This is a genomic window from Serratia sp. LACPHL-BACT-2024-00286 (genome assembly GCF_043109535.1).
In the GTDB taxonomy this organism is placed as follows: Bacteria; Pseudomonadota; Gammaproteobacteria; order Enterobacterales; family Enterobacteriaceae; genus Serratia; species Serratia sarumanii.
In genome coordinates this window covers 344,589-402,259 of sequence record NZ_JBICNA010000004.1, presented here as the reverse complement: position 1 = coordinate 402,259, position 57,671 = coordinate 344,589, and the positions used below count along the sequence as shown (strand labels likewise).

The following is a 57,671-nucleotide window of genomic DNA, read 5'->3' as shown; positions in this document are numbered from 1 at the left end:
CTGCGGCAGCGCAGCCAGGAGGCGTAAACCGCCTGTGCCGGGCGCAGCGGCGGCGGCAGTTCGCCGTCGTTAATCAGCCGTTGCCAGCGTGAATCGTTGTCCATCGAACCTCATCCAGACTGCGAAAACGAGAGTGACGATGATACCACCTGACGTGGCGGCGGCTGTGAGACGGCGGGCAGAAGTGGTGAAATCGAGGCAAAAAAAACGGGGCGCGGCGCAGGCCGAACCCCGTGTTTATCAATGTGCGCGCATCAGTTGCGGAATGGGTTGCCGCTGTTGCGAGCCGGTTGGCTGGTGGCCACGGCCGGCGCGGATGCGCGAGTGGCCGCCGGTACCGGCGCCGCGGTTTGCTGCATCGGCGCATTGTCCTGATAGCCGTCTGCATAGGCGTCCTGCGCGCGATTCTGCGGCGCCACGGCGTCAGGTGCGGTCGACACCGGTTTGCCCAACGCGCCGTTCAGCAGCAGCAAATCGTTCTGGTTCAGCGTGCCGAGCGCCGACTTGATGTTCAACTGGTTGATCAGATAGGTATAACGCGCGTCGGACAGCTGACGTTTGGCGTTATACAGCGTGGTGGTGGCGTCCAGCACGTCGACGATGGTGCGGGTACCGACCTGATAACCGGCTTCCATCGCGTCCAGGGAGCTTTGCGCGGAGATCACCGCCTGTTTGTAGGCGTTGATGCTGCTGATCGAGGCGTTAACGTTGTTGAACGACGAACGCACGGTCTGCACCACGCTGCGGTGTGAGCTTTCCAACTGCTCGCTGGCGCCGACGAAGCCGTACTGCGCTTGTTTGACCTGCGAGTTGGTCGCGCCGCCGCTGTACAGCGGCAGGTTGAAGCTGATGCCGACCTTATTTTGGCCCGCATCGGAGTCGCTGTAGCGTGCGGCATTCGCGCCGCCGGTGTTGGAGCCGTTGTATTTGGTATTGCTGATGCCGGTTGATGCGCTGACGTCAATCGTCGGCATATAGCCGGTTTGGGCTGCGCGGATTTGCTCGCGCGCCAGGTCCTGGCTCAGACGGGCGGACAGCAGGCTCAGGTTGCGCGCTTCCGCTTCTTTCAGCAGGTTGTTCACCGCTTCCGGGCGCTGGGTACTGAAGCGATCGGTATTCAACGAGGCCAGCTCCGGGTAGAAGGCCCCGGTCACCTGGCGCAGCGTTTCCAGCGCGTTATCCAGATCGTTGCGGGCGGAGACTTCCGCCGCCAGCACGGTGTCATAGTTCGAGCGGGCGTTCTGCACGTCGGTGATCGCCACCAGGCCCACGTTGAAGCGCTGGGTGGTTTGATCCAGCGTGCGGTATACCGCATCTTTCTGCGCCTGGGTGTAGGACAGCGTGTCGATCGCCTTCAGCACGTTGAAGTAGGCGGTGGCGGTGTTGAGAATCAGCTGCTGCTCAGCGGTCTGGAAGGTGACGTCGGAGATGCCGGCGGTCTTTTCCTGCAGCGTCAGCTGGCGCCATTTCGACATGTCGAAAATAGTTTGCGTCAGCGCCAACGAACCGCTGGTCACGTTGCTGTTAACGCCATTGCTGTCACGATAACCGTTGGTGTAATCGTAACCTGCGGTTAAACCGAGCTGCGGCAGCAACGGGCTGCGCGCTTCATTGATCTTTTCGAATGCGGCGTCGCGGTCAGCAGCACTTTTGCGCAGATCCGGGTTACTTTCCCTGGCCTGTTTGTAGACCTGCAGCAGGTTCTCTGCCTGGCTCATTGCACTGAAGCCGCCCAGGCTCAGTCCGATAAGAAGGGGGAGCAGTTTCTTCATTTGCATTCCTTGTTGTGCAGCAATATTGCTATGTTAGCGCTGACGATAGACGAAATAGTTGCCGATTCTAGCAGAGTCTGGGGTACGCATCAGGTGGCTGAATGTGCCATCTCACGTAACTTTTACCTTTCAGACCGCCCATTTACCTTGGCGTACTGCCCGGGTCGACTGCAGCTGATATTATGGCTGACAATCCGGATTGTTTCCCGCTATTACCTGCGAGCGCACAAACGTGCCGCATCCGGCGGCGGAAAACAGCCTAACATAAAGCCGCGGCGGAGAGTCCCGCTGTTTCTGTCATCAAAACCGATTATTTTATCGGCATACTCAAGCAGGAGAATTCGCGCATGAACCGTTCGCAGCCGTCGCCCGTTACTTTCGAGAAAAAAGATGTAGAAATTATTGCACGCGAGACGCTGTACCGTGGTTTTTTTTCACTCAATTTATACCGGTTTCGCCATCGGTTGTTCAATGGCGAAATGAGCCCTGAAATCACGCGTGAAATTTTCGAACGCGGCCATGCGGCGGTGCTGCTGCCCTACGATCCGGTGCGCGACGAGGTTGTGCTGATTGAACAACTGCGCATCGCCGCGGTCGATACCAGCCATTCGCCCTGGCTGCTGGAAATGGTGGCGGGTATGATCGAGACCGGCGAAAGCGTCGAGGACGTGTGCCGCCGCGAAGCGCAGGAGGAGGCCGGCGTGGTGGTCGGGCGCTGCAAGCCGGTGCTGAGCTACCTGGCCAGCCCCGGCGGCACCAGCGAACGTTTGTCGATCATGGTCGGCGAGGTGGACGCCGGCACCGCCGAGGGCATCCACGGCCTGGCGGAAGAACATGAAGATATCCGCGTCCACGTGGTCAGCCGCGAGCAGGCTTACCGCTGGGTTGAGGAGGGCGCGATCGATAACGCCGCATCAGTGATTGCATTGCAATGGCTGGCGTTGCACCATGAATCGTTGAGAAAAGAGTGGGCCAACTAATGAAACAGCGCTATACCCCTGATTTCCCCGAAATGATGAGATTGTGCGAAACCAACTTCGCGCAATTGCGCCGCTTGCTGCCGCGCAACGACGAAGCGGGCGAAACGGTGACTTATCAGGTGAACGGCGCCGGCTATCGTTTGACCATCGTTGAGTCCACGCGTTACACGTCGCTGGTGGAGATCGAGCAGATCTTTCCGGCGGTCAGCTACTGGAGCCTGCCCGCGATGACGGTGCGGCTGTACCATGACGCCATGGTTGCGGAAGTGTGTTCCAGTCAGCAGATCTATCGCTTTAAAGCGCGTTATGATTATCCTAATAAAAAGTTGCATCAACGCGACGAAAAGCATCAAATTAACCAGTTTCTTGCTGATTGGCTGCGCTACTGTTTGGCGCATGGAGCGATGGCGGTTCCGGTTTGTTAGACAGACTGAAATAACAAAGGACACCATTTGGAAAGCCTGTTTAAACTGCCCGTGGCGAGTGGGGCCGCGGTCAGGATTCTACAAATAACAGATACCCACCTTTTTGCCGGCGAACACGAGACGTTGCTCGGCATCAATACCTATCGCAGCTATCACGCGGTGCTGGACGCCATCCAGGCGCAGCGCCGCGACGTCGATTTGATCGTCGCCACGGGAGATTTGGCGCAGGATCATTCGCAAGAGGCCTACCGCCACTTCGCCGCCGGCATCGCGCAATTGCCGGCTCCCTGCGTGTGGCTGCCGGGCAACCATGATTTTCAACCGGCGATGGTCGATGCGTTGGCCGCCGCCGGCATCGCGCCTTCCAAACAGGTGCTGCTGGGCGACAGCTGGCAGGTGCTGATGCTGGACAGCCAGGTGTTCGGCGTGCCGCACGGCGAATTGAGCGAATACCAGCTGGAGTGGATGGAGCGCTGCCTGCAGGCTCACCCCGAGCGCTATACGCTGTTGCTGCTGCACCATCATCCGCTGCCGTCCGGCTGCACCTGGCTCGATCAGCACAGCCTGCGCAACCCGCATATGCTGGGCGCGATCCTGCTGCGTTATCCGAAAGTGAATACCGTGGTGTGCGGGCACATTCACCAGGATCTGGATCTGGAATGGCAGGGCCGACGCCTGTTGGCGACGCCGTCCACCTGCGTGCAATTCAAGCCGCACTGCACGAACTTCACCATTGACGACGTCTCCCCCGGCTGGCGCTACCTCGATCTGCTGCCGGACGGCCGCGTCGAGACGCAGGTGTTCCGCCTGGAAAACGACGATTTCCGCCCCGATATGGACTCGGATGGATACTGATGCCTTCGACACTGCTCTACCTGCACGGTTTCAACAGTTCGCCGCAGTCGGCCAAGGCGGTGGCCTTCAAGGCCTGGCTGGCCGAGCACCATCCCGATATCGAGATGCTGGTGCCGCAGCTGCCGGCCTTTCCGGCGGAGGCCGCCGAAATGCTGGAGAATATGGTGCTGGAGCGCGCCGGCCAAACGCTCGGGCTGGTCGGTTCATCGCTGGGCGGCTATTACGCCACCTGGCTGTCGCAGTGTTTTTCGCTGCCGGCGGTGGTGGTCAACCCGGCGGTCAAGCCGTTTGAGCTGCTGGTCGACTATCTCGGCGCCAACGAGAACCCCTACACCGGCCAGCAATATGTGTTAGAGTCTCGGCACGTTTACGATCTGAAAGTGATGCAGATCGATCCCTTGGAGTCGCCGGATTTAATCTGGCTGCTGCAGCAAACGGGCGATGAAATTCTCGATTACGGCCAGGCCGTGGCGTATTACACCGCGTGTCGGCAAACGGTGGAGTCGGGTGGAAACCACGCCTTCGTCGGTTTCGAGCACTACTTCCCCCAGATTGTGGATTTTTTAGGGCTAAACGCGGTCTGACGGACCGTTCCGGCACCTCCCTTTAACCACGAAAAAATAATCAACGATGACTCAATCCAGCTATAACGCTGATGCCATTGAAGTACTCAGCGGTCTAGAACCAGTGCGCCGTCGTCCCGGCATGTATACCGACACGACGCGCCCAAACCACCTCGGCCAAGAGGTGATCGATAACAGCGTCGACGAAGCGTTGGCCGGTCACGCCAAGCGCATCGACGTGATTTTGCACGCCGATCAGTCGCTGGAAGTGATCGACGACGGCCGCGGCATGCCGGTGGACATCCACCCGGAAGAGGGCGTGCCGGCGGTTGAGTTGATCCTGTGCCGGCTGCACGCCGGCGGTAAATTCTCGAATAAAAACTACCAGTTCTCCGGCGGCCTGCACGGCGTGGGGATCTCGGTGGTCAACGCCCTGTCGAAGCGGGTGGAAGTCAACGTGCGCCGCGACGGCAACGTCTACGGCATCGCCTTCGAAAACGGCGACAAGGTGCAAGATCTGACGGTGACCGGCACCTGCGGCAAACGCAACACCGGCACCAGCGTGCACTTCTGGCCGGACGAGCAGTTCTTCGACAGCCCGCGCTTCTCGGTATCGCGCCTGACTCACCTGCTGAAAGCCAAAGCGGTGCTGTGCCCCGGCGTCGAGATCTATTTCATCGACAAGGTGAACAACACCGAACAGCGCTGGTGCTATCAGGACGGCCTCACCGACTACCTGATGGAAGCGGTCAACGGCCTGATTACCCTGCCGGAAGCGCCGTTCGTCGGCAATTTCGCCGGGGACACCGAAGCGGTGGACTGGGCGCTGCTGTGGCTGCCGGAAGGCGGCGAGCTGCTGACCGAAAGCTACGTCAACCTGATCCCGACCATGCAGGGCGGCACCCACGTCAACGGCCTGCGTCAGGGGCTGCTGGACGCGATGCGAGAGTTCTGCGAATTCCGCAACATTCTGCCGCGCGGCGTGAAGCTGTCGGCGGAGGATATCTGGGATCGCTGCGCCTACGTGCTGTCGGTGAAGATGCAGGATCCGCAGTTCGCCGGGCAGACCAAAGAGCGTCTCTCCTCGCGCCAGTGCGCGGCCTTCGTTTCCGGCGTGGTGAAAGACGCCTTCAGCCTGTGGCTGAACCAGAACGTTCAGGCGGCGGAACAGCTGGCCGAGCTGGCGATCTCCAGCGCCCAGCGCCGCCTGCGCGCCGCCAAGAAAGTGGTGCGCAAAAAGCTGACCAGCGGGCCGGCGCTGCCGGGCAAGCTGGCGGACTGCACCTCGCAGGATCTGGCCATGACCGAACTGTTCCTGGTGGAAGGGGACTCGGCGGGCGGATCGGCCAAGCAGGCGCGCGATCGCGAATATCAGGCGATCATGCCGCTCAAGGGCAAGATCCTGAACACCTGGGAAGTGTCTTCGGACGAAGTGCTGGCCTCGCAGGACGTGCACGACATTTCCGTGGCGATCGGCATCGATCCGGACAGCGAAGATCTCAGCCAGCTGCGCTACGGCAAAATCTGCATCCTGGCGGATGCGGACTCCGACGGCCTGCACATCGCCACGCTGCTGTGCGCGCTGTTCGTGCGCCACTTCCGCTCGCTGGTGAAAGGCGGCCACGTCTATGTCGCCATGCCACCGCTGTACCGTATCGATCTCGGTAAAGAGGTGTTCTACGCGCTGGATGAAGAAGAGAAAGCCGGCGTGCTGGAACAGCTGAAGCGCAAGAAGGGCAAGCCGAACGTACAGCGCTTTAAAGGGCTGGGCGAGATGAACCCGCTGCAGCTGCGCGAAACCACCCTCGATCCGAACACCCGCCGTCTGGTGCAACTGACGGTGGCAGAGGATGACGTCGATCAGACGCTGGCGGTGATGGACATGCTGTTGGCCAAGAAGCGTTCGGAAGATCGCCGCAACTGGCTGCAAGACAAGGGCGACATGGCCGAATTGGCGGTCTGAGCCTGACCCTGGCCCGGTGAAACGCCGGGCCTGCTTTCCCGCAGGGCGTTGCATGCGGCGCCCGTCAACCTGGGGCGAACCGCGTGAAGATCACCCTCGAAGAGCTGCTGGCGTTCACTGCGGTGGTCGACAGCGGTTCGGTCACCGCCGCCGCCGATCGGCTCGGCCAAACCACCTCCGGCGTCAGCCGCGCACTCAGCCGCCTGGAAACGAAACTCGACGCTACGCTCTTGCGCCGCACCACGCGTCGCCTGAGCCTGACCGAAGAAGGGCAGAGCTTCCTGGCGCCTGCGCGCGAAATACTGCGTTCGGTGGATCAGGCCGAAGAACTGATGGCGCTGCGGCGCCAGCTGCCCGCCGGTCGGCTGCGGGTCAACGCCGCCGCCCCTTTCATGGCGCACGTGCTGGTGCCGATGGTGGCGGAGTTCCGCCGCCGTTATCCGCAGATTGAGCTGGAGTTGGACACCGACGATCGCAATATCGACCTGTTGGAGAAACGCGCCGATATCGCGATCCGCATCGGCGCGCTGCGTGACTCCACGCTTCATGCGCGCCTGCTGGGGCACAGCCGGTTGCGCATCCTCGCCAGCCCGGATTACCTGCAACGGCATGGCGAACCGCGCGGCGTGGAAGATCTGCACCGCCATTGCCTGTTGGGATTCACCTACCCAGAATCGCTGAACCAGTGGCCGCTGCGTTACCGGCAGGCGCGGCATTTCGCCATCGAACCGACGATCTCGGCCTCCAGCGGGGAGACGCTGCGTGAGTTGGCGCTGCGCGGAGCGGGCATTGTCCAACTGGCGGACTTCATGACGCGACGCGATCGGGAAGCGGGCCGGCTGGTGTCGCTGTTGGTGCGGGAGACGCTGGACGAGCGTCAGCCGATCAACGCGGTGTATTACCACGACGCCCAGCTGGCGGCGCGCCTCACCTGTTTTCTCGACTACGTCAGCGCCCGCCTTGAGGGAGAGACGCCAGAGGCCGCAGAGGGCCTCTGAAGGGATTACAGCGCGTTTTCCAGCACGTAGATCTCGGTGCCCAGCACGTAGTCCTTGATGGTTTCGCGGTGCTTGAGCATATGGTCGATCTGCAGGTGTTTTTCCAGATGCGCCTGGCTTTGCCATTTTTCCAGCATAAACACCGAGTCCGGCGACAGTTTCTGCCAGGGGGCCTGCGTGTGGCTGTCTACCATCGGCGTGTATTCGCCGCAGCCTTCTTCCGCCAGCACCAGTGGCACCAGTTTTTCAATGGCTTGTAACACGGTGGCGCGGTGGCCGGGTTTGACTTTGATTTCTGCGATTACGGTGATCATCATTACCTCGTTGGTTAAGCCCTTCGCTGCCAGTTAAGCAAAAATTCCCGCCAGATGCTCGCGATAACGTGCGATGTCCGTTTCGATATCCGGTTGTTTTATCACGTCATTGCAGATAAAGGTCGGCAAGGCTTCCATCCCCAGGAACTGGTTGGCCTTGTGGAAGTGCAGGTAAACGCCGTCGACGCCGACGCCGTGGAAGAACTGGTTCGGATCGGTGAAGGCTTCGAGCGGGGCGTTCCAGGTCAGGCTCAGCAGGTATTTTTTGCCCTGAATCAGGCCGCCGGAGCCGTACTTCTTGGCGGCGTCGGAGCGGGTGCGGCCATCGCTGGCGTACAGGCTGCCGTGGCCGGCGGTGAACACTTCGTCGATGTATTTTTTCAGGATCCACGGCTCGCCCATCCACCAACCCGGCATCTGATAGATGACCGCATCGGCCCACAGGTATTTCTGCACTTCGGCTTCGATGTCATAGCCGTCGTCGACCACCGTGACCTGCACCTCGTGCTGCAGATCGCGCAGGAAGCTTTCCGCCACGTCGCTCAGGGTTTGGTTGAGTTCGCCGTTGGAATGGCCGAATTGCTTTTTAGCGTTGATAATCAGGATATTGCTCATCTTTTGCGTCTCCCGTCAGAGTTAAGATAGATGCCGTTTTCCGCTGCGGTGCGCAAAAACAGCTTGCTGAACGAGAGTGTAATCGCTGGCCAGGCAAGTAAAAACGTGACGACAGACACAACAGTATTGATTCTTAATCAACAATCGCGATGGAATTTTGCCTAAACGTCCCGGCGGCAGCGCCTTCGGCCGGCGATCCTTGCGCCAACTGTGACAGCCACCCCGCAGATGGGTTACTATCGCGGGCAGAATCGACAAGCGATGCCTTATTGTCGTCCAGGGATTGCCAAGCCACGGTCTGAGGATAATTGAGTAATGAGTGATCTGACTCATGATGGTGTAGAGCGTTTACCGCTGCACACATTCACTGAAAACGCCTATCTGAACTATTCCATGTACGTCATCATGGATCGGGCGTTGCCGTACATTGGCGACGGTTTGAAGCCGGTACAACGCCGCATCATCTACGCCATGTCTGAGCTGGGGCTGAACAACAGCGCCAAATTCAAGAAATCCGCCCGCACCGTGGGCGACGTGCTGGGTAAATACCACCCGCACGGCGACAGCGCGTGTTATGAAGCCATGGTGTTGATGGCGCAGCCGTTCTCGTATCGCTATCCGCTGGTGGACGGCCAGGGTAACTGGGGGGCGCCGGACGATCCCAAGTCGTTTGCGGCGATGCGTTATACCGAATCGCGCCTGTCCAAATACGCCGAAGTGCTGCTGGCCGAGCTGGGGCAAGGCACCGTCGACTGGATCCCGAACTTTGACGGCACGCTGCAAGAGCCGAAGATGTTGCCGGCGCGCCTGCCGAACATCCTGCTGAACGGCACCACCGGTATCGCCGTCGGCATGGCGACCGACATTCCGCCGCACAACGTGCGCGAAGTCGCCGCCGCGGCGGTGGCGCTGCTCGACAAGCCGGGCGCCTCGCTCGACGATCTGCTCGAATTCGTGCAGGGGCCGGACTTCCCGACCGAAGCCGAGATCATCACCCCGCGCGACGAAATCCGCAAAATTTACCAGAGCGGCCGCGGCTCGGTGCGCATGCGCGCCGTGTGGAAGAAAGAAGACGGCAGCGCGGTGATCACCGCCTTGCCGCATCAGGTGTCCGGCGCCAAGGTGCTGGAGCAGATCGCCAGCCAGATGCGCGCCAAGAAGCTGCCGATGGTCGAAGATCTGCGCGATGAGTCCGACCACGAAAACCCGACGCGTCTGGTGATCGTGCCACGCTCCAACCGTATCGATCTGGAACAGGTGATGAACCACCTGTTCGCCACCACCGATCTGGAACGCAGCTACCGCATCAACATGAACATGATCGGTCTGGATAACCGCCCGCAGGTCAAAGGGCTGGTGGAGATCCTCACCGAATGGCTGGCCTACCGTCGCGACACGGTGCGCCGCCGCCTGAACTACCGCCTCGAGAAAGTGCTGAAACGCCTGCATATCCTCGAAGGTTTGCTGGTGGCGTTCCTCAATATCGACGAGGTGATCCACATCATCCGCAGCGAAGATGAGCCGAAGCCGGTGCTGATGCAGCGTTTCGGCATCTCCGACACCCAGGCGGAAGCGATCCTCGAGCTGAAACTGCGTCACCTGGCCAAGCTGGAAGAGGTCAAGATCCGCGGCGAGCAGGATGAGCTGGCGAAAGAGCGCGATCAGCTGCAGGCGCTGCTGGCGTCCGAACGCAAGCTGAACACGCTGATCAAGAAAGAGATCCAGGCCGATGCGCAGACCTACGGCGACGATCGTCGTTCGCCGCTGACCGAGCGCGCGGAAGCCAAGGCGATGAGCGAGCACGACTTCGTGCCGTCCGAGCCGGTGACCATCGTGCTGTCGGAAATGGGCTGGGTGCGCAGCGCCAAGGGCCACGACATCGATCCGGCCGGCCTGAGCTACAAGGCCGGCGACAGCTTCCGCGGCGCGGCGCGCGGCAAGAGCAACCAGCCGGTGGTATTCATCGACTCCACCGGGCGCAGCTATGCGCTCGATCCGATGACGCTGCCTTCGGCGCGCGGGCAGGGCGAGCCGCTGACCGGCAAGCTGACGCCGCCGCCGGGCGCCACCATTGAGCAAGTGCTGATGGCGGCCGACGATCAGAAGCTGCTGATGGCGTCCGATGCCGGTTACGGCTTCGTTTGCACCTTCAACGATTTGGTGGCGCGCAACCGCGCCGGCAAGGTGATGATCACGCTGCCGGACAACGCCAGGGCGCTGCCGCCGATGGAAATCCACGGCGCAGACGACATGCTGCTGTCGATCACCGCCGCCGGGCGCATGCTGATGTTCCCGGTCGCCGATCTGCCGCAGCTGTCGAAGGGCAAAGGCAACAAGATCGTCTCCATTCCGGCAGCCCAGGCGGCGGCCGGTGACGACAAGCTGGCCTGGCTGTTCGTGTTGCCGCCGCAGGCGTCCGTCACGCTGCACGTCGGCAAACGCAAGCTGACGCTGCGGCCGGAGGATTTGCAGAAATTCCGCGCCGAGCGCGGGCGCAAGGGCACCCAGCTGCCGCGCGGCCTGCAGCGCATCGATCGCGTCGAAGTGGATGCGCCGATGCGGGCGTCGGGCGGCGACAGCGAAGAGTAAGCGTTGACGCCAGCGTTAACGGGCGGTCGCAGCATGCTGTGGCCGCCTTATTTATTTTTACTGGCGTTTATTTTCCAAATAGTTAACATTTCTGCGCATAAAATTATTGTGCGTATTGCCGGCTGGCGGGAAAATAGCGAGAAAGGCAGGCGACATCGGCGTGCTTATCGCCTGGCCGGCAAATAATGAGTAAAGGAATCTGCGCAGCGAAGTAAACTGCGTTGGCAGTGTGCTAATGAGGTTGTTATGTTATTGATTTTGCGTGCCGTTCTCGCCACTCTTTTCTGTGTTCTGGTGTGTATTTTCGGTTCTGTTTATTGCTTGTTCAGCCCGCGCAATCCCCGCCACGTGGCGACCTTCGGCCACCTTTTCGGCCGCCTGTCGACGCTGTTCGGCATCAAGGTTGAAACCCGCGTGCCGGCCGATGCGGCCAACAACGGCAACTGCATCTATATCGCCAACCACCAAAATAACTACGACATGGTGACGGCCGCCAATATCGTGCAGCCGCGCACCGTGACCGTCGGTAAAAAAAGTCTGGTGTGGATCCCGTTTTTCGGCCCGCTGTATTGGCTGACCGGTAATCTGCTGATAGATCGTGATAATCGCGCCAAGGCGCACGGCACCATCGCCCAGGTGGCGGAGCAGTTCAAAAAGAAAGACATTTCGATCTGGATGTTCCCGGAAGGGACCCGCAGCCGCGGTCGCGGGCTGATGCCGTTTAAAACCGGCGCGTTCCACGCGGCCATCGCCGCCGGCGTGCCGATTGTGCCGATCTGCGTATCGACCACCAGCGGTAATATAAATCTTAATCGCTGGAATAACGGTCACGTGATCGTCGAGATGTTGGCGCCGGTGGATACCAGCAAATACGGCAAAGAAAACGTGCGCGAGCTGGCGGCGCATTGCCGCGAGCTGATGGAGGCGAAAATCGCCCAATTGGACGCCGAAGTCGCCCAGCGCAACGCCGCCAAAAAATAAGAGTCTACCGGCTTCAAAGAATACGTTTTTAATTGGCGTTCAGCGCCGTTAACGCCTGAGCGCCTGCTAATCTTGATTGGCGGGCGTTTGGGTTTTGCACACGGTTTAGTTATTGCTTTTCATGGAGAAAATATGTCACTCAGTCGACGTCAGTTTATACAGGCATCGGGCCTGGCGCTGTGCGCGAGCGCCGTGCCGCTGAGGGCAGAGGCGAGCGGAACGCAGACCCCATTACCCATCCCCCCACTGCTGGAGTCTCGCCGCGGTCAACCGCTGTTCCTGACCCTGCAGCGCGCCCACTGGGCGTTTATGGATAACCGCAAGGCGGCGGTGTGGGGCATCAACGGCATGTATTTGGGGCCGACGGTGCGGGTTTACAGCGGTGACGACGTCAAACTGATCTACAGCAACCGCCTGCAGGAGCCGGTGGCGATGACCGTCAGCGGTCTGCAGGTGCCGGGCACGCTGATGGGCGGCGCGCCGCGCATGATGTCGCCCAACGTCGACTGGTCGCCGGTGCTGCCTATTCGTCAGGCGGCGGCCACCTGTTGGTACCACGCCAATACGCCGAACCGCATGGCGCCGCACGTTTACAACGGGCTGGCCGGGCTGTGGCTGGTGGAGGATGCCGTCAGCAAAGCGCTGCCGCTGCCCAACCACTACGGCGTCGACGATTTCCCGCTGATCATTCAGGACAAGCGCTTCGATAACTTCGGCACGCCGCAATACGATGCGCCGTCGCAGGGCGGTTTCGTCGGCGATACGCTGTTGGTCAACGGCGTGCAAAATCCGTATGTCGAGGTGTCGCGCGGCTGGGTGCGTTTGCGCCTGCTCAACGCCTCCAACGCGCGCCGCTATACCCTGCAGCTCAGCGACGGGCGCCCATTCAACGTGATCGCCAGCGATCAGGGCTTCCTGCCCGCGCCGGTCGCGGTGCAGCAGCTGTCGCTGGCGCCGGGCGAACGCCGGGAAGTGCTGATCGACATGTCGAAGGGCGAGGAGGTGACCATCACCGCCGGTGAAGCGGCGGGCATCATGGATCGCCTGCGCGGCCTGTTCGAGCCGTCGAGCATTCTGGTGTCCACCCAGGTGCTGACGCTGCGCCCGACCGGCCTGCTGCCGCTGGTGACCGACAACCTGCCGATGCGCCTGCTGGCGGATCAGCTGTTGGACGGCAGCGCCAGCCGCACCCGCGATTTCCGCCTGGGCGACGGCGGCGTCGGCATCAACGGCGCGATTTGGGACATGAACCGCATCGACGTGCAGGCGCAGCAAGGCACCTGGGAACGCTGGAACATTCATGCGGATACGCCGCAGTCGTTCCATATTCAGGGCGTGCAGTTCCTGATCAAACGCGTCAACGGCGCGCAGCCGATGGCGGAAGATCGCGGCTGGAAGGACACCGTCTGGGTCGATGGCGACGTCGAGCTGCTGGTGTATTTCAACCAACCTACCTCCGAACACTTCCCGTTCCTGTATTACAGCCAGACGCTGGAGATGGCCGATCGCGGCACCGCCGGCCAGCTGATGGTGCAGCCGACGATGTAATCTGCGCTGCGGGCCGCTTACGGCGCCCGCAGCATCTCCAGAAAGGCCTCTACGACCGGCGTGACGCTGTCGGCGCGGTAAACCGCGTACAGATCCGCCGGCGGCGCCTGCTGCAGCGAGCAAAAGCGGACGCCGGGCCACGGGATGCGGCCGTAGCTGTCCGGCAGCAGCGTAATGCCGCAGCCCTCCGCCACCAGCGCCAGCAGGGTTTGCGGTTCGTTGACCTGATAAGCGACGTCCGGCAAAAATCCCTGCTGCAGGCACAGATTGTGCAGATACAGCCCCAGGCTGGCCTCGTGCGGCGGCAGCACGATGAAACTGTCGTTCTGCAGCGCCGCCAACGGGATGCTTTCCTGCTGCGCCAGCGGATGATCGAGCGGCAGCACCACGGCGATGCTCTCGCTCGCCAAGCGTTGGCAGGTCAACCCCGGCAGCGTCTGCTGCTGCGCCTCTCGCCAGACCCCGATATCGATATGCCGCTTTTGCAGCGCGGCGATTTGCTGGCTGGGCGTCAGCTCGTTCAACGACCAGGTGACGCCGGCGTTTTGCTCGCTGAACCGCCGCAGCGCCGCGATCAGGCCGCCCCAGGCCGAGGTGCCGACCATGCCGACCACCATGTGGCCGCCTTCGCCGCGCCCCATCTGTTGCACCTGATGCAGCGCGCTGTCGGCCTGATCCAGCAGCCGCTCGACGTTGCGCAGCAGCGTGCGGCCGGCCGGCGTCAGCGTCATGGAGCGGGTGGTGCGTTTGAACAGCACCACGCCGAGCTGGCTTTCCAGCTCCTTGATGTGCTTGCTGAGCGGCGGCTGTGACATATTCAGCCGCCGCGCCGCCTGGGTGAAGTTCATCTCTTCCGCCACCACGCGGAAATAGTGCAGCAGGCGGAAGTTAATCCGGCCGGGATCGGGCAGGGTATGGGGCTGATTCATCCGGGGTATCGCCTCCTTGTGACGCAGCTCAACTTATAGGTAAATGGAATAAATCGGCCGCCAAGAATGTATTGGTCTCGGCCGCGCCTCGCTCTCTACTATGGGGATTATTATCCCCCGCTGAAAGAGAGAATACGATGTTTAATCAAGAAGATGCTTTTACCTGCGCCGATGTCGTCCGCGCACGCCTGCCGGGTTTCCAGCCGAAAGCGGCCTTGATTCTCGGCTCCGGGCTCGGCGCCCTGGCGGAGGTGATGACCGAAACCGTCACCATCGACTACGCGGAGCTGCCGGGCTTCCCGGTGAGCGGCGTCGCCGGCCATGCCGGGCAGCTGGTCGCCGGCAAGCTGGAAGGCGTGCCGGTATTGTGCATGAAAGGGCGCGGTCATTTCTATGAAGGGCGCGGCATGCAGGTGATGACCACCGCAGTGCGCACCTTCAAACTGCTGGGCTGTGAATTCCTGCTGGCGACCAACGCCGCCGGTTCGCTGCGCCGCTCGGTGGCGCCGGGCAGCCTGGTGGCCATCACCGATCACATCAATTTCATGCCGGAATCGCCGCTGGTCGGCGCCAACGACGAGCGCTTCGGGCCGCGCTTCTTCAGCCTGGCGAACGCCTACGATCGCGATCTGCGCGCCCGGCTGGCGGCGGTGGCCGAAAGCGCGGGCATTCCGCTGGCGGAAGGGGTGTTCGCCGCCTACACCGGGCCGAATTTCGAAACGCCAGCGGAGATCCGCATGATGCAGACCCTGGGCTGCGACGTGGTGGGCATGTCGATCGTGCCGGAAGTCCTGACGGCGCGCCACTGCGGCCTCAAGGTGCTGGTGGTGTCCGCGATGACCAACTACGCCGAAGGGCTGTCGGATACGCCGCTCTCCCATGAACAAACGCTCAGCTGCGCGGCGCTGGCGGCGGACGATTTCATGCGCCTGATCCGCGAGCTGTTCAAAACGCTGTAACACCGCAGGCAAACCGGCGGTGGGCTGCAGGGGCCCGCCGCACCAATCATCGTTGAAAGCATAATAACAAGGTGATGGCGATGGCGATAAAAGCACGATTGAAGGTCATGATTTTCCTGCAGTTCTTTATCTGGGGTGCCTGGTTGGTGACGCTGGGCTCCTACATGATCAACACGCTGCATTTCAGCGGCATGCAGGTGGGGATGGTTTACAGCGCCAAAGGCATCGCCGCGCTGATCATGCCGGGGCTGGCGGGCATCATCGCCGATCGGTGGATGAAGGCCAACTACCTGTATGCGCTTTGTCACCTGTTCGGGGCGCTGGCGCTATACTGCGCGGCGCAGGTCGAGCAACCGATGCTGATGTTCTGGGTGATGCTGTTCAACGCCATGGTCTATATGCCGACCATCGCGCTCTCCAACGCCATTTCCTATTTTTGTCTCGAAAAGCACGGCTTTGACACGGTGAAGGACTTTCCGCCGGTGCGGGTGTACGGCACGGTGGGGTTCATTCTGGCGATGTGGCTGGTCGGCTTCAGCCGAATCGAGCTCAGCAATCTGCAGCTGTATCTGGCTTCTGCGGCGTCGCTGCTGCTGTCCGCTTATTCACTGACGCTGCCGCGCTGCCCGACCAACCGCGCGGCCGAGTCGAAGAGCTGGGTGAGCGTGCTGGGGCTGGATGCGCTGGTGCTGTTCCGCCAGCGGCGCATGGCGCTGTTTTTCCTGTTCGCCATGTTGCTTGGCGCGGCGCTGCAGATAACCAATACCTTCGGCAACCCGTTCCTGCACGATCTGTCGCTCAACCCGCTGTATCAGGACAGCCTCAGCGTCCGGTATCCGGCGGTGCTGCTGTCGCTGTCGCAGATCTCCGAAGTATTCTTTATCCTCACCATTCCCTTCTTCCTGCGCCGTTACGGCATCAAGCAGGTGATGCTGATCAGCATGGCGGCCTGGACGCTGCGCTTCCTGTTCCTGGCCTATGGCACGCCGGTCGGCTTTGGTTTCGTTCTGCTGCTGCTGTCGATGATCGTCTACGGCTGTGCGTTCGACTTCTTCAATATCTCCGGCGCCATCTTCGTCGAGAAAGAGGCCGATCGCCGCATCCGCGCCAGCGCGCAGGGGCTGTTCATGACCATGGTGAACGGTTTGGGCGCCTATCTGGGTGCGCTTGCCAGCGGCGAGGTGGTGGACTTCTTCAGCCATGACGGCGTGAAAGACTGGCAGAGCATCTGGCTGGTGTTTGCGCTGTATACGCTGGTGCTGGGGATCGTGTTCGCGTTGAGCTTCAACTATCGCCACCCGCCGCAGGAGAGCGCGGCGGCGGCGCAGTAAGGCAGAAGGCGCCGCGTGACGGCGCCTTGAAACGTCAGGCCTGCGGGAAGCGCTGTTGCAACTGCTGCCGGTCCGGCGGATTGGCGGCGCCGAGGCTGGCCACCACGCAAGCGGCGACCCGGTTGGCCAGATCGACCGCCTGCGGCAGAGGCCAGCCGGCGGACAGGCCCGCCAGCAAACCGGCGCAGTGGGCATCGCCCGCGCCGATGGTGTCGACGACGTCTACCGGATAGGCGGGCACGTGCAGCGGCGGCGTGCGGCCGTCGCAGATCCACGCGCCGTCGCGATCCAGGCGGCAGACCAGCGTCAGGTTACGAACGGCGGCATAGCGCTGCGCGGCCTCCACGGCGTCGCCTGCGCCGCACAGCGCGGTCACTTCGTCGCGGTTGAGCGTCAATAGGGTGTGGCTGTCGCTGAGCATGGCGAAGAAATCTTCGCTGAGCTGAGCGATGCGCGGGCCGGGATCGATCAGGCGCGGTTGGTCGAACGGCATACGCGTCAGCCACTCGCGCAGCGCCTCGCCGCTTTCGCCCGCCAGCTCGTAGCCGCTGGCGTAGATCAGGGTGTGCTCCGTCAGCGGCAGCGTCGCCAGCTGCGCTTTATTCCATTGGCTTTCGCAGCCAGAAACCGTGATGAAGGTGCGTTCGCCGTTCGGCTCCACCAGCGCCAGGCACCAGCCGTTGTCCATCTGGCCGTGGCGCAGCAGCACCTCCAGCCCCAGCTCGCTCATGGCGGCTTCGGCAGCCGCGCCCCATTCACCGTTGCCAACCGGCATGCCGTTAATCACCGGCGTTTCCAGGCGCACCAGCGCACGCGCCACGTTGAACGCGCAGCCGCCGATTTGCCGCGCCTGCGGCTGGGCTTCGATATCTTCGCCGCTGGTCGGCAGGCGCGGCAGCGTCATCACCAGATCGCCGACCGCGCCCCCAATCACCAGGACAGGTGTTACAGCTTCCCACTCACTCATTGATGTTCTCTGCGTTGGGTCAGGTACAGACCGTAAGCGATCAGACTCACCGCGAACGACACAAACAGCCCCAGGCTGGAATCGGCGAACAGGCCTTTGGCCAGCGGGCCGTCGATAAAACCGGTTTTGGTGACCAGCAGGCCGCACAGGGCGCCGAGGAACCAGCAGAACAGCGGGGCTTTGCGCACGCCGCGGTTCTGGCCATGCAGGCCGTACAAAGCGTTGCCATCATACCCGTGGCGGCGGCGCAGGCACAGGTAATCGAGCAGGAAAATCGCCTCCCAGGCCGCCAGGAAGACGCCGCAGAACACCAGGAAGGAGATGAACGGCCCCATGAAATCGCCGGAGATGAACAGCACATACAGGGCGATGCCCAACACCACCACCGCGTCGATCGACACCGCCAGCCACTGCTTGACCTGCACGCCGATGGTCAGCAGGTTAAGGCTGGCGGAATACAGGCTGAGCACCGCGATGGTGACGATGCCGGCGGTGGCGGCCAGCAGATAAGGAATGGCCATCCAGGCGGGCAGCACCGAGCCTATCAGCGCGATGGGGTTGGCGGCGCTGGCCAGATCGGGCAGCTGCACGGAAAGCAGGATGCCGGCCAGCATCAGCAGCATCAGCGGCAAACAGGCGCCGCCCATCACCGCGGCGAAAATGCTTTTGCTCGACGAGCTCGGGCTTTGATAGCGGCTGTAATCGGCGCCGGCGATCGCCCAACTGATGCCGGTACCGGCGGCAATCACCGATACCGCCGGCAGGAAGCCGGTCAACCAGCTGCCGGAAGGCAGCGCCAGCACCTGGCTCCACTCGGTGTTGAACAGGATATAGAGCACCACGATCAGCGTCATGGTGCCGAAGATGCGGCTGAACCAGCTTTGCATCCAGACCACGGTATTTTGCCCCAGCAGGCTGACGACGACAGTGAGCCCGCCGAACAGCAGCAGGCTGAGCGCGGTCAGCAGGTGGCTGCTACCCAACCCGAAGGCCTCGAACAGCGCCGCCAGCGTCAGGGTGCCGGTGATCACGTTGACCGCTTCCCAGCCCATCAGGTTGATCCAACTGAACAGGGTGGGCGCCACGTTGCCCTTCAGGCCGAAAATCACCCGCGAGAGCGTCAGCGTCGAGGTGCGCCCGCGCTTGCCGGCGAAGCTGGTGAGGCCGACCAGCACGAAGCTGGCGACGCCGACCAGCGCGGCGAGTACCGATTGCAGGAAGGATAAGCCGAAGCCGACGATAATGGCGCCGTACACCACGCCGAGAATGCCGATATTGGCCGCCGACCAGATCCAAAACAGCTCGATGGGCTTGCCGGTCTGTTCCGCGTCCGGCACCCGATCGATACCGGTGCTTTCTACCTTCCATGCTTCATTGCGATTGATATCGGTCATAGCAAATGATCCCTGTAGCGCAGGGCCGCGAGGGCCGCCGCAGTTGACTGAAAATCGATTCCGTTAGCGCGGTTGACGCCGGCTATTCCGTTGTCGGTGAAGACGCCGATTCCGCGCAGTGTGTAGCGGCTGATACCGCCGGGTCTGTCAAAGTGAGGGCGGTATCCGCCTTATCGGGTGAGGCACGTCGGCCGCACGGCGCCAATGAGTGTAGTCAAAGAGTGGGTCTGCAGCGGGGTTTGGCGAAGCGGGAACGTTTCTATTTGCCGACATCGATCCGTTGCGCCCACCGCGAGGGGATCCTGTGATGTGGCTATGAGCAGTGAGCAAGCTATCCATTAGCTACGTTGCTTATTCTCGGCCGTTTGTGCTGACAGTATATCCCCGCTGCCGGCCATCAAGGGTATCCTTTAGGGCTGGCAGCGGGTTTTTTATTGTTTTTAAAGTGGGTCCCTGGTGTTGGTGCGATTGATGTATCAACATCAATAAGCACAGATTACGCGCGATCTAGATCCAATGAAAGTCCATTAGGCAAAAATTGTGATGCCACTCTGAAAACATTAGCGATATTTTAGTTAAGGTGAGGGGCTTATCGCCGGACAGGCGATAGGATAAAAAACGAAATCCAGACAAATGGCATAGGTAAGAGGGCGGGCGAATGACGGATTTTATGGCCTGGCTGCGTGGCCATCTGGCGCAGGGGGCGGTAGCGCCGCGTTATATTCAGCTGGCGATGGCGATAGAAACCGCAATCAGGCAGCAGGTGCTGGCGGCGGAGGCGTTTCTGCCGCCCGAACGGCAGATGGCTGAAGGCCTGGCGCTGTCGCGCGTCACCGTCAGCAAGGCGATGAAACTGCTGGAGGAGAAGGGGCTGATTTTGCGACAGCAGGGCGTTGGCACCCGCGTGGCGATGCACATTGGCTATTCCCTCGATAAGGACAGCGGTTTCACCGCTCAGGCGCTGCGTCACGGCAGCAGCGTCAGCAATCGATGGCTGCTGCGCACCCGGGTCGGCGCGCCGGCCAAGGCCGCGGCGGCGCTGGGGCTGACGGAAGGGGATGAGGTGGTCAAACTGCGGCGTTTGCGCTTGCTGAACGGCAGCCCGGTCTCGCTGGAAACCACCTATATTCCGCCGCGCTTCCTGCCCGAACCGGGGCAGCTGGAACATTCGCTGTATGCGTTATGGCAATCGCGCGGCATCGTGCCCGAAGATAAACACTTTCTGCTGAAGGCGGTATCCTGCAGCGACGAGGTTGCCGAGCTGCTCAACGTGCCGTGTGGCGCGCCGTTGTTGCACATCACCCAGACCAGCCGCAATGCCCAGGGTGAGGCGCTGGAGTTCAGCGATATCTTGTGCCGCAGCGACGTTTATGAATTCGAAGTGAACGGTTAGCGAAATAACCATGCTCTTTTTGCAGCTAGTGCGTATAATCGCCGCCCGGCGATTAATTAACCTGTAAAAAGAGCAGCAGAATGAGCACCACCAGCCTGATCCAACCCGATCGTGAACTGTTTTCCTATAAGCCTTATTGGGCGGAATGTTTTGGCACCGCGCCGTTTTTACCGATGTCGCGAGCAGAGATGGATCAACTGGGCTGGGACAGCTGCGATGTGATCATCATCAGCGGCGACGCCTATGTCGATCACCCGAGCTTCGGCATGGCGATCATCGGCCGCATGCTGGAAGCGCAGGGCTTCCGCGTCGGCATCATCGCGCAGCCGGACTGGAGCAACAAAGAAGACTTCATGCGGTTGGGGAAACCGAACCTGTTCTTCGGCATCACCGCCGGCAACATGGACTCGATGATCAACCGCTATACCGCCGATCGCAAACTGCGCCACGACGATGCCTACACCGCCGGCAACGTCGGCGGCAAACGCCCGGATCGCGCTACCCTGGTCTACAGCCAGCGCTGTAAAGAAGCCTACAAAGACGTGCCGATCGTGCTGGGCGGCATCGAAGCCAGCCTGCGCCGCATCGCCCACTACGATTACTGGTCGGATACCGTGCGCCGCTCGGTGCTGGTGGATTCCAAGGCCGACATGCTGATCTACGGCAACGGTGAACGCCCGCTGGTGGAAGTGGCGCATCGCCTGGCCGCCGGTGAGAAGATTGGCGACATCCACGATATTCGCAATACCGCCGTAATGCGCAAAGAAGCGCTGCCGGGCTGGAGCGGCGTGGATTCCACCCGCCTCGACAAGCCGGGCCGCATCGAACCTATCCCGAACCCGTACGGCGACGATCTGCCGTGTGCCGACGGCGCCAAGCCGAAAGAGCCGGAAGCCAAGCCTGTCACCGTGCGCGCCGCCAAGCCGAAGCCGTGGGAGAAGACCTACGTGCTGCTGCCGTCCTTCGAGAAAGTGAAGGGCGACAAGGTGCTTTATGCGCACACCTCGCGCATTCTGCACCATGAAACCAACCCGGGCTGCGCCCGTGCGCTGATGCAGAAACACGGCGACCGCTACGTGTGGATCAACCCGCCGGCGATCCCGCTGACCACGCCGGAGATGGACAGCGTCTTCGCGCTGCCTTATCAGCGCGTGCCGCACCCGTCCTACGGCCAGGATCGCATTCCGGCCTATGACATGATCCGTTTCTCGGTGAATATCATGCGCGGCTGCTACGGCGGCTGCTCGTTCTGTTCGATCACCGAGCATGAAGGGCGCATCATCCAGAGCCGTTCGGAAGATTCGATCGTTCGCGAAATCGAAGAGATCCGCGACAAGGTGCCGGGCTTCACCGGCGTGATCTCCGATCTCGGCGGCCCGACCGCCAACATGTATATGCTGCGCTGCACCAACCCGCGCGCCGAGCAGACCTGCCGCCGCGCCTCGTGCGTGTATCCGGAGATCTGCACCTACATGGACACCAACCACGAGCCGACCATCAAGCTGTATCGCCGCGCGCGTTCGCTGGAGGGCATCAAGAAGATCCTGATCGCTTCCGGGGTTCGTTACGATCTGGCGGTGGAAGATCCGCGTTATATCAAGGAACTGGCGACCCACCACGTCGGCGGTTACCTGAAGATCGCGCCGGAGCACACCGAAGAAGGGCCGCTGTCGAAGATGATGAAGCCGGGCATGGGCAGCTACGATCGTTTCAAGCAGCTGTTTGATCACTATTCGAAGCAGGCGGGCAAAGAGCAGTACCTGATCCCGTACTTCATCTCGTCGCATCCGGGCACCCGCGACGAAGACATGGTGAACTTGGCGCTGTGGCTGAAGAAGAACCGTTTCCGCCTCGATCAGGTGCAGAACTTCTATCCTTCGCCGATGGCCAACTCCACCACCATGTATTACAGCGGCAAAAACCCGCTGAGCAAGGTGGGGTACAAGAGCGAAGACGTGGTGGTGCCGCGCGGCGATCGCCAGCGCCGCCTGCACAAGGCGCTGCTGCGTTACCACGACCCGGCCAACTGGGCGCTGATCCGCGCCGCGCTGGAAGAGATGGGGCTGAAGCACCTGATCGGCAGCCGCCGCGAGTGTCTGGTGCCGGCGCCGAGCATCGACGAGCAGCGCGAAGCGAAACGCCTGCAGCGCCATACCCGGCCGGCGCTGACCAAACATACCGATATCAATCGGCAGCGCACGCCGTCCAACCGGCCGCCGCGCAAACCGATTCGCAAAGCCAAGCCGTAACGGCCACGCCGCGGGCGCAAACAAAAAGGAGAACCCTCGGGTTCTCCTTTTAACTTTTACTCATCACAGCCGATCGTAGGCGGCTTCCACTTTCATCAAATGGCGCGGCGCCTGCGGAGCGGGGTGGTATTTGCGCACGTGCCAGTTAAAGGCTTCCGGCGACAGGTTGTTGATCATCGCGATGGCCTGCTGGCGGTTGCTGGAGAAGGTGCGCAGCAGCGCGCCGGTGCCGTTGACGTAGGCGATGATGGTGGCGTAGCGCAGCGTAACTGGATTGGCGATCCCTTTAAGTTGTTGTTTTTGCAAGGTGGCCAGATAGGCGGCGCCGAGATCGATATTGGTGTCGGGATCCAGCAGATCGTCATCGTCCGGGCAACCGCGTTTGCCTTTGTAACGATAGGCGTCGCAGCCGGCGGTATCGGCTTTCAGCTGCATCAGGCCGATCGCATTGGATCTGCTCACTGCGGCGGGGTTGAAACCGGACTCCACCTGGATCATGGCGGTGATCAGCTTGGCGTCTACGCCGTATTCGCTGGCGGCGTCTTTAATGGCGCTGTCGAAGGCGTGGCGATCGTAGCTGACGCGCTGTTTCTTGCCGGCGCAACCCGCCAGCACCAGCATGATGCAAAGCATGCCCAGCCGTGACCCGTGTGAGAAAGAGAATTTCATGGTGCTCCGTGCTTGTCTGTTTTTTAACGGTATTAACCGGCGGGCGGAGCCTCCGGCGTCGTCATCATAACGTCAGGCGGCGCAAGGGAGCAATGTGCGGAAAGGAAAAGCCCCCTCCGACGGGAGAGGGCTTGGGGAGGACTTACAGGGTATCCGGGTCCGGCCCGAGGCGGTTGCCGATGTCCAGCTTGGCGATCTCGCCCAGTTCGTCCTTATCGAGTTTGAAATCAAACACCTCGAAGTTTTCGCGGATGCGCGACGGCGTGACCGATTTCGGGATCACGATAAGGCCGCTGTCCAGGTGCCAGCGCACCACGATCTGCGCCGGGGTTTTCTCGTATTTTTCGGCCAGCGCCTTGATCAGCGGCTGGTCGAACACCCCTTCACCGCCCTGCGCCAGCGGGCTCCAGGATTCGGTGGCGATGTGGTGCGTGGCGTTCCAGGCGCGCAGCTGGCGCTGTTGCAGCAGCGGATGCAGCTCTATCTGGTTGACGACCGGCGCCACGTTGGTTTCATCCAGCAGGCGCTGCAGGTGCGGCGTATGGAAGTTGCATACGCCGATGCTTTTCACCAGGCCTTGATCGCGCAGTTTGATCAGTTCGCGCCAGGCGGAGACGTATTGATCCTGCTGCGGGCGCGGCCAGTGGATCAGGTACAGATCCACATAGTCCAGCTTGAGTTTTTCCAAACTGGTTTCCAGCGCCGCCAGCGGATCGCCCTGATCGTCGTTCCACAGCTTGGTGGTGATGAACAGGTCGCTGCGCGGCAGCGCGCTGGACTGCAGCGCGGCGCCGACGCCTTCCTCGTTTTTGTAGATCGCGGCGGTGTCGATGGAGCGGTAACCGATCTCCAGCGCTTTGCTCACCGCGCGGGTGGTCTCTTCAATACTCGCCTGCCAAACGCCGAGACCCAACTGCGGCATCAGATTACCATCGTGGAGTTTGATGATGGGTTGTTGCGTTGTCATGCGCATCTCCTTGTGTACGGATTGCGGCGCCTGCGGCACCGAAACGGCTATAGATAAATTCTAGTTGGCAAAGTGGGCGGTTGCCGGGTTTGCCAGCCTAATTTCAGCGGTGGCGGGAGGGCGATTTTCTCGCCGCTCTCCCTGCGAATGAGCGGTAAGACGGGTGGTGCGAAACGATCGGCGGCGCGCTGAGGCCCCTGACGGCGCCCGGTGATCGGCCGGGCGCCGGATGCGGCGAAAAATGGCTGGCGGAGACTAAAGCCTAGCAAAAAATCGCCGTTTTGCGATTAACGCGCCGCTTCATAAATGCGGCGGCTGACGTCCAGGGTAATGTCCTGATGCTCTCCCAGGGCGGTCATGCCGTGCTGATGCAGCTTGTCGAGCAGCGCCGGAATGCTGCTGCCGTCGAGCTGATAATCCGCCATGCGGGTCGGTACGCCCATCTGCTCGAAGAAGGCGCGAGTGGCGGCGATGGCGCCGTCGATGCGGCTGTCTTCGCTGCCTTCGCGCAGGCCCCAAACGCGGTCAGCGTACTGCAGCAGTTTTGCGCGCTTCTGCGCTTTCTTCTCGTGCAGCAGCGCCGGCAGCACGATGGCCAGCGTTTGCGCGTGGTCGAGATCGTGCATGGCGGTCAGCTCGTGGCCCAGCATGTGGGTTGCCCAGTCCTGCGGCACCCCGGCGCCGATCAGGCCGTTCAGCGCCATGGTGGCGCTCCACATCACGTTGGCGCGCACCGCATAGTTTTCCGGTTCGGCCAGCGCGCGCGGGCCGTCCTCCAGCAGGGTCAGCAGCAGGCCTTCGGCGAAGCGATCCTGCACCTTGGCGTCGACCGGGTAGGTCAGATACTGCTCCAGGGTGTGTACGAAGGCGTCGACCACGCCATTGGCGATCTGGCGCGGCGGCAGCGAATAGGTCACCACCGGATCCAGCACGGCGAAGCGCGGTTGCACCAGCGGCGAGAAGAAGTGCTGCTTGTCGCCGCTGCTTTTACGGGTGATCACCGCGCCGCTGTTGGATTCGGAACCGGTGGCCGGCAGCGTCAGTACGCAGCCCATCGGCACCGCGTCGGCGATGTGGCTGCCGACGGTCTGCAGGATATGCCAGGCGTCGCCGTTGGCGGTATAACGGGCGGCGGCGGCGATGAACTTGGTGCCGTCAACCACCGACCCGCCGCCGACCGCCAGCAGGAAATCGATGTTTTCCGCCTTCACCACCTCGACCGCTTTCATCAGCGTTTCGTAGGTCGGGTTCGGCTCGATGCCGGAGAACTCCCGCACGTCGCGGCCGGCCAGCGCGCTATACACCTGATCCAGCACGCCGTTTTTCTTCACGCTGCCGCCACCGTAGGTGATCAGGATGCGTGCGTCCGCCGGGATCTGGCCGGCCACTTCGGCAATTTGGTCCTTGCCGAACAGGATTTTGGTTGGGGTATGCAGAATGAAGTTTTGCATGGTTGATTTCTCTCTTTCTGTCAGGCGGGCGCCAACGCGGCGCAAAGGTTTCTGGCCCGTATTGTCAGCAACCTGCCGGCAGCGCACAATGCACATTCCTGTTTGGTTCTTGCCTATTTCTACAATCCTCTGTAGGAATGGCGAATTTTAAATTATGATTTATGCCGAATCGTTCTGACTGTAAGAGGGTGTTTCCGTGATTGAAATCGATGCGCAGCGCAGCCGCATGGCGCGCCAGGCGATGGCTATCGCCACCGGCAACGGCTACACGCCGTCGCCGGTGCCGCGGGTGAAGATCCTGTATGTCGATCGCCACTGCCCGCGCCAACCGGTGATGTACGAACCGGGGATCGTCATCATCTTTCAGGGGCACAAGGTCGGCTATTGCGGCAGTAAGGTGTTCCAGTACGATCCGCGCAACTACCTGCTGATGACGGTGCCGCTGCCGTTCGAATGCGAAACCTTCGCCAGCCCGGAACTGCCACTGGTTGGATTGGCGGTCAATATCGATACCCAAATGCTGCAGGATTTGCTGATCGACATCGGCGACGACGACTACCTGATGCAACCGCGGGCGGAGAGCAACGGGGTGAACCTGGCCGAGCTGACGGAAGCGCTGCTGTGCGCCACCGAACGCCTGCTGGACGTGATGGCCAAGCCGCTCGACGCCCGGGTGCTGGGGCCGCAGATCGTGCGCGAGATCCTTTACTACGTGCTGCGCGGCACCTGCGGCGCGTCGCTGCAGGAGTTGGTCAATCGCCATACCCACTTCAGCCAGATCGCCAAGGCGCTGCGGCGCATCGAACATCAGTATGCCGACAACCTCAACGTCGAGCAGTTGGCCGGCGAGGTCAACATGAGCGTCTCGGCGTTCCACCACAATTTCAAGGCGGTGACCAACACCTCGCCGCTGCAGTACGTGAAGTCGTACCGGCTGCATAAGGCGCGCCTGCTGATGGTGCATGACGGCCTGAAGGCCAGCACCGCGGCGATCCGCGTCGGCTACGAGAGCGCGTCGCAGTTCAGCCGTGAATTCAAGCGGCTGTTCGGCATGACGCCGAGCGATGAAGTCGCCCGGCTGCGCGAGGCCAACCCGCTGCTGCTGGAGGGCTGAGCCGCGTTTACGGGGGCAGGGCGATCTTGCCGGGCGCTGGTCGAGAAGGCGCTGTAGCGCGCCGGATTTAGGAAGAGGAAGCGCGCTTTTTGCGCCAGATCACCAGCATGGCGCCCAGCAGGCCGACGAACAGCAGCAGCAGCGGCAGCAGCATCAGGCCGGTCATCACCTGGCTTTCGTAGCGTTTTACCAGTGGGATTTGACTGAAAGCGTAGCCGAGGCCCACCAGCGCACAGACCCAGATCGCCGCGCTCAGCCAGTTGAACACCTGGAAGCGCGAGCTGTTGAGCCCGGAAATGCCGGCCATGGTCGGCAGCAGCGTGCGCACGAAGCCGAGGAAGCGGCCGATCAGCAGCGCCGTCAGCCCGTGGCGATTGAACAGGTTGTGCGCGCGCTGGTGGTACTGCGCCGGCAGCTGCAGCAGCCAGCTCTTCACCAGGCCGGTGTGGCCCAGCCAGCGGCCCTGGATATAGCTCAGCCAGCAGCCGAGGCCGGCGGCGGCGGTCAGAATCAGCAGGGTGGGGGCAAAGCCCATCACGCCTTTGGCGATCAGCGCGCCCGACAGCAGCAGCAGGCTGTCGCCGGGGAGGAAGGAGGCGGGCAGCAGTCCGTTTTCCAAAAACAGGGTGGTGAAAAGTACGGCGTAAACCACCCAAATTACGCTTGGATCGGCGAGGGCGATAAAGTCCTGCTGCCAAAGCGCATGAATAATCTCTCGTAATACATCCATTTTATGTCCTGTTGCATGCCGGTTGCGCCCGGGGTCACGTTCTCCAGGATGCGGCGGTTACCGTATCTGACAGTTACCCGATTAGTGTACCGCTAATAGCTTAAGCCGACATTAAACAAGGCGAAGAAAATTACCGGAATCCGTCTTGGCGCACGCCGTTGAGGCGATCGAAGCCGGCCGCCAGATCGGCGATCAGGTCTTCGACGTTCTCCAGGCCGATGTGCAGGCGCACCAGCGTGCCGGAGAAATCGACGCCGCCCGCCGGACGGATCGCTTCCAGCTCTTCCGGCTGATTGGCCAGGATCAGCGACTCGAAGCCGCCCCAGGAGTAGGCCATGCTGAAATGGCTGAAGTTGTCCAGGTAGGCGGCCAGCTGCGCATCATCCAGCCGCTCTTTCAGCACGAAGGAGAACAGCCCGTTGCAGCCGCTGAAGTCACGGCGGTAGAACTCGTGGCCCTTGCAGCTGGGCAGGGCCGGGTGATTGACCGTCGCCACCTCCGGCCGTGCCGCCAGCCAGTTGGCGACTTCGATGCTGCTGCGCTCGTGCTGCTTCAGGCGCACGCTCAGGGTGCGCAGGCCGCGGCTCGCCATGTAGGCGGTGTCGGCATCCACCATCTGCCCCATCAGATAGGAGTACTCGCGCAGCCGATCCCAACAGCGCGCGTTGGCGACGGCGGTGCCGAGCATGTAATCGGAATGGCCGATCAGGTATTTGGTGCCGGCCTGAATCGAAATGTCGATGTCGAAATCCAGCGCCTTGAACAGCACGCCCGCCGCCCAGGTGTTGTCGATCATGATCACCACCTCCGGCGCCACGGCGCGGATGGCCTGCACCATCGCCGGAATATCCTGCACTTCCAGGGTGATGGAGCCGGGGGATTCCAGGAACACCACGCGGGTATTGGGCTGGATCAGCGTGGCGATATCGGCGCCAATTAATGGATCGAAATAGGTGGTGCTGACGTTCATGCGGCCGAGGATATGGGTGCAGAAATCCTGGGTCGGTTCGTACGCCGAGCCGGTGACCAGCAGGTGATCGCCGGCGCCGACGAACGACAGGATCGCATTGGCTACCGCCGCCGCGCCGCAGGGGTACAGCACGCAGCCGGCGCCGCCCTCCAGCTCCACCATCGCATCCTGCAGCGCGAAGTGGGTCAGGGTGCCGCGTCGGCCGTAAAACAGCTCGCCGTGGGCGCGCTGCGCGGTGGCGTGTTTTTTGGCGGCGACGGAGTCGAAGACCAAAGAAGAGGCGCGTTGCGTGACGGGATTGACGGAGCCCTGGGTGTAGCGCTTGCCGCGGCCGGCGCCGATCAGCGTGGTTTCGATATGTTTTGACGTCATGGTACCTGGCTCACCTCTGGTTGCTCTGCACGTGCCCGTTTGCGATAGCCCTTACGTTAACATGAGTTAATATAGCCATCCAGACGTTTTAACTTCCAGATACAGAAACGGCTATAATTGGCTGCCGACTGCGCATTTCTCGCCTCATCCTTCTGCCGAGCGGCGAGAGAGAAGCCCATTCATCGGTCGGATGCCGTTCGGCAGCGTGGCCTTGTTGCGCCGTTGTGGGGGAAAAGTAACGAAATAACCCCATAAAAGGGGCGTTTGGCGGTGAACGGACGCGGATTGGCGCTTTGCCGCGGTGTTGGCTAAAATTTTCTCGTTTATTTGGTAAATAATAATGAGAACTACTATCAATCCCCGGTTGGTTTGATATGATCGCACGCTGAATTATTCCTTAATTTTGATCGGTAATGGGTGGAGGCACAGCGTGAAAACGGCTGGCAAGAATTTAAATCAAGGATCGTTCGGCCAGGGCCGGGCGCAGTGGGGCAAGGCCTTTGGCCGCAGCCTGATGGCTTCAATGGTGCTGGTCGTGGGGCTGGCCGGCAGCGCGCAGGCGGCGCCGGCGGCCAATCCGGCCGTTACCGAAAGCGTTGCGCCGACCACCGCGCCTGCACCTGCAGCCGCCGCGCCGGAGAGCATCACGCCGGTGAACCCGGCGCCAACGATCCAGCCACCGGAAACCCGCGGCATGGATCTGTCCGTTTGGGGCATGTATCAGCACGCCGACGCGGTGGTGAAAGCGGTAATGATCGGCCTGGTGCTGGCCTCGATCGTGACCTGGACCATTCTGTTCTCCAAAGGCAGTGAATTGCTGCGCGCCAAACGCCGCCTGCGCCGCGAACAGCTGGCGCTGGCCGACGCGCGCTCGCTGGATGAAGCTTCCGAGCTGGCGCAAAACTTCGGCTCGCAGAGCGTCAGCGCTGTCTTGCTGAACGACGCGCAAAATGAGCTGGAGCTGTCCGCAGAGTCCAGCGACAACAACGGCATCAAAGAGCGTACCGGCTTCCGCCTCGAGCGTCGCGTGGCGGCCTACAGCCGCAACATGGGCCGCGGCAACGGTTTCCTGGCCACCATCGGCGCCATCTCGCCGTTCGTCGGCCTGTTCGGCACCGTGTGGGGCATCATGAACAGCTTCATCGGCATCGCCCATTCGCAGACCACCAACCTGGCGGTCGTGGCGCCGGGCATCGCTGAAGCGCTGCTGGCGACCGCGCTGGGCCTGGTCGCGGCGATCCCTGCCGTCGTTATCTACAACATCTTTGCCCGCGTCATCAGCGGCCATCGCGCCCAGGTAGGCGACGTGGCGGCGCAGGTCTTGCTGCTGCAGGGCCGCGATCTGGATCTGGCCGCGACGGCGGAAGCCAAGCGCTCACAGCACGCACACCAACTGCGGGCGGGGTGAGTCATGGCGATGCGCTTAAATGAAGATCTGGACGACAGCGGCGAACTGCATGAAATCAACGTGACGCCGTTTATCGACGTCATGTTGGTGCTGTTGATCATCTTTATGGTGGCCGCGCCGCTGGCAACGGTAGATATCCGCGTCGATCTGCCGGCTTCTTCCGCCAAACCGCAGCCGCGGCCGGAAAAACCGGTGTTCCTGTCGGTGAAGGCCGACAAGCAGCTCTACGTTGGCGATCAGCCGGTGAATGCCGATCAGCTGACTTCGGTGCTGGATCAACGCACTCAGGCCAACAAAGAAACCACCATCTTCTTCCAGGCGGACAAGAGCGTGGACTATGAAACGCTGATGAGCGTGATGGACACCCTGCGTAAAGCCGGCTACCTGAAAGTGGGGCTGGTGGGCATGGAAGGCGCCGCCAAGTAGCGGCAGAAAAACGATAAAGGGCGCTCAGGCGCCCTTTTTTATTGATTCAGAAATATCACTCCCCGGCCAACAACGCCCGCGAACCGGCATGGCGCCAGTGGATACGGCCCGGCAGATAAAGCGCGTTCTGTTCCAGCGGCCGCTCGTCGATGAGCGCGGTGACCTGGCTGAAGCTATGTTGCGCCAGCGCCCGGCAGTCCTGCGCCACCGTGTCTATCTTCAACGTCATGCAATCGAACAGGTAGTGATCGTCGAAGCTGCACAGGTGGATGTCGCTTTCCATCAGCTGATGCTGAGTCAGATAACGCAATACCCCTTCCAACAGGCCGCAGGCGGCGGTGAACAGCGCTTTGGGCGGACGCCCCAGCTGCGCGCACAGCTGAGCGAACATCTCGTAACCCGAGCTGGGGTGATAGCTGCCGTTGATGATCCATTCCGGTTTGCACGATACGCCGGCGCGCTCCAGGCCAAGCTGGAAGCCGGCCAGCCGATCGCGAGTCGGTGAAATGCGCGGCTGTCCGCCGAGAAAATAGATCTCATCCGGATGCTGGCGCGCGACCTTCTCCACCAGGTCGGCGGTCGAATTGACCGAATCGGTGATCACCAGCGGCAGTTCGGAACCGGCGATCAGGCGATCCATCTGCACCACCGGCAGCCCGGCGTTGATCTTCTGGTATTCCGCGTCGTTCAGCTGGCTGGAGGCGACGATCAAACCGTCGACCTGCCGCTGCACCAGACTGTTCACCGCCATCATCTCCTGCGCCGGGTTTTCATCGGTGCAGGCGATCAACAGCTGCAGACCGGCTTCGCGGCACAGCGTTTCCAGCTCGCGCGAGATCACCGCAAAGCCGTAGTTGGTCATCTCCGGCACCACCAGCCCCAGCGTGTGGCTGCGGTTGGAGCGCAAAGAGCGGGCGTGGATGCTGGGCTGATAATGGTGTTCGTGCGCCAGCGCCAGAATGCGATCGCGGGTGTCGTCGGACACCCGGTATTCCTTGCTGCGGCCGTTCAGCACCAGGCTGGCGGTCGATTTCGACACCCCGGCCAGCGTGGCGATGTCACTGATGGTAATGCGTTTATTTTTTTTCACTGACGCCGTCTGAAGTCATCGGAGGATGCGTCATTCTAGCATGCATGGCGTCAGCGGCCAGTATTCCAACGCCAGTGGCGCGCTCCCGTTCAGCCGCAGTTGCGGTTCACCCGCCGGGAAGTAGCGCGCGCTCATCACCGCCTCGCCGTGGTTGATGAAAATCTCCACGCTGGAACGATCGAACAGCAGCTGCAGATGCGTGACCGGGCCGCGCCAGTAACGGTGCTCCGGCCTACCGTCGGCCAGGGAAGCGCGCGTCAGCTGCAGCCGTTCGCCGCCCCAGCTCAGCGTCATGGCGTCGCCAAAGGCGGCGCTGAACGCGCCCTGCGGCGTCAGCTGCAGCTCCGCGGCGCCCAGCGCATAGGCGGGGGCGTCATCGGCGCGGCCTTGCCAGCCAGCCCGCTCGCCGCGCAGCTGTTGCAGCTCGCGCGCCGGGCGCTGGTAGAGGCGGCCATGCCGCAGCGACAGCTCGCGCGGGCAGGTCATGGTGTGGATCCAGCCGTAACGGCGCGTCGGGTGGGCTTCTTCATCTTGCTCGGGCACGCCCATCCAGCCGAACAGCAGGCGGCGGCCATCTTCCGCCAGCGTCGTCTGGGGCGCGTAAAACTCGAAGCCGGCGTCCAGCTCGCGAAATTCGCCGTGGCTGAAGGCCGCCTGCCGGTAATCCAGCTTACCGAGCAGATAGCCGGCCTGATAACGGTTGAGATAGCGTTCCGGCTGCGGCGCCAGCCCCTGCGGGCAGCAGATCAACACGTCGTCGCCGTCCAGCGAGAACAGATCCGGGCACTCCCACATGTAGCCGAATTCACCCAGGTCGTTCAGGCCGGAACCGGCGATCTCCCCCAGCGCTTGCCAGTCGCGCAGATCGCAGGAACGCAGCAGCAGCACCTTGCCGCGATCCTGCAAGTCACGCGCGCCGAGCACCATGTACCAGGCATCCTGATGACGCCACACTTTCGGATCGCGTACGTGGCCGCTGTAGCCCTCCGGCAGCGGCAGCACCGGCCCGAGTTTGCGGTATTCGCCCCGATCGCTTTCCTGAGCCAGGCATTGGTAAGCGGTGCGCGAGCCGTCGGGGAATTTCACGTTGCCGGTGTAGATCAGCGTGATTTTGTCTTCCGCCACCACCGCCGAGCCGGAGTAACAGCCGTGGCTGTCGTAACAGGCGCCCGGCGCCAGAGCGATCGGCTGATGTTCCCAACGCAATAAATCGGTCGATTGCCAGTGTCCCCAGCACTTGTTGCGATGATCGCAGCCCAGCGGGTTCCACTGATAGAACAGGTGATAAACGCCGTTGTGCTGGATAAAGCCGTTGGGATCGTTCAGCAAGCCAACGCTGGGCGCCAGATGCCAGGCCGGGCGGTGCGGATCGCGCAGCGCGCGTGTCTGGCCGTTCATTACCGCCCGCAGCGCCTGTTTGATTAAGCTGAGTTTTTCCATCATTGCGCGTCCGTTTTATATTTCAGCAGCAGGGAGAGCACGAAGGCGCTGCCAAAAGCGATCGCCAGGCCGATGATATAGCTGACCAGCGAACTGGCCTGCACGATCGCCATGCCGGGGATCGCCGTCAGCCCTACCGCGTTCATGCCGACGTGGTTGGCCACCACCCAGGCGCCGCCGAGCGCGCCGCCCGCCAGCGCCGCCAGGAACGGTTTCACGAAGCGCAGGTTGATGCCGAACAGCGCCGCTTCGGTGATGCCGAGCATGGCGGAAAAGGCCGACGGCACCGCGATGGCTTTGATTTTGGCGTCGCGGGTTTTGAAATACACCGCCAGGCAAGCGCCGCCCTGCGCGATGTTGGCCATCGACCAGATCGGCAGCAGGAAGTTGACGCCGATATTGGGATTGCCGAGCAGCCCGGCCTCTACCGCATGGAAACTGTGGTGAATGCCGGTGATGACGATAGCGGAATAGAGGCCGCCGAACAGCAGCCCGGCGAACCAGCCCGCATGGGCAATCAGCGTGCTGAGCACGAAGGAGATGCCGTCGCCCAGCGCGCGGCCGGCGGGGCCGATAAACAGCAGGGCGACAAAGCCTGAGATGACCACCGTCAGGAACGGCGTCAGGATCAGATCGAGCGCGTTGGGGATCACCTTGCGCAGCCGCTTTTCCAGCACGCTCATGAACCACACCGTCAGCAGCACCGGGAACACGGTGCCCTGATAGCCAATCATGGCGATCTCCAGACCGAAGAAGTTCATGGTGTGGAACCCCTCGGCGACGCCCCAGGCGTTGGTCAGCGCCGGATGCGTCAAAATGCCGCCGAGCGTGGCGCCCAGATAGGGGTTGCCGCCGAATTCGCGTGCGGCGGTGAAGCCGATCAGAATCGGCAGGATAATGAACGCCGCCGAGCTGAACATATCCAGCATGATGAACAGCGCGCTGTTGGCATCGGCCCAGCCGTAGGTTTTCACCATGCCGAGCAGCCCCAGCAGCAGGCCGGAAGCGACGATCGCCGGAATGATCGGCACGAAGATGTTCGACAGCAGGCGGGCGATGCGCTGCAGCGGGTTGAGCTTTTTCGCCGCGATATCGGCGGCTTCAGCCTTGCTGGATTCGCTGACGCCCGCCGCCTTGATGAATTCCGCATGCACCTTGTTCACCAGCCCGGTGCCGAAGATCACCTGGATTTGACCGGCGTTGCTGAAGCAGCCTTTGACGCCGTCCAGTTTGCCGATGGCCTCTTTGTCCACTTTGCTGTCGTCCACCAGCACCAGGCGCAGGCGCGTGGCGCAGTGGGCGGCGCTGGCGATATTCTCTTTACCGCCAAGCAGCGGCAACAGCGCGTTGGCGGTTGCGGTAATGTCCATGTTGTCCCCTTGCTAAATAAAAATGCCGCCGCGCCGTTTGCGGCGCAGCGCCGTGAATCGATGTCAGAAGAAATACTTGAATCTGGCGCGCATGCCGTAACGCTGGTCGTTGTCGCCGTTGGCGATCTTGTTGTCGGCGTTGGCCTCCAGCAGCGACACATAGGCGCCCAAATACAGATTGAAATTCTTCATATTCATAATGTCAGGTATCTGATACGACGCGTGAACGGTGTGGATGTCGTAGTTGCCCGGTTCGCTGAGCGGGTTGCGGATATCGGCGGCGATCCCGGCGGTATTGAACTCTTTGATATTGTTATGGGCATAGATATAACCCAGTTCGAAGCGCCGCCACAGCACGTTGACGCCGGCGGTGAAGTCTTGCTCGCCTGAGGCATCCAGATAGGCGGTGCTCAGGTTGGCCACCACGCCGTTGTCCGGATCGGCGGCGCTGTTGTTCCAGCTCATCGTCATGCCGTAGCCGTTGCGCTTGGACTGATCGACGAAACGGCCCTGGCTGTCCCGATAGCCGTAGGCGTTATTCACCACGTTGCTTTCCATCGCCGCCGCGATGCTGAAGGCGTCTTTTTTCCAGGCGATCACCGGCCGTAAATAGGCGACGTTTTTCTTATTGTCCAGGGCGTTGCCGTGGTAGCTGTTGTCCTGGAACAGCGAAGTGCCGTCTTCCACCAGCGTGTTCAGCTCGAAATAGACATCACCGGCGTATTTGCTCAGCATCAGGTTGCCGCCGCTGCTGCTGCGGCCGCGGCCCTCTTTCATCATGTAGATATAGCCGAAGCCGTCGGCGTACAGATCGTTGGCGGTATTGCCGGAGTATTGAATGAAGGTGTCCTGATTCAGCGGGAACATGTCGTAGGCTTCAAAGCGGCCGATTTTGGTTTGCCAGTTCTTTTCATTGCCGAAGAAGAAGGCGGCGTCGTCCAGGTTCATTTTGCCGGTCATGTCCGCCAGCGGCTGCACGCTGAAGCCGGAGAAGTTGCCGTCCGGATTGCGGCGGTAGCCGTCCAGCCCGACCAGAATGCGGCCGTTGATATCCCAACGTTCTTTGTTGCCGGGCTTCCAGTCCTTGTGGTCGCTGCCTTTCAGCGACGTCAGCTGGCCGCTGCGGCTGGCGCCGTCCAGATTGAACTCCACATCCCCGTACAGCTTCAGGTCATTGAATCCGCTCAGCTGCAGCGCGCTGGCCGGGGCAACCGGCGTTTCCGGCGTGGCGGCCTGCTGCGCAATCTGTGCGGTTTGCCGTTCGGTGTTGGCGGTGCGTTGTTCCAGCTGTTGCGCCCGACGTTCCGCCGCCGTCGCGCGGGTTTCAGCCTGTGCGGCGCGCCGTTCCGCCTGCGCCAGACGTTGTTCCAGCGCGTTGAGACGCGCCTCGATGCTGCCGCTGCCCGAGGCCGCTGCGCTGGAAGCGGAGAGGAAAAGCCCTGTTGTTATCGCCAAATAGCTGAGTTTTTTCATCATCGTCTATCATCCGGGTAAGGGTTGTTATTATTGTTTGCTAAATTGCTAAACCGGTTTTTCATGGCGAAAGATAACGAGAGCGAAGCGAGCTGGCAACTCAGTTAGCTAACCCGATTCAGCTATTGTGATCGAGCGCGCAAATCGTGGGTAAAAGCACGGCGAACCTGCGGATCGCCGTGAATGCTGAAGATCAACGCAGGAAAGCGGCCAGCTCGTCGGCGCGGGGCAGGGCGGTCATGGCGCCTTTGGCGGTGGTGGCCAGCGCGCCGCAGGCCTGGGCCTGGGCGATAACCGCCGGCCATTGCGCTTCCTGCGGCAATTCGTGAAGGCGCGCCAGCGCCGCTAACAGCCCGGCGACGAAGGCGTCGCCGGCGCCGGTGGTATCGACCGGCACGATCGATGGCGCGTGGAAATGGCGCAGACGCTGCCCATCGTGTACGCAGACGCCGTCGCCGCCCAGCGTCACCAGCAGCAGGCGCAGCGGATAGGTTTGCATCATCCAGCGAATGGCGTTCTCCAGATCGTCAAGATGGCTGATGAAAGCCAGCTCTTCGCGCGACAGTTTCACCACGTCCGCCAGCAGCAGCGCCTTTTGCAGGCAGGGGCGCAGCGCTTCCGGCTGGCGCCAGACCTCTTCGCGGATGTTGGGATCGAAACTGACCCGGCCGCCGGCCGCCCGAATGCGTTCCATCGCCGTAAAGGCCGCGCTGCGGCTGGGCTCCTGCGAGAGCGCGATGGAGCAGAGGTGCAGCCATTCGCCCCGTTGGAAAACCGGCAGATCGTCGGGCTGCAAAAACAGATCGGCGCTGGGCTGCACCATAAACGTGAATGAGCGCTCACCCTGCAGATCGAGATCCACCACGACCGTGGAGGTGTGGTGTTCGGGATCCGGCCGCATATGGCCGATATCCACCCCTTCATCGCTTAGCACCCGCTGCAAAAAGGCGCCGAAGCTGTCTTGCCCCACTCGCCCGATAAAAGCGCTGTCGCCACCGAGCCGGGCGATACCCACCGCCACGTTAGCCGGCGCGCCGCCGGGGCATTTGAGATAACCGTTGGCATTTTCCGGCACCAGGTCGATCACGGCGTCGCCCAATACCCATACGCGATTCATCATGCTTAATCCCTGTTTTTGTCCTTGTCAGATGGGGTGCTAAAATAGAAGAACCGGTTTAGCAAGGCAATGAAATAATGCGCTGGGGCGTTGGGAGGGTGAGGAAGATCAATTTTTTTTCGGGGATCGGGGGGAAGAGAACCCGCCCCGCGAGCCGGCTCGGGGGCGAGGTAGCGGGGCGGTTTAGCCCAGTTTCGGATACACGCCCGGGCCGATTGGCAACCCAAGCGCATACCAGACCAGCAGCAGCAAAATCCACACGCTGAAGAACACCACAGGATAGGGCAGGATCAGCACGTAATAAGTGCCGAGCTGCGCGTCTTTGCGGTAGCGCTGCAGGAAGCCGAGGAACAGCGGCAGGAACGGCGACATCGGCGCCAGCGGCAGCACCGCAGAGTCGGCGATGCGAAAGATCATCTGGGCGAACGCCGGGTGAAAACCGAGCAGCATAAACATCGGCACGAAGATCGGCGCCAAAATTGACCAGATCGCCGAGCCGCTGGCGATGAACATGCACAGGAAGGCGGAGAGGAACATCAGGCCGAGAAATGCCGGCGCGCCACTCATGCCGGCGGCTTCCAGCATATCGGTCAGGCCGACGACCATAAACTTGCCCATGTTGCTCCAGTTAAAGAACGCCACGAACTGCGACAGCGGAAACACCATCACGATAAAACCCGCCATGCTTTTCATCGGATCGAGCAAGTGGTGGGGAATGTCATCCGGCCGCCGGATCTGTTTGGTGACTACGCCATAGGTAATGGCGACGGTGAAGAAGAACAGGATGATGATCGGCACAATGCCCTTGATGAACGGAGAAGGGATCACCGAACCGGTGTTCGGGTCACGCAGCGGCGCGGCCTCCGGCACCACCAGAGCGGCGATGATGGCGATAAACACCAGCGCGGCGATGCCGCTCATCATCAGCCCCCGGTTTTGCAACGGGGTCAGCGCTGCGATTTTGTCTTCGGCGCCGCCTTGCCACTTCGGCAGCCGGGGCTCGATAAACTTGTCGGTGAGCAGCGCGCCGGCGATGGTCAGCACGATCACGGAGGTGGCCATAAAGTACCAGTTGTCGATTACGCTAACGTGAACCGCGCCATCCACCGCTTTGGTGGCTTCGGTGCTGATGCCGGAAAGCAATACGTCGGTGGTGACGATCAATAGGTTGGCGGTAAAGCCGGAGGCGACGCCGGCGATCGCCGCCAGCAGTCCGGCTATCGGGTGGCGGCCCACCGCCACAAACATCAGCGCGCCAAGGGGCGGCATCACCACCAGCGCGGCGTCCGACGAGATATGGCTGAAGAAGGCGATAAACAGCACCATATAACTGGCGTAGCGGGCGCTGACGCGCGAGGCCATTTTATACATCAGCGCCTGCAGCAGGCCGACCTTTTCCGCCAGGCCGGCGCCTATCACCAGCGCCAAAATAGCCCCCAGCGGCGCAAAGCTGCTGAAGTTATGGATGATGTTGGGAAATATCCACTGCATGCCCGCCACGCTCATCAGGTTATTGACCTTGATGAGCTCGCCGGTGGCCGGATTTTTCACCGCCACGTCGAGCCAGGAAAACAGCGCGGTGGCCAGCATAAGCACCAGGATCAAATAGACGAACAGTAAAAACGGATTGGGGATCTTATTGCCGATGCGTTCCACCCAGTAAAAAACGCGTCCGGGGCTTTTATTGATTGGCGTTGTGGCCTCACTCATGATTTTACCCTCTGTGTTTGCTCTGTTGTGTGATTGTTATTATTTGATTTATTTATAATTATGCTTAGTGGCCCGGTTCTCCGGGCCCTGTCTGTTCATGCTATTTCAATGGGGAGGGTTTCACCCCCTGCGGGATTGGGCAGCGGTACGGCTGTTCGGCGCGCCGGCGTTCAAACTCGCTGCGGCAGCGCGCCAGCAGAGCGCTGTCGCTCAGCAGATCGATGGCGGTCGCCGCCATCACCTTGCCGGCCAGGCACATGCCCTTATGGGCGATAGCGGTGCGGCCCTGCGCCACCAGTTGCCAGGTGTGCAGAGGGGTGCCGAGTGCGAAACAGGGGCTAAAGCATTGGGCAGTCGGCGCCACCCAGCTTACGTCGCCAACGTCGGTAGAACCGTACAGCAGGTCGTCGGATTCCACATAAGGAGCGACCTCGTCCATCAGCACCTTATCTCCCAGCAGCTGCACCCACTCGCGCCCGGCTGCGCCGCCGGTGCGGGCAATGTTGAGTTTGGCGTTGCGCAGATCGTCGCGGCTCAGCGTCTGGCGGATTTCCTCGGCGAAGCGGCGTTCGGCGTCGCTGTACTCGGGCAGACCGAAATCACACAGGTTTTGATACATCGCGCGTTCCAGGCTGCGGTTCGGCACATAGTTGGAGCAGGCCTTGTCGAAGCGCACTTCCATCTGGGTGTCAGTCATCAGCGCTGCGCCCTTGGCGATGTTAATCACCCGTTGGTAAATGTCCTGCGCCTGGTCGAGCTGCGGCGCGCGGATCAGGTACAACACCTCGGCGTCGGCCTGCACCACGTTGGGGGAGCTGCCGCCGGTGTTGGTGACCGCGTAGTGCAGCCGCGCTTCTTGCACGATATGTTCGCGCAGGAAGTTGGCGCCGGTATTCATCAGCGTCACCGCGTCCAGCGCGCTGCGCCCCAGGTGCGGCGAGTTGGCGGCATGGGCGGCGACGCCCTTGAAGTGAAACGCCGCCTGAATGTTGGCCAGCGTACTGGTATTGAACATGCCGCTGAAGCCTTCCGGGTGCCAGGTGAGGGCGGCGTCGACGTCGTCGAACAGGCCTTCGCGCACCATAAAGGTTTTGCCGGAGCCGCCTTCTTCGCCCGGGCAACCGTAGAAGCGCAGGGTGCCGGTCAGCCGGTTTTGCTGCATCCACGCCTTGGCGGCGAAGGCGCCCGCCAGCGCCGCGGTGCCCAGCAGGTTGTGGCCACAGCCATGGCCGTTGCCGTTTTCCACCAGCGGCTGCGGCGTGGCGCGGCCCGCCTGCTGGCTCAGCCCGGCCAGCGCGTCGTACTCGCCCAGCAGCGCGATGATCGGGTGGCCGCTGCCGTAGCTGGCGATAAACGCCGTCTCGATGTCGCCCACGCCGCGCTCAACCGAGAAGCCTTCCTGCTCCAGCGCATCGGCCAGCAACGTGGCGGAATAGGTCTCGTTGAAGCGCGTTTCCGGGTGGTCCCAAATCGCGTCGCTCAGCGCGCTGAAGCGGGGCCGGCGTTGGTCAATGTAGTCGTCGATAAATGCCTGCAGTGCTGAGTTGCTCATGCTTCGCTCCCGAATGTCGGCAGGTTCAGCGCCAGCGACGCCAGCGTTTTCACCGCCACCGCCATCACCTGCTCGTTGAAGTCGAATTTTTCGTTATGGTGCCCGGCGCTCAGCTCGGTGCCGAAAATGACGTATGAGGCCTGGCCGCCGCGGGATTTAACCCGCTCCATCATGTAGGTGGCGTCTTCTGAACCCGCAGCCTGTTCGCGGCGATCGACCACCGAGGTCAGCTCGGTTACCTGCTGTGCCTGGCGGCGGATGTAATCCACCCACGGTTGGGTCGGTTTGCTGCTCTGCGCAGCGCCCATCAGCGCGATGTCGCAGGCGACGCCGTGCATCTTGGCTGCGCCTTCGATGGCGTTCAGCGCCTGCTGATAGACGAAAGCGTTGATCTCATTGGTGGCGCCGCGCGTTTCCACCTTCATAAACGCCCGATCGGCGATCACGTTGCGGCCGGTACCGGCCTGCAGCACGCCGACATTGATGCGCGAGCTGCCTTCGCTGTGGCGCGGGATGGCGTAAAGCCCCAGCGCAGCCTGGGCCGCTGCCAGCAGAGCGTTGCGACCGTCTTCCGGCCTGGCGCCGGCGTGGGAGGCGACGCCGCGGAAGGTGACGTCCAGCTTGCTGGTGGCCATAAAGCTGTCGCTGCCGCACACCAGCTCACCGGCCGGCACGCCGGTGCCGATATGCACCGCGGTGAAGAAATCGACGTCGTCCACCACGCCGGCCTCCACCATCGATTTTGCGCCGCGGGTGCCTTCTTCCGCCGGCTGGAAGATCAGTTTGACGGTGCCGCTAAGCTGGGACTCCAGGCTTTTGAAGACGTGCGCCAGCCCCAGGCCGATGGTGGTATGGCCGTCATGACCGCATGCATGCATCATGCCGCTGTTGCAAGAGGCGAAGCCTTCACGGAACGGCAGGTGTTCGGGGGACAGCAATTCGTTGAGATCGAGGGCGTCCATATCCACGCGGTAGGCGATGGTTGGGCCGGGGCGGCCGGTATCGAGCGTTGCGACGATGCCGGCGAAGCCGCCGGAAAAGTGCGGCAACCATTTTTCCAACGCCCCCTGATTGCGGGCGCGCTGTTCCTGCGCTTCCAGCTCATCGGACGAAGGCAGCCCCATGCGAGACTCTGCCTTGATGACCTCGCGGCCCAGCTGCAGGCGATAACCCAGCCGATCGAGTTCTTCCGCCACCAGGGTAGCGGTGCGGAACTCAAACCAGCCGGACTCGGCATAGCGATGGAAGTCGCGGCGCCAGGCCTGCAATTGCGGGTACAAATCGGCCACCAACATCGAAAGCGAATTAGTCATAGTGATATCTCATAAGTTATCGCGCGCTGGATCGCTCCAGGCAGCAGTTATGCTCTGAACTGAAATCAGACGGTGAAGCTATTGCAAAGAAAAAGGTGTATTTGGTTACTAACTGCCGTGAATGGCGCTTATTGGCGCAGAAAATGCGCTTAATTAAGCGAAATAAGAATTTGGTTATTTATTATGTTTTTTCCGAATGTACACAATGGAATCTGGCTAAATAAGATGCCAATATCTTGCTATTGATAAATAACGGTTATCGCCTTTCGCCTATGCCAGCCTCGATAAAATTGCACCAATTGCGTGCATTCGTGGACGTTAGCCGCCAGGGCAGCATCCGCGCCGCCAGCCGCACATCACGCCTTTCCCAGCCTGCACTGACCAAGGCCATTCAGGAGCTGGAAGAGGTGCTGGGCGCCAAGCTGTTTATTCGCCGTAGCCAGGGTGTGGTCTTGACCGACTGCGGCGATAACTTTTTCCAGCATGCCAGCCTGATCCTTGAAGAGCTGCGGGTGGCGCAGGAAGATATCCAGCAGCGGCTGGGGTTGGCGGGCGGCACGGTGAATATCGGCGTCGGTGGCAGCATTGCGCGCACCGTGATGCCGCAGGTGGTCACGCAGTTTCATCGTGAGTATCCCAACGTGAAGGTGCGCATCGTCGAGGGGCAGCTGGTATCGATGATCCCTGAACTGCGCCAGGGCGAGCTGGATTTTACCGTCAATACCTACTATCCCAGCAGCCTCGACAACGAGTTGCAGTACGAACGGCTGATGGAAAAAGAGTATCGGGTGGTGGTGCGCAAAGGGCATCCGATGGAGGGGGCGACCTCGCTGAAACAGCTGCAGCACTGCGACTGGACCATGCCGACACCGAAAGGCAGTTATTACCGGTTATTGCACGATCTGTTCGGGGACTTGGGCATGGCGCCGTCGATCAGCGTGACCTGCGAGACCTTTATGGCTTGTACCAGCCTGGTGGCGCAGAGCGATTTTGTTAGCATTCTGTCGGTGGACGTGATTTCGGATCCGATTCTGGGCAAGCATTTGGTGCCGCTCGAGCTGGAAGAGAGTCTGCCGAAAGCGACGTTTTATCTTATCCAACGCAAGGACACCACTTTGACGCCGATGGGCGCGCACCTGGCGCGCCTGTTTCGCCTTTACTGTCGGTGATACCGAGGCCCCGGCGGGGCCTCGGTATCAGAAGGCGATCGACCCCTGCACGAAGAAGGTGCGCGGTTCGCCGACGTACTTGCCGAAGTTATTGTCGTTGGAGCGGGTGAAGTAGCGCTGATCGAACAGGTTTTTCACCCCGGCGCCCAGCGTCAGGTTCGACAGCTGCGGCCCGAAGTTATATTCCCCGCGCATATTCCACACCATGTAACCGGCGATATCGCCGAACTGACCATCGGCGCTTTCCTGCGTGACGTACTCCGGCCCGGTGCCCGGCGAATGCTGTTTGGACTGCGCGTAGCCGTCCAGATTCCATACCCAGCTGCCGGTGGCGTAGCGCGTGCCGACGGTATAGACCTGGCGCGAGTAGAACGGCAGGTCTTTACCGGCGAAGTCGCCCTTATCGGTGCTGGCCTTGGTGTAGGTATAGCTGGTATAGACGCTGGCGCCGTCGAGCGCCCGGTTCAGCTCGCTGAGATCGTAGCTGAGCGCCAGCTCGATACCTTTGTGCTTGGTGGCGCCCATATTGGTCCAGCCTACGTCGTTGCTGATGTATTGCAGCTGGTTATCGAAGTCGATGTAGAACAGCGTGGCTTCGGCTTTGACCACGGTATCGTCGTAGCGGGTGCCGAATTCATAGGTGTGCGCTTTTTCCGCCGTCAGCCCCGGCGCCGGCTGGTTGCCGTTGCCGCCTTTGGTCAGCTGGAAATACTGCATGCTGCCGAACGAGGTGTTGGCGTTGGCGAACAGCTTCCAGGCATCGGACAGGTGGTACATCACGTTCAAGGACGGCAGCGGTTCGCTGTAGCTTTTCTCGCGGCTGATGTTGTTGAATGAATCGTCCACGTGGGTGCGGATGCTTTCATAACGCAGGCCCGGCGTGACCGTCCAGTTGCCGACGTTGATGGTGTCGTCGATATAGAACGCGTTGGCCGCGGTGCCGCCGGAGGTGTGCTGGTAATAGTCCGGGGTCTCCGGCGTCGAGCCGATATCCGCCGGGTTATACCAGGCCGAACGCGACGCCTTTTCATCCATGGTTTCATTCAGGTAACGGTAACCGAGGGTGATCTCGTGCGCCATATCCCAGAAGCGGAAGACCTGCGAATAGCTTGGTTCGATAGCCCAGGTTGAATAGTGACGCGGATAGGAGACCATGCGCCGCTGGCCCGCGTTTTTGCCGGTGCCTTCCGATTCGATGTTGCTGCCGCGGTAGCTGTCGGTGAAGTAGGTCAACACTTCGAACTGTTTGTCGTCTTCCTGATGTTTGTACTTGAACGACATATCCTTGCGGCGGCCTTCGAACTGGTCCCACGGCCGCGTGGATTGGAACGGGTTTTGCGCGTATTGCGCGGCACTCAGCCCGCCAGGCATGCCGGCTTTGGCGTCGTAGTAGTGGAAATTGGCCAGCAGCTCGTCGCGATCGCTGAACGCATAACGCGTTTTCAGCATGAAATCGTCGATGTCGGTGTTGTCGTTGTTGTCGCGGTAGCCCTGGCCGTGCAGGCCGGAGTAGAGCAGCTCGGCGCCGAGGCCGTTGTCTGCGGTGCCGCCCACGGAGGCGCTGGTCAGGGTCTTCAGGCCGCCGTGGCTGGCACCCTGGGTTTGTACGCTGGCGGTGCCGCCAAACGTTTTGGGAATGTCTCGGGTAACGAAGTTGATCACGCCGCCGACGTTCTGCGGCCCGTAGCGCACCGCGCCGCCGCCGCGCACCACGTCCACCGATTGCAGATTACCGATAGACAGCGGGGCCATCGACAGCTGCGGCTGGCCGTAAGGCGCGACCGCCAGCGGGACGCCGTCCATCAAAATGGTTGAGCGCGGAGAAAGACGCGAAGTCAGGCCGCGCACGCCGACGTTGAGCGAGATGTCGCTGCCGCCGGTGCCGTTGCTGTCGCGCACCTGCACGCCGGGTACGCCGCGCAGGCTGTCGGCGATGGTTTGGTCGCCCTGTTCGTGCATCTGCTGCTGGGTGACGATGGAACGCGCGCCCGGATGGTTGAGCAGCACCGAACTGGTATCAGGGTTGTCCAGCCAGTTGCCGACGACGGTCACAGTGTCGGTATCGTTCTGAGATGAATTATCAGTAGCAAGGACAGGGAACGCGACGGCGATGGCAGCCGTCAGCAGGGAAAGCCGAAAAAGAGGTGACATAATAATGCCTTAAGAGTTTCAGACCCGGATGTGTTTTTTTAGAAAAGACAATCTTAATGATAATTATTGGCAAGTAAATAGAATTGTTACGGGATAGTTAAGTGGGTAACTAAATAATGAATGCGGGAAACAGGGCCCGGCTGGCGGGCCCTGGCGGGGGTTATTGCGGCGTAAGCCAGAAGACGCCGCTGTAATCCAGCGCGGTGAATTTCTGATGCACCATTTCGATATCCGCTTGCGGATCAATATCTTTAAACAGCGCCGGGTGCAGGAATTTGGCGATCGCCTCAACGGCGATAAAGTTGAGCGGCGTGTCGTAAAATTGATGGTAAATCGCCATCACGCGTTTTTCTTTCACCGCTTTCAGCACGTTAATGCCGGTGCGATCCAGCAGATGCGCCAGTTTCTTTTGGCTGGTGGCCATATCTGTAGCGTAACCCAGCGGCACCGCCAGCGTGCCGCGATGCCCGCGGCTCCAGTCGGCGCCGGTCAGCAGATAGAAATCCGGGTTGCTGCTGATCACCTGCTCGACGTTCACTTCACCGCCCATGTCTGAAAACAGCTTGCTGCCGATATTGTTGCCGCCGGCGGTATCGATGAACTGCCCGAAGCTGCCTTTGCCGAAGGTGTTGCAGCACTGATCGCCTTTGATGCCGGCGCTGCGCTCGATGAAGACGCTGGGGCGCTGCTCCGGTTTCAGCGTGGCGACGCGCTGGCGCACCAGCTCGAGGCGCTGCTGATAGAGGCGAATAAAGGCGTCGGCGTTGGGCTGCTCGTCAAACACTTTACCCAACAGCGCCATGCTGGCGACGGTGTTGGTCAGCGGCTGCTGGCGAAAATCGATGATCAGCACCGGGATGCCGACTTTTTCCAGCTGGGTCAGTACGCCGCTGTCTTTCAATTTGCTCAGCAGACCGATGTCGAAAATGATCAGGTCCGGTTGGCGCACCACCGCGCTTTCCACGCTGAAATCACTGGTGTAGGGGTTGTCGAAGGTAGGGATTTGCATGACCTGCGGAAATTTTTTCGCATAGGCCTCAACCAGATCCGGTGCTTTGACCTTCAGCGAGTTGTCCCAGGCGATGATGTTTTTCAGCGGCTGCTGCGGGTGCAGAATATTCAGCGCCAGCAGCGCGCGGGCATCGGCCAGAATAACGCGTTTGGCCAGTTGCGGCAGGGTGACCTGACGGCCGGCGACATCGGTGACGACGATAGGCGCGGCTTGAGCGGCGCCGGCCAACAGCAAAACGCAGGCGGCCAACCAGCGGCCGGCTTTGGCGATAAGAACAGCGGGCATGAAGATCCTTGGGTAATCGGCTGGGAACGAGAACGCAATGATAAGCGATATCCTTTCGCTTTTTGAACTCCCTTGATGCCGATCGATTACCCCTGGCCCATCAGCGGGTCGCTGACGCTGTGTTCGCCATCTTCCAGCCGCCCCGCCAGGCGGCGCAGCCAGCCGTCGGCGCCTTGCAGCGTAAGGTCATACCAACCGCCGCTGGCGCGGGCGTCAAACGCTTGCTGGTGGCTGCCGCCCGCCGGCAGCGTGATAGGCCACGGCCCTTGCTGCGTGTAGGGGCAGCGTTCTAGGGTGACCGCTATCGCTTCGGTGCCCGGATTGTTCAACTGCAGCAGCAGGCTGCGGCCCGTCGGGCGCAAACGCACCTCCGGCTGTGGCCGGCTCAGGGTGCCGCGCAGCTCGCGATGAAAGCCGTTGGGGCCGAGCAACCACAGATGGTACTCATTCTTCGCCAGCCAGTCGTCGCTGACCGCTTTACCCGCCTCGACGGTAAAACGGCGCGGGATCTGCGTCAGATCCCGCCGATCGTAGACGTGAAACACCGCTCCCTGCTCGCCGGTATTGAACAGGTTCAGCGTCACGCGGCGCTGCTCGGCCGCGACGGTGGCTTCGACGTGCAGCTGGTAGGGCAACGCGCGGGAAGGGCGTGCCAGGCGGCGTTGATGGGGCAAGCGCTGGTGGGCGGGGGATGGCAGCGGCACCTGCGGCAGCTGTTCCTGGCGCAGGCGCAGGCCGTCGGCGGCGTGGCGGCTGGTGGCGGGCAGGCTCGGCAGCGCTTCGCCGTTAGGATCGACAAAGTTGAACGCCGAGGTGAGATCGCCGCACACCGCGCGGCGCCAGGCGCTGATGTTGGGTTCATGCACCTGAAAGCGCTTTTCCAAAAATTGCAGCACCGAGGTGTGATCGAAGACCTGCGAGTTGACCCAGCCGCCGCGGCTCCAGGGCGACAGCACCAGCATCGGCACCCGTGGGCCGGGGCCGTAGATGCGGCCGTCCGGCGGCGGTTGATCCTGCGAACCGGGCGGGGCCACGTGCTGGAAGATCTCGGTGTCGAACGGCACGGTCGATTTACCGGCGAAGCTGCCGTCTTCGCGCAGCGACGGCGCGGAAGGCGAAGGCATATGGTCAAAAAAGCCGTCGTTTTCGTCGTAGTTGACCAGCAGGACGGTTTTACTCCACACCTCCGGGTTGTCGGTCAGCGCGTTGAGGATCTCTTGGGTGAACCAGCCGCCCTGCACCGGGCTGGAGGGATCGGGGTGTTCCGAATAGGCCGCCGGCGCGATGATCCAGCTGACCTGCGGCAGTTTGCCCTGCTGCACGTCGGCGCGGAATCCGGCCAGCATGGCGTCCAGATCGTTGCCGTCGGCGGCCGGCAGGGTGTTGCCGTTGCCCTTGTACAGCGGCGCGGCCTCGTTGAGCGCATCGCTGTAGGTCACGAAGGCGTTGAAGTCTTTCGGCGGCCGCGCCGGATTGCCCACCTGAATGCTGGCGGCGCGGTATTGGCGAAAACCCGCCAGCGGGTTGTCGGTAAAGTTGTCCGGCAGGAATTGATACACCTTCCAGCTGACGCCGCTTGCCTCCAGCCGTTCCGGATAGGTTGTCCACTGGTAGCCGATCTCCGCCGGGCCGGGGCTGTCCCACTCGTTGACCACCACCGCCACGTCGGCGGCGGACGGGCCGTTGGTGCCGGTCCAGTGGAACAGCCGGTTGGTGTTGGTACCGGCGTGAATGGAGCAGTGATAGGCGTCGCACAGGGTAAAGGCGTTGGCCAGCGCGAACTGGAACGGCAGCTCCTGCTGGCGGTAGTAGCCCATCGAGGCCGGCGTTTTGTAGGTGGGCCAGGCGCTCATGCGGCCGTGATCCCAGGCGGCTTGCTCATCCACCCACGAGTGCGGCGTGCCGGTGACGCGCTGGGCGTTGCCGCGTTTGCTGTCCAGGTGGTAGGGCAGCACCAGCCGCTCGGCGCCCTGCTGCTGCCAGACGTGGCGATCGCCGGGCAGTGGAATGGTGAAACGATCGCTGAAGCCGCGCACGCCAGGCAGGGTGCCGAAGTAGTGGTCGAAAGAGCGATTCTCCTGCATCAGGATCACCACGTGTTCGACGTCGCGCAGGGTGCCGGTGCGGTTATTGGCGGGAATGGCCAGCGCTTTGCGAATCGAGGCCGGCAACAGCGAGAAAGCCGATCCGATGGCGGCAGCCCGCAGGATGTCTCTGCGTGAAAGGTCAGGCATGCGTCGTTAATCTCCGTCAGTGTGCTTTGAAGATAGCCGCTGACGACGATAATGGCGAAAAATAACAGGGAGATGAATGCGAGGGAAACAATGCTCCCCGGCGGGAGCATTGGGGGGATAACGCTTACTGTCTGATCAGGCGGCCGAGCGCCGGCGCCGTTTCGAAATCGCTGCGGAAGGGGTTGATGTCCAGGCCGCCGCGGCGGGTGTAGCGCGCGAACACGCTGAGTTTTTCCGGGCGGCAGCTCTGCTTGATGTCGTTGAAAATGCGCTCGACGCACTGCTCGTGGAATTCGTTGTGCTGGCGGAAGGAGATCAGATAGCGCAGCAGGCTTTCGCGATCGATTTTGCGGCCTTCATAGCGGATCACCACGCTGCCCCAGTCCGGCTGGTTGGTGACCAGGCAGTTGGATTTCAGCAGATTGGAAGACAGCGTCTCCGACACCGGTTCCCCTCTCTCGGCCGCGCCGCTCAGGTATTCCGGTTTGAAGGCGAAGTCGTCGACCGCGATATCCAGATCGTCGATGTTGATGCCCGGCAGGCGGTCGATCTGCGCCGGGTAACCTTCCAGCCCCGGATAGAGCTTGACGGTGACCTGGCCGTTGGCCGCCTGCGACAGATCTTGCTGCATGGCGGCGCTCACCTGTTCTACGCTGTCGAAGCGCGTTTGGTTGAAGCTGTTGAGATACAGCTTGAACGACTTGGATTCGATCAGGTTCGACGAGGAGTGCGGGAAGGTAAATTCGCCGATGCCCACCACCGGCTTGCCCTTGGCGTTGAGCCAGGACAGCTCGAAGGCGGTCCACAGATCAAAGCCGCTGAACGGCAGCTGCCGCTCGTCCACGCCGATCAGATCGCGGCCGCGCGCGCGCGGCAAGGCTTCGAGCAATGCGGGAGCATATTGATCCGGATAATCGGAGTTGGCGCCAAGATGGGTGATCTTATCTTGCTTTTGGATATGCATATTCATTGCCCTTTGCTTGTTCGGTATTGATGTAGCGGTTAAACAGACTGCGGGTGGCGTAGATCGGCCCGACGCCCAGCAGGGCGTAAACCACCTTGATCAGGAACTGCGACAGGATCATGGTTTTGATGATGTCCCAGCTCAGCACGTTGTAGAACGCCAGCGTACAGAACACCACGCTGTCGATGGCCGAAGCCACTACGGTACTGGTGATCACGCGCACAAACAGGTAGCGGGAGTTGGTCAACTCTTTGATTTTGCAGAGTAGGTAGGAGTTGACGTTCTCGGAGATCAGATAGGCCGCCGACGAGGCCACCAGCACCGCCATGATGCTGTGCACGATGCCGTTGTAGGTCTCGCTGTACTCCCACTGCGGAATGCTCGGCACCAGCGTCGTCACCCAGACCCCCAGGACAAAGGTCAGGTTGGCGATAAACGAGATGATGATGGTGCGCCTGGCCAGCCGCAACCCGTAGAATTCGTTGAGAATGTCCACCAGAATGAACGTGAGCGGGTAGATGAAGATCGCCGGCGGCGTGATGAGATTCAGCACCGGGATTTGGATCGGTTTGACGCCGCACAGCGTTGAGAAAATATAAATCACGCTGAGCGCCACGGTAATAATCAGGTAGGCGTACCAGGAGCGTTCATGGCGATCGCTGAGCTCGTAGGCGGTTTTTTGTTGGTTGTCGCCATAGAGTTTGCGGTACAGCGCCTGCAGCTCGTGCCGGCTCAGATCTTCCGATATTTCGCTGTCGGCCAGCTCATTCAGCCCCATGGTAATGGTTTTGCCGGTGGCCAATACCATGACATTGGCCGCGATGGTGCCATGCCGGGTGAAGCCCAACAGCTTGAACTTCTGATTCGGTTCCATTTATAACCTTTCTCCAACGATGTAACCCAGGAATTGCACGGTGTCCTGAGGGCGTTTGTCCATGCTTTCGCTGTCTTTGTCGTCAACCACAAAGAAGCCGCTTTTTCCCGAGTGATACAGCAAAGGCGAATCGCAAATCAGTACCGGCGGACGTTTTATGATGATGATCTCGCCGGGAATAAATGACCCTTTAATTTCGGTCTCTATTTTCATTGCCAACATGTTCGACTCATCGCCGAAGAAATAAGTCAGAGGAAACTCGGTGACCAGTTGCCCGATCTTGCGCTGCGAGACGGCCAGATAGCGCGACTGCGGGATCACCGGAATGGCGGAAGGGTTCTTGTTGCCCTCGGTGGACAGCGTCTCGTTGAGCAGCTCCAGCTTTTCCAGATCGTAGTCTTCGATCTCTTCACAGGAGACACCGAAGAAATCGGAGATCCGATTCACGGTGGATTGCTGAACGTTGTTCACTCTTCCGTCAAGAATTTTGTAGAGAGTCGTGCGCGTCAGGCCGCTGCGATTGGAAAAGGAAGCCTTGGTTTCACCGCGGGTACGCATCAGATATTCAATATTTTTAATGATGTTGATTTTGCGCTGTGCGTTGGTGGTTTTCATTGGCTGTCCTTACAAACATTACGCAGGCTTCACTATATCCTACGCACTGGCGTTGTCCAGATAAAAAGGCGCTGACGCGCGGGTAACAGGCTGATTATTGGCGGTAATTATTGTTTCTCGTCAGCCGTTTAGCGCAGTGATGTCAGCGGGGATGGCCTGCTTTCTCTGCGCGAAAGATAAAGCCGTGTAAATCAATTGATTAGGTTTTTCTTATGGAAAAGTGAACACAAAAGCCGGTTTTATGTTTACTTTTATGTTGACCAAAACCGATTTCATGGGCTACTGTTCATGCAAGCTGAAGTTTTTCTTTATGATCAAACACGGAAGCCAACAATTTTTATAATAAAAAGCCCAGAGGGGGCGTTGCCACACTCTGAGCATAATGGATAGCTTGCTACCGACACCAGGGACCCTAACTACCACGGCCGTTTGTCTGCGCGATCGGCCTATTCTTTTGCACTAAATCTCCCTTTTCGAGCATCAAGCACTCCCCCGTTACCGGAGGAGTGCATTAACGCGTGCGCGAAAATCAGAGCGATTTCTGTGAGGCCAGCGGTTTTTGCGCCCGGCTGAAGGCCAGTTTGAGCACCCAATACAGCAGGCTGGCGGCCACCAGAGAGTTGATGGTCGGCACGCCCCATTCGGTCGCCAGGCCAACGGCGCCGCCGACGATGCTGGCGACGATCGCCGCCCAGCCGATGGTCGGCGTTTCGCTCGGCAGCTGGCCGGTACGGCGGCTCTCGTCCAGGATCTTGCGGTGGCTGCGCAGCAGGTAATAGTCCACCAGCATGATGCCGATAATCGGCGGGAAGACCACGCCAAGCACCGTCAGGAAGTCGACAAAGCGGTCAAGAATGCCCAGCACCGACAGCGTGGTGCCAAGAATGCCGATCACCAACGTGGTGTAGGTGTACTTCAGCTTTTTGCCGGTGATGCCTTCCACCGCGTTGACGATGCCCAGCGAAGAAGAGTACAGGTTGAGATCGTTGACGCGCAGGGTGGAGAACACCACCACCAGCAAACCGGCGCCGCCGGCCGCTTGTGACATGATGGTGACCACATCGGCGGTGCCCAGGGTTTTGGCGATCAGGATCGCCAGGCCGTTCACCACGAACTCGCCGGCGATGATGGTGAAGAGCGTGACGCCGAGCACGTGCTTGCCGTTTTTGGAGTAACGAGTCAGATCGGGGGTCATCAGGCTGGCCACGATGGCGCCGCCGACGACGATGGTGATGCCGGCGCTGATGGTCAGCGGTTCACCCGGCGGCGCCAGCTGGATGATCTCCTGCAGGTTATGGCCGGAAAGCGCGGTCACCGAAATATAGGCCACCAGCATGATGAACATCGGCACCGCGATACGGGCGGCGATGCGCAGCGCCTTGAAGCCGAATGCCACCAGGATGGTCAACAGCGTGCCCGAGAGCCCGGCGGCCAGGCCGAAGCCCAGTTTATTGCCGAGCGCGAAGTCGAGCGACTTGGCGAAAATGGCGTTCTGAATGCCGAACCAACCCAGCAGGCTGACGGCCACCACCACGCCGATCAGCACCGAGCCCAGACGGCCGAAGCCGCACCAGCGCGCCAGCAGGCTGCCGGAAATGCCTTCGCGCATGCCCGCCAGCCCCAGGCCGTAGGTCACCACGCCGAAGATCAGGCTGCCGACGAAAATGGCGGTGAAGGCGTCAATCAGCGTCATGGAGTTGCCGAGCACGGCGCCGAGCATGAACTGGTCCAGCGCGGTCAACATGCCCATATGCACGATGGCCACGCTTAAAAACGAAACTCGTTTATCCTGCGGCACCCGGGTGAGCGGATAATCTTCGATCTTTATCACGGTGAGATCTTCCTTGCGGTTCAAATAAACTGAATGCCTTTGGTTATCAGGCGATCGGGAATGTAGTTATCCAGGTTGGCGTGTTTGCAGTACTCTTCAAATTGCTGCTGAGTATGCACGTTGGCCTTCTGGTAGATGTTATAAATGCGGTTTTCGATGGTCTTATTGCTGACGTTATAGATTTTGGCGATCTCTTTCACCGTAAATCGTTGCAGCATAAGGAAAATGACATCGAGTTCGGCACGGGTGAACAGCTCGTTATTGACTTCGGTGGTCAACACGCTGGGTTTTTGCTGATTGATGTATTTCAGCGGCGACAGGCTGTTCATCGGCTTGGCGTTCCAGATCACGCCAATCACCTGTTTGTCATCGTTGTACACCGGCAGCTTTTCGCTGATAAACGGCGTCAGGCTGTCTTTGCCGTACCAGTAGTGCGTTTCTATGACCGTGACCCGATCGCGCGCCGCTTCGGTCATCTTGTCATGCTCGATAAAGTCGGCGGCGGAGTCGGCCCAGTCGGCGGGGAACTCGTGGTCATATTTACCGGCGACGTCGAAATTCAGCGGCGTATTGGTATAGAGATAAGCGGCGCGGTTCATATAGAGGTGGCGGGACAGCTGATCTTTGATGCCCCAGGGTTCGCTCAGGTGCTCCATCATGGTGATGAGGCCCTTAAAATAAGATTCATTATTTTTATGCGATGAACCCATACCCACCTCTGTGCCGCTCAGGCCGCGTTACAGGCTTTTAGCCAGGTAATGGCGGGTGTGGCGATGCGCATAGTCGCCCAGCTCGCCGTAGACCCGGTAGCCCAGTTTTTCGTAGAAGCCTCTGGCCTGGAAATCGAAGGTATCGACGTAGGCCATATGGCAACCGCGCTTGCGGGCTTCTTCTTCGGCCAGCTCCATCAATTGGCGGCCGTATCCGCTTTTGCGGCATTGATCGCCGACCCACAGATACTGCACTTCCAGGCCGCCCCACCAGGTGCGCGCGACCAGGCCGCCGACGATCTGCTGGTTGTCGTCGGTGACGGTCAGGAACAGCGGGTGAATGTCTACGGGCTGGGTTTTATGGTTGTGCGCCCAGAGGCTGTCGATAACGAACTCTTCATCCTGCGGGTTGGGTTTGTCGGTGATGTTAATATTCATTTTTAATATAATTCCCTGATTTAATTATTCAAATCTGAACTAGACGCTTTCGCCCCAACCGCTTCTATTATCACTTTTATTAATGTATTTCAAGGGTGGTTTTCACCCTTTTCCGCCCGGTGAGCGGACGCTTATAGTAGGCGTCACAGGGAGAAGAAAATAGTGAACAGGCGGTATTAAAACGCTGAAATGCCCTGCCAACACCATCTTTTCCTACTTGCGCCTCACCAGGGCCCCACCGGGAAAACTGCAGTACTGTATGGCTCCACCGGATAGAGCAAGCTCACTTGCCGACGGGGGAGCCACTTTGTTTTTTGACGCCCCCATCCGCGACCACCCTTCACCGTCTCAGATAGTAAACACTCTTCTCATCAGAAGATATGTGCCGCAGATGAAAATGTGGCCGATACCTTCCAATCCGCGGATTCAATCCTCTGCGATGACGCTGCTCAGCGCCGGCTCGATGGCCGCGCCCAGCATGGCGCCGTGCCCTAAGGCGGGCCACTCCCGATAGCCGACGGTGAGACCGCCGAGCTGCGCCAGCTGTTCGGCCAGCAAATGCGTTGCATCCGCCGGCAGAGTGGGGCTCTTCACGCCGGGCGGAGCCGCGCGATCGCGTTCCGCCAGGCCAACCCACAGTTGCAGCCTTGTCGCCGGCACCGCACGTCGTTCCGTCATCTGCTGCGCTTCTTGCAGGATCATGCCGTTGCCCCACCACAGTGAGGGTTCCACGGCGATGTAGCGCTGGAAGGCGGCGGGATGGGTGAACAGCGTGTGCAGAACGAAGAGCCCGCCGTAGGAGTGGCCCCACAGCGTTTGCCGCTGCGGATCGACCGCCAGTTTGGCGGCGATCGCCGGTTTGATCCGAGTTTCAATCAATTGCAGGAACGCATCCGCGCCCCCGCCGGCCCGCGGCGCTTTCTTCATGCCTGCCGGCAGAGGGAGCGTATAGTCGTAGGCGCGGCCGGCGGCATCGATGCGCAGATCGTTGTCATAACCGATCATCACCAGCACCGGCGGCCGTTTCGCCGCTGCCAATTTGGCCAGTAAGGCGGCGTTCAACTCCATCAGCACCGCATTGCCGTCGAGGAAATAAACCGTTGGATAGCCGTCAGGCGCAGGCGCCCGACGCGGCTGGGCGATGCGCACACGGTAATGCCGTTGACCATCGGCGGAGGTGAAGCGCAGATCGCTGAAACGATAATCCGCAGAATCGCTATCGGCTACGGTAGTGCCGATCTTGCGTTCCAAATCGGGCTTGGCCAGCACGGAGCCCGGCAGCCAAAGGCCGATGGCGAGCGCCAGAAGCGCGGAGATAAAATGCCGGTTGGACAAGAACATGCGGATCAACATCCTCGAAAAAGGCCGATAGTAGCATCCGTTCGCGTCAGGCAAAAACCTACCTTTAGGGTGGACATTCCGGCCACGAAACCCGGAAGCGCGCCGCCAGTTGCTTTGCCGGGTTAATAGCAACTCATTGTTATTATTGGTAAGTCAGGAATAAGAAGGATTAGCATTAATTAGAAATAGTTATGATTTTTATGGGGGGAGAAACGGCGAGGGCGGATGAAAACACACGGTTATCAACGATTTTGAGCAAAAAAAGCCCTATAAAATAGGGCAAAGACACACAACAACACCAGGGAAACTTTCCGGTATCTTATATTATAGCTTCCTATACATATAGAACATTTTATTATAAATATGTAAGTGATTCTTATTAATCGCTTAATGCCATTATTTTTCAAATGGTTATGTGGTCTGGCTGAGGTATTGTTCTTGGGCCGGGCGTGGGCTGCCAGGGATTGCCGGCAGGGGTTTTGCTGTAACGGCGGCATGAACCGGCGAGATCGGCGGCCCGATAACCCTCAGGGCAATACCGGCCGGCAGGCCGCGAACATGCCGGCCGGTATTGCCGATCTTCACCGTGGGGCCAGGTGAAAATCAGTGCTGTTGCAGCGTCAGCATCTCGCCAAGCAAAACATCGGTCGGCGGCAGGATATCCGTATCCAGCCCGGCGGAAGGGGTAAAGGTCAGCTCGCCAAAAATGATTCGGCCTTGCGAGATGTAGAAATCAACGCGAACAAACTCGAAGGGCGCCGACAAGCGCGAGGCGTACTCAAACAGCTCATCGTAACCCTCTGGCTTCACGAAGGCGTCTATTTCTTCCTGGCTCAAGGCCAGACAGTCATCGCTGTAGCAGAGAAACTTGAAATCTTTATCAAAGAAGTAATACTTCGGCGACCCGGTATCCCTGCCGACACACAGTAAGGTGCAGTAAGGCACGCCGCGGAAGCAATAGATCTTATAGTCTTCAGGCCCGTGACCATTGGCCGATTCGATATACTTCTCGCCAATGATCTTTTTTTGTATCCCTTTGTAGTTGAGTTCTACATAGGTTTTCCAATAATCGTCTTTCATCCAGCCGTCGATCAATTTTTTGGCGCTCGTGATATTCAGCAATTTTTTATTCTGGCAAATCAGGTTATACCCGGAACCGTGATTCCCTTTGATCACAAATTTGTCCGGCAACGTGTCCCACGGAATATCGTTTACTGAATCGCAGGCAAAGTACAATTCATTCAGGATCTCTTCGCACCCCTTTTCTTTGATGTACTCTCTCACCGCATATTTATCTGCGCATTGCTTTACCAACGCATTGTGACTATAGCCATTCAACTTCAGGTGATTGATCTTTTCATTCCAGGTGGACGGCGCCTGCAAGTTTAACGGTTTGCCAAACGCTTTTTTGTAGAGCAATCTGGCCTTGAATTCGGGGGCCAATACGGCCAGCTGCTTTATAATAAATTTAATAATTTGTCTTTTCATATACGTCATTCCATCATAGCGCTGTGATAATGATTAAGGCGTGCTCGCGATTAAAACGTGGGAGAGACACCTTCACTTCGCCATTGAATTGCACTCGGCGTTGTACTCAGATCAAACGGCTGTTGTTCTAAAGCGCGATTAAGAATACGGGCCGATCGCCACGCCATCAGGCTCAACTGCGGATCGGCAATGCCGTGATTATGCATACTGGCGTTCATGGCGAATAAGCAGTTCTCCGCAGGGCCTTCCCACTCAAAGGTAAAGTCGGGGGCGATGCGGTATTCGCCATCCGCAGTGGTCAGCAAACGGTGGGCCAAAGGCTCGAGGAACTCTGGCGTTGCCGATTGGTAACCGGTGGCAAAGATCACCACGTCCGCCTTGAAGGCTTCTTCGCCGTGATCGAGATGATGGCGCGTTTCGAGTTGGTAGGCGTTATCCAGCGTGTGTTTCACGGCCGTCAGCGAACGGCTGGGCAGCAGGCGCACCCATAATTTCTCGCGCAGGACGTCGAAGCGGTGGTACATGGCGCGATAAATCGCCAGCAGCGACTCACTGGTGATGC

50 protein-coding genes (2 of these 50 cut by a window edge) are annotated in these 57,671 nt (G+C 60.5%); 18 read left to right on the top strand and 32 right to left on the bottom strand.

Going from position 1 to position 57,671, the window contains the following annotated elements; all coding sequences use genetic code 11:
• Together dhaR and hasF are read right to left on the bottom strand one after the other, a co-directional pair.
• On the bottom strand, window positions 1-104 hold the beginning of the coding sequence (gene dhaR, locus ACF8MC_RS14505; protein ID WP_041036731.1) for a dihydroxyacetone kinase operon transcriptional regulator DhaR. Its footprint begins 1,846 nt before the window's first position; the window shows 104 of its 1,950 coding nt (coding positions 1-104); the start codon lies at window positions 102-104; the stop codon falls past the left edge of the window.
• Window positions 105-254: 150 nt separating this feature from the next.
• Window positions 255-1,772 carry a multidrug efflux transporter outer membrane subunit HasF gene (gene hasF / locus ACF8MC_RS14500; RefSeq protein WP_041036729.1) on the bottom strand — a complete coding sequence of 506 codons (1,518 nt, stop codon included), beginning with the start codon at window positions 1,770-1,772 and terminating at the stop codon, window positions 255-257.
• 347 nt (window positions 1,773-2,119) lie between these two features.
• Between hasF and nudF the strand changes: the two genes are divergently transcribed.
• From nudF to ACF8MC_RS14470, 6 genes are all read left to right on the top strand, one after another.
• Window positions 2,120-2,752: an ADP-ribose diphosphatase gene (gene nudF / locus ACF8MC_RS14495; RefSeq protein ID WP_033649068.1), complete on the top strand. Its 633-nt coding sequence runs from the start codon at window positions 2,120-2,122 to the stop codon at window positions 2,750-2,752.
• The gene (locus ACF8MC_RS14490) at window positions 2,752-3,177 is read left to right on the top strand and encodes a DUF1249 family protein (RefSeq protein WP_004937244.1); all 426 of its coding nucleotides are present in this window, start codon (window positions 2,752-2,754) and stop codon (window positions 3,175-3,177) included. Before nudF ends, ACF8MC_RS14490 begins: the two co-directional genes overlap by 1 nt.
• 27 nt (window positions 3,178-3,204) lie before the next feature.
• The gene (cpdA, locus tag ACF8MC_RS14485; protein WP_033636061.1) at window positions 3,205-4,032 is read left to right on the top strand and encodes a 3',5'-cyclic-AMP phosphodiesterase; all 828 of its coding nucleotides are present in this window, start codon (window positions 3,205-3,207) and stop codon (window positions 4,030-4,032) included.
• Complete coding sequence (gene yqiA / locus ACF8MC_RS14480; RefSeq protein ID WP_025304306.1) at window positions 4,032-4,616, top strand: esterase YqiA; 585 nt, start codon at window positions 4,032-4,034, stop codon at window positions 4,614-4,616. The genes cpdA and yqiA overlap by 1 nt, the downstream gene beginning before the upstream one ends.
• A 46-nt stretch (window positions 4,617-4,662) precedes the next feature.
• Window positions 4,663-6,558 carry a DNA topoisomerase IV subunit B gene (gene parE, locus ACF8MC_RS14475; protein ID WP_164105309.1) on the top strand — a complete coding sequence of 632 codons (1,896 nt, stop codon included), beginning with the start codon at window positions 4,663-4,665 and terminating at the stop codon, window positions 6,556-6,558.
• An 83-nt stretch (window positions 6,559-6,641) separates the two neighbouring features.
• Entirely contained in the window at window positions 6,642-7,556 is a 915-nt protein-coding gene (locus ACF8MC_RS14470; protein WP_164105308.1) for a LysR substrate-binding domain-containing protein, read from the top strand.
• Between the two features lie 5 nt (window positions 7,557-7,561).
• On the opposite strand, the gene ACF8MC_RS14465 is transcribed toward ACF8MC_RS14470, so the two are convergent.
• A complete protein-coding gene (locus ACF8MC_RS14465; RefSeq protein ID WP_033638602.1) occupies window positions 7,562-7,870 on the bottom strand; it encodes a putative quinol monooxygenase in 309 nt (102 codons plus the stop codon).
• A gap of 33 nt (window positions 7,871-7,903) precedes the next feature.
• A complete protein-coding gene (locus ACF8MC_RS14460; RefSeq protein ID WP_039569311.1) occupies window positions 7,904-8,485 on the bottom strand; it encodes an NAD(P)H-dependent oxidoreductase in 582 nt (193 codons plus the stop codon).
• Window positions 8,486-8,800: 315 nt separating this feature from the next.
• Here ACF8MC_RS14460 and parC point away from each other — a divergent pair, with 315 nt between their 5' ends.
• From parC to ftsP, 4 genes are all read left to right on the top strand, one after another.
• Entirely contained in the window at window positions 8,801-11,074 is a 2,274-nt protein-coding gene (gene parC, locus ACF8MC_RS14455; RefSeq protein WP_039569308.1) for a DNA topoisomerase IV subunit A, read from the top strand.
• Between the two features lie 3 nt (window positions 11,075-11,077).
• Window positions 11,078-11,260 carry a hypothetical protein gene (locus ACF8MC_RS14450; RefSeq protein WP_133159880.1) on the top strand — a complete coding sequence of 61 codons (183 nt, stop codon included), beginning with the start codon at window positions 11,078-11,080 and terminating at the stop codon, window positions 11,258-11,260.
• Between the two features lie 60 nt (window positions 11,261-11,320).
• On the top strand, window positions 11,321-12,055 hold the full coding sequence (locus ACF8MC_RS14445; RefSeq protein WP_164097510.1) for a 1-acylglycerol-3-phosphate O-acyltransferase: 735 nt from the start codon (window positions 11,321-11,323) through the stop codon (window positions 12,053-12,055).
• A 132-nt stretch (window positions 12,056-12,187) separates the two neighbouring features.
• A complete protein-coding gene (gene ftsP, locus ACF8MC_RS14440; RefSeq protein ID WP_039569305.1) occupies window positions 12,188-13,603 on the top strand; it encodes a cell division protein FtsP in 1,416 nt (471 codons plus the stop codon).
• Window positions 13,604-13,620: 17 nt separating this feature from the next.
• Here the strand turns inward: ftsP and ACF8MC_RS14435 are convergent, their stop codons facing one another.
• Window positions 13,621-14,532 (bottom strand): LysR family transcriptional regulator, encoded by a 912-nt coding sequence (locus ACF8MC_RS14435; RefSeq protein WP_060453181.1) that lies wholly within the window; start codon window positions 14,530-14,532, stop codon window positions 13,621-13,623.
• Between the two features lie 137 nt (window positions 14,533-14,669).
• Here ACF8MC_RS14435 and xapA point away from each other — a divergent pair, with 137 nt between their 5' ends.
• A complete protein-coding gene (gene xapA / locus ACF8MC_RS14430) occupies window positions 14,670-15,491 on the top strand; it encodes a xanthosine phosphorylase (RefSeq protein WP_041036721.1) in 822 nt (273 codons plus the stop codon).
• Between the two features lie 80 nt (window positions 15,492-15,571).
• A complete protein-coding gene (locus tag ACF8MC_RS14425) occupies window positions 15,572-16,822 on the top strand; it encodes a nucleoside permease (protein ID WP_060453189.1) in 1,251 nt (416 codons plus the stop codon).
• Between the two features lie 34 nt (window positions 16,823-16,856).
• Here the strand turns inward: ACF8MC_RS14425 and ACF8MC_RS14420 are convergent, their stop codons facing one another.
• Together ACF8MC_RS14420 and ACF8MC_RS14415 are read right to left on the bottom strand one after the other, a co-directional pair.
• Complete coding sequence (locus ACF8MC_RS14420; RefSeq protein WP_164105307.1) at window positions 16,857-17,789, bottom strand: PfkB family carbohydrate kinase; 933 nt, start codon at window positions 17,787-17,789, stop codon at window positions 16,857-16,859.
• The gene (locus tag ACF8MC_RS14415; protein ID WP_025304294.1) at window positions 17,786-19,183 is read right to left on the bottom strand and encodes a cytosine permease; all 1,398 of its coding nucleotides are present in this window, start codon (window positions 19,181-19,183) and stop codon (window positions 17,786-17,788) included. The genes ACF8MC_RS14420 and ACF8MC_RS14415 overlap by 4 nt, the downstream gene beginning before the upstream one ends.
• Window positions 19,184-19,841: 658 nt before the next feature.
• Between ACF8MC_RS14415 and ACF8MC_RS14410 the strand changes: the two genes are divergently transcribed.
• On the top strand, window positions 19,842-20,576 hold the full coding sequence (locus ACF8MC_RS14410; RefSeq protein WP_033654833.1) for a GntR family transcriptional regulator: 735 nt from the start codon (window positions 19,842-19,844) through the stop codon (window positions 20,574-20,576).
• Between the two features lie 80 nt (window positions 20,577-20,656).
• Window positions 20,657-22,825 carry a YgiQ family radical SAM protein gene (locus tag ACF8MC_RS14405; protein WP_033649077.1) on the top strand — a complete coding sequence of 723 codons (2,169 nt, stop codon included), beginning with the start codon at window positions 20,657-20,659 and terminating at the stop codon, window positions 22,823-22,825.
• 63 nt (window positions 22,826-22,888) lie between these two features.
• Here ACF8MC_RS14405 and ACF8MC_RS14400 read toward each other — a convergent pair whose 3' ends face one another.
• The 3 genes from ACF8MC_RS14400 to yqhD form a co-directional block, all read right to left on the bottom strand.
• Window positions 22,889-23,494, bottom strand: coding sequence for a transglycosylase SLT domain-containing protein (locus tag ACF8MC_RS14400; protein ID WP_033649078.1), 606 nt, complete (start codon window positions 23,492-23,494; stop codon window positions 22,889-22,891).
• Window positions 23,495-23,636: 142 nt separating this feature from the next.
• The gene (gene dkgA, locus ACF8MC_RS14395) at window positions 23,637-24,461 is read right to left on the bottom strand and encodes a 2,5-didehydrogluconate reductase DkgA (RefSeq protein ID WP_047570489.1); all 825 of its coding nucleotides are present in this window, start codon (window positions 24,459-24,461) and stop codon (window positions 23,637-23,639) included.
• A 287-nt stretch (window positions 24,462-24,748) separates the two neighbouring features.
• Entirely contained in the window at window positions 24,749-25,912 is a 1,164-nt protein-coding gene (yqhD, locus tag ACF8MC_RS14390) for an alcohol dehydrogenase (protein ID WP_033654836.1), read from the bottom strand.
• Between the two features lie 226 nt (window positions 25,913-26,138).
• Here yqhD and ACF8MC_RS14385 point away from each other — a divergent pair, with 226 nt between their 5' ends.
• Window positions 26,139-27,026: an AraC family transcriptional regulator gene (locus ACF8MC_RS14385; protein WP_194243347.1), complete on the top strand. Its 888-nt coding sequence runs from the start codon at window positions 26,139-26,141 to the stop codon at window positions 27,024-27,026.
• A gap of 67 nt (window positions 27,027-27,093) precedes the next feature.
• Here the strand turns inward: ACF8MC_RS14385 and ACF8MC_RS14380 are convergent, their stop codons facing one another.
• Both ACF8MC_RS14380 and metC read right to left on the bottom strand, forming a co-directional pair.
• A complete protein-coding gene (locus tag ACF8MC_RS14380; RefSeq protein ID WP_033636044.1) occupies window positions 27,094-27,756 on the bottom strand; it encodes a DedA family protein in 663 nt (220 codons plus the stop codon).
• 130 nt (window positions 27,757-27,886) lie between these two features.
• A complete protein-coding gene (gene metC / locus ACF8MC_RS14375) occupies window positions 27,887-29,098 on the bottom strand; it encodes a cystathionine beta-lyase (protein ID WP_033654838.1) in 1,212 nt (403 codons plus the stop codon).
• Between the two features lie 430 nt (window positions 29,099-29,528).
• On the opposite strand from metC, the gene exbB reads away from it, so the two are divergent.
• Both exbB and exbD read left to right on the top strand, forming a co-directional pair.
• Window positions 29,529-30,506: a tol-pal system-associated acyl-CoA thioesterase gene (exbB, locus tag ACF8MC_RS14370; protein WP_072264955.1), complete on the top strand. Its 978-nt coding sequence runs from the start codon at window positions 29,529-29,531 to the stop codon at window positions 30,504-30,506.
• 3 nt (window positions 30,507-30,509) lie between these two features.
• The gene (exbD, locus tag ACF8MC_RS14365) at window positions 30,510-30,932 is read left to right on the top strand and encodes a TonB system transport protein ExbD (protein ID WP_004937307.1); all 423 of its coding nucleotides are present in this window, start codon (window positions 30,510-30,512) and stop codon (window positions 30,930-30,932) included.
• Window positions 30,933-30,987: 55 nt separating this feature from the next.
• Here the strand turns inward: exbD and ACF8MC_RS14360 are convergent, their stop codons facing one another.
• The 8 genes from ACF8MC_RS14360 to ACF8MC_RS14325 form a co-directional block, all read right to left on the bottom strand.
• Window positions 30,988-32,022, bottom strand: coding sequence for a LacI family DNA-binding transcriptional regulator (locus tag ACF8MC_RS14360; protein WP_041036713.1), 1,035 nt, complete (start codon window positions 32,020-32,022; stop codon window positions 30,988-30,990).
• A 30-nt stretch (window positions 32,023-32,052) separates the two neighbouring features.
• Window positions 32,053-33,462 carry a sucrose-6-phosphate hydrolase gene (locus tag ACF8MC_RS14355; RefSeq protein WP_164105346.1) on the bottom strand — a complete coding sequence of 470 codons (1,410 nt, stop codon included), beginning with the start codon at window positions 33,460-33,462 and terminating at the stop codon, window positions 32,053-32,055.
• The gene (locus ACF8MC_RS14350) at window positions 33,462-34,832 is read right to left on the bottom strand and encodes a sucrose-specific PTS transporter subunit IIBC (RefSeq protein ID WP_164105306.1); all 1,371 of its coding nucleotides are present in this window, start codon (window positions 34,830-34,832) and stop codon (window positions 33,462-33,464) included. The genes ACF8MC_RS14355 and ACF8MC_RS14350 overlap by 1 nt, the downstream gene beginning before the upstream one ends.
• Window positions 34,833-34,895: 63 nt before the next feature.
• Window positions 34,896-36,305 (bottom strand): carbohydrate porin, encoded by a 1,410-nt coding sequence (locus ACF8MC_RS14345; protein WP_164105344.1) that lies wholly within the window; start codon window positions 36,303-36,305, stop codon window positions 34,896-34,898.
• A 193-nt stretch (window positions 36,306-36,498) separates the two neighbouring features.
• The gene (locus ACF8MC_RS14340) at window positions 36,499-37,425 is read right to left on the bottom strand and encodes an aminoimidazole riboside kinase (protein WP_060431358.1); all 927 of its coding nucleotides are present in this window, start codon (window positions 37,423-37,425) and stop codon (window positions 36,499-36,501) included.
• A gap of 180 nt (window positions 37,426-37,605) precedes the next feature.
• Window positions 37,606-39,132 (bottom strand): p-aminobenzoyl-glutamate transporter, encoded by a 1,527-nt coding sequence (gene abgT / locus ACF8MC_RS14335; protein ID WP_353038709.1) that lies wholly within the window; start codon window positions 39,130-39,132, stop codon window positions 37,606-37,608.
• A 100-nt stretch (window positions 39,133-39,232) separates the two neighbouring features.
• Window positions 39,233-40,684, bottom strand: a complete 1,452-nt coding sequence (locus ACF8MC_RS14330) for a M20 family metallopeptidase (RefSeq protein ID WP_164105305.1) — start codon at window positions 40,682-40,684, stop codon at window positions 39,233-39,235.
• Window positions 40,681-41,997 (bottom strand): M20 family metallo-hydrolase, encoded by a 1,317-nt coding sequence (locus ACF8MC_RS14325; protein ID WP_049196201.1) that lies wholly within the window; start codon window positions 41,995-41,997, stop codon window positions 40,681-40,683. Before ACF8MC_RS14325 ends, ACF8MC_RS14330 begins: the two co-directional genes overlap by 4 nt.
• 272 nt (window positions 41,998-42,269) lie before the next feature.
• On the opposite strand from ACF8MC_RS14325, the gene ACF8MC_RS14320 reads away from it, so the two are divergent.
• Entirely contained in the window at window positions 42,270-43,166 is an 897-nt protein-coding gene (locus tag ACF8MC_RS14320) for a LysR family transcriptional regulator (RefSeq protein WP_025304273.1), read from the top strand.
• Between the two features lie 27 nt (window positions 43,167-43,193).
• Here the strand turns inward: ACF8MC_RS14320 and ACF8MC_RS14315 are convergent, their stop codons facing one another.
• The 12 genes from ACF8MC_RS14315 to ACF8MC_RS14260 all read right to left on the bottom strand — a co-directional run.
• Window positions 43,194-45,317 carry a TonB-dependent siderophore receptor gene (locus ACF8MC_RS14315; RefSeq protein WP_204350892.1) on the bottom strand — a complete coding sequence of 708 codons (2,124 nt, stop codon included), beginning with the start codon at window positions 45,315-45,317 and terminating at the stop codon, window positions 43,194-43,196.
• A 160-nt stretch (window positions 45,318-45,477) separates the two neighbouring features.
• Entirely contained in the window at window positions 45,478-46,614 is a 1,137-nt protein-coding gene (locus tag ACF8MC_RS14310; RefSeq protein WP_164105304.1) for an ABC transporter substrate-binding protein, read from the bottom strand.
• A gap of 86 nt (window positions 46,615-46,700) precedes the next feature.
• Window positions 46,701-48,848: a phosphocholine-specific phospholipase C gene (locus ACF8MC_RS14305; RefSeq protein ID WP_164105303.1), complete on the bottom strand. Its 2,148-nt coding sequence runs from the start codon at window positions 48,846-48,848 to the stop codon at window positions 46,701-46,703.
• 124 nt (window positions 48,849-48,972) lie between these two features.
• Complete coding sequence (queF, locus tag ACF8MC_RS14300; protein ID WP_033649092.1) at window positions 48,973-49,812, bottom strand: NADPH-dependent 7-cyano-7-deazaguanine reductase QueF; 840 nt, start codon at window positions 49,810-49,812, stop codon at window positions 48,973-48,975.
• Window positions 49,790-50,686: a queuosine precursor transporter gene (locus ACF8MC_RS14295; RefSeq protein WP_004937338.1), complete on the bottom strand. Its 897-nt coding sequence runs from the start codon at window positions 50,684-50,686 to the stop codon at window positions 49,790-49,792. Before ACF8MC_RS14295 ends, queF begins: the two co-directional genes overlap by 23 nt.
• A complete protein-coding gene (locus ACF8MC_RS14290; RefSeq protein WP_033636033.1) occupies window positions 50,687-51,301 on the bottom strand; it encodes a helix-turn-helix transcriptional regulator in 615 nt (204 codons plus the stop codon).
• 529 nt (window positions 51,302-51,830) lie between these two features.
• A complete protein-coding gene (locus ACF8MC_RS14285) occupies window positions 51,831-53,132 on the bottom strand; it encodes a cytosine permease (protein WP_033649111.1) in 1,302 nt (433 codons plus the stop codon).
• 20 nt (window positions 53,133-53,152) lie between these two features.
• A complete protein-coding gene (locus ACF8MC_RS14280; protein WP_164105302.1) occupies window positions 53,153-53,842 on the bottom strand; it encodes a PAS and helix-turn-helix domain-containing protein in 690 nt (229 codons plus the stop codon).
• Between the two features lie 27 nt (window positions 53,843-53,869).
• Window positions 53,870-54,280: a GNAT family N-acetyltransferase gene (locus ACF8MC_RS14275; RefSeq protein WP_004937348.1), complete on the bottom strand. Its 411-nt coding sequence runs from the start codon at window positions 54,278-54,280 to the stop codon at window positions 53,870-53,872.
• A 426-nt stretch (window positions 54,281-54,706) separates the two neighbouring features.
• Window positions 54,707-55,621, bottom strand: coding sequence for an alpha/beta hydrolase (locus ACF8MC_RS14270; RefSeq protein WP_164039650.1), 915 nt, complete (start codon window positions 55,619-55,621; stop codon window positions 54,707-54,709).
• A gap of 603 nt (window positions 55,622-56,224) precedes the next feature.
• Window positions 56,225-57,109: an ATP-grasp fold amidoligase family protein gene (locus ACF8MC_RS14265; protein WP_033649093.1), complete on the bottom strand. Its 885-nt coding sequence runs from the start codon at window positions 57,107-57,109 to the stop codon at window positions 56,225-56,227.
• A 50-nt stretch (window positions 57,110-57,159) separates the two neighbouring features.
• Window positions 57,160-57,671: the final stretch of a lysine N(6)-hydroxylase/L-ornithine N(5)-oxygenase family protein gene (locus ACF8MC_RS14260; protein ID WP_033636030.1), read on the bottom strand. 784 nt of this gene lie beyond the right edge of the window; 512 of the gene's 1,296 nt are visible here — the last part of the coding sequence; its start codon lies beyond the right edge, outside the window; it ends in the stop codon at window positions 57,160-57,162.

Coding starts and splice junctions, on each gene's coding strand:
- hasF (WP_041036729.1), bottom strand. CDS start 1,772: ATGAAGAAACTGCTCCCCCTTCTTATCGGACTGAGCCTGGGCGGCTTC.
- nudF (WP_033649068.1), top strand. CDS start 2,120: ATGAACCGTTCGCAGCCGTCGCCCGTTACTTTCGAGAAAAAAGATGTA.
- ACF8MC_RS14490 (WP_004937244.1), top strand. CDS start 2,752: ATGAAACAGCGCTATACCCCTGATTTCCCCGAAATGATGAGATTGTGC.
- yqiA (WP_025304306.1), top strand. CDS start 4,032: ATGCCTTCGACACTGCTCTACCTGCACGGTTTCAACAGTTCGCCGCAG.
- parE (WP_164105309.1), top strand. CDS start 4,663: ATGACTCAATCCAGCTATAACGCTGATGCCATTGAAGTACTCAGCGGT.
- ACF8MC_RS14465 (WP_033638602.1), bottom strand. CDS start 7,870: ATGATCACCGTAATCGCAGAAATCAAAGTCAAACCCGGCCACCGCGCC.
- ACF8MC_RS14460 (WP_039569311.1), bottom strand. CDS start 8,485: ATGAGCAATATCCTGATTATCAACGCTAAAAAGCAATTCGGCCATTCC.
- parC (WP_039569308.1), top strand. CDS start 8,801: ATGAGTGATCTGACTCATGATGGTGTAGAGCGTTTACCGCTGCACACA.
- ACF8MC_RS14445 (WP_164097510.1), top strand. CDS start 11,321: ATGTTATTGATTTTGCGTGCCGTTCTCGCCACTCTTTTCTGTGTTCTG.
- ftsP (WP_039569305.1), top strand. CDS start 12,188: ATGTCACTCAGTCGACGTCAGTTTATACAGGCATCGGGCCTGGCGCTG.
- ACF8MC_RS14435 (WP_060453181.1), bottom strand. CDS start 14,532: ATGAATCAGCCCCATACCCTGCCCGATCCCGGCCGGATTAACTTCCGC.
- xapA (WP_041036721.1), top strand. CDS start 14,670: ATGTTTAATCAAGAAGATGCTTTTACCTGCGCCGATGTCGTCCGCGCA.
- ACF8MC_RS14425 (WP_060453189.1), top strand. CDS start 15,572: ATGGCGATAAAAGCACGATTGAAGGTCATGATTTTCCTGCAGTTCTTT.
- ACF8MC_RS14420 (WP_164105307.1), bottom strand. CDS start 17,789: ATGAGTGAGTGGGAAGCTGTAACACCTGTCCTGGTGATTGGGGGCGCG.
- ACF8MC_RS14415 (WP_025304294.1), bottom strand. CDS start 19,183: ATGACCGATATCAATCGCAATGAAGCATGGAAGGTAGAAAGCACCGGT.
- ACF8MC_RS14410 (WP_033654833.1), top strand. CDS start 19,842: ATGACGGATTTTATGGCCTGGCTGCGTGGCCATCTGGCGCAGGGGGCG.
- ACF8MC_RS14405 (WP_033649077.1), top strand. CDS start 20,657: ATGAGCACCACCAGCCTGATCCAACCCGATCGTGAACTGTTTTCCTAT.
- ACF8MC_RS14400 (WP_033649078.1), bottom strand. CDS start 23,494: ATGAAATTCTCTTTCTCACACGGGTCACGGCTGGGCATGCTTTGCATC.
- dkgA (WP_047570489.1), bottom strand. CDS start 24,461: ATGACAACGCAACAACCCATCATCAAACTCCACGATGGTAATCTGATG.
- yqhD (WP_033654836.1), bottom strand. CDS start 25,912: ATGCAAAACTTCATTCTGCATACCCCAACCAAAATCCTGTTCGGCAAG.
- ACF8MC_RS14385 (WP_194243347.1), top strand. CDS start 26,139: ATGGCGCGCCAGGCGATGGCTATCGCCACCGGCAACGGCTACACGCCG.
- ACF8MC_RS14380 (WP_033636044.1), bottom strand. CDS start 27,756: ATGGATGTATTACGAGAGATTATTCATGCGCTTTGGCAGCAGGACTTT.
- metC (WP_033654838.1), bottom strand. CDS start 29,098: ATGACGTCAAAACATATCGAAACCACGCTGATCGGCGCCGGCCGCGGC.
- exbD (WP_004937307.1), top strand. CDS start 30,510: ATGGCGATGCGCTTAAATGAAGATCTGGACGACAGCGGCGAACTGCAT.
- ACF8MC_RS14355 (WP_164105346.1), bottom strand. CDS start 33,462: ATGGAAAAACTCAGCTTAATCAAACAGGCGCTGCGGGCGGTAATGAAC.
- ACF8MC_RS14350 (WP_164105306.1), bottom strand. CDS start 34,832: ATGGACATTACCGCAACCGCCAACGCGCTGTTGCCGCTGCTTGGCGGT.
- ACF8MC_RS14345 (WP_164105344.1), bottom strand. CDS start 36,305: ATGAAAAAACTCAGCTATTTGGCGATAACAACAGGGCTTTTCCTCTCC.
- ACF8MC_RS14340 (WP_060431358.1), bottom strand. CDS start 37,425: ATGATGAATCGCGTATGGGTATTGGGCGACGCCGTGATCGACCTGGTG.
- abgT (WP_353038709.1), bottom strand. CDS start 39,132: ATGAGTGAGGCCACAACGCCAATCAATAAAAGCCCCGGACGCGTTTTT.
- ACF8MC_RS14330 (WP_164105305.1), bottom strand. CDS start 40,684: ATGAGCAACTCAGCACTGCAGGCATTTATCGACGACTACATTGACCAA.
- ACF8MC_RS14325 (WP_049196201.1), bottom strand. CDS start 41,997: ATGACTAATTCGCTTTCGATGTTGGTGGCCGATTTGTACCCGCAATTG.
- ACF8MC_RS14320 (WP_025304273.1), top strand. CDS start 42,270: ATGCCAGCCTCGATAAAATTGCACCAATTGCGTGCATTCGTGGACGTT.
- ACF8MC_RS14315 (WP_204350892.1), bottom strand. CDS start 45,317: ATGTCACCTCTTTTTCGGCTTTCCCTGCTGACGGCTGCCATCGCCGTC.
- ACF8MC_RS14310 (WP_164105304.1), bottom strand. CDS start 46,614: ATGCCCGCTGTTCTTATCGCCAAAGCCGGCCGCTGGTTGGCCGCCTGC.
- ACF8MC_RS14305 (WP_164105303.1), bottom strand. CDS start 48,848: ATGCCTGACCTTTCACGCAGAGACATCCTGCGGGCTGCCGCCATCGGA.
- queF (WP_033649092.1), bottom strand. CDS start 49,812: ATGCATATCCAAAAGCAAGATAAGATCACCCATCTTGGCGCCAACTCC.
- ACF8MC_RS14295 (WP_004937338.1), bottom strand. CDS start 50,686: ATGGAACCGAATCAGAAGTTCAAGCTGTTGGGCTTCACCCGGCATGGC.
- ACF8MC_RS14290 (WP_033636033.1), bottom strand. CDS start 51,301: ATGAAAACCACCAACGCACAGCGCAAAATCAACATCATTAAAAATATT.
- ACF8MC_RS14280 (WP_164105302.1), bottom strand. CDS start 53,842: ATGGGTTCATCGCATAAAAATAATGAATCTTATTTTAAGGGCCTCATC.
- ACF8MC_RS14275 (WP_004937348.1), bottom strand. CDS start 54,280: ATGAATATTAACATCACCGACAAACCCAACCCGCAGGATGAAGAGTTC.
- ACF8MC_RS14270 (WP_164039650.1), bottom strand. CDS start 55,621: ATGTTCTTGTCCAACCGGCATTTTATCTCCGCGCTTCTGGCGCTCGCC.
- ACF8MC_RS14265 (WP_033649093.1), bottom strand. CDS start 57,109: ATGAAAAGACAAATTATTAAATTTATTATAAAGCAGCTGGCCGTATTG.